54 protein-coding genes (2 of these 54 cut by a window edge) are annotated in these 56214 nt (G+C 65.9%); 30 read left to right on the top strand and 24 right to left on the bottom strand.

Annotated features, from left to right (window positions below; genetic code table 11):
• From ACUCV0_RS14850 to ACUCV0_RS14935, 18 genes are all read left to right on the top strand, one after another.
• Positions 1-255: the 3' portion of a pilus assembly protein PilM gene (locus ACUCV0_RS14850; RefSeq protein ID WP_059313506.1), read on the top strand. The gene continues 810 nt to the left of window position 1, outside the view; the window shows 255 of its 1065 coding nt (coding positions 811-1065); the start codon falls outside the window, past its left edge; it ends in the stop codon at positions 253-255.
• Positions 256-843: a PilN domain-containing protein gene (locus ACUCV0_RS14855; protein ID WP_059313507.1), complete on the top strand. Its 588-nt coding sequence runs from the start codon at positions 256-258 to the stop codon at positions 841-843.
• Positions 840-1493, top strand: a complete 654-nt coding sequence (gene pilO / locus ACUCV0_RS14860; RefSeq protein WP_271653843.1) for a type 4a pilus biogenesis protein PilO — start codon at positions 840-842, stop codon at positions 1491-1493. Before ACUCV0_RS14855 ends, pilO begins: the two co-directional genes overlap by 4 nt.
• A complete protein-coding gene (locus ACUCV0_RS14865) occupies positions 1490-2008 on the top strand; it encodes a pilus assembly protein PilP (RefSeq protein WP_059313509.1) in 519 nt (172 codons plus the stop codon). Before pilO ends, ACUCV0_RS14865 begins: the two co-directional genes overlap by 4 nt.
• Positions 2008-4257: a type IV pilus secretin PilQ gene (locus ACUCV0_RS14870; RefSeq protein WP_482213020.1), complete on the top strand. Its 2250-nt coding sequence runs from the start codon at positions 2008-2010 to the stop codon at positions 4255-4257. The genes ACUCV0_RS14865 and ACUCV0_RS14870 overlap by 1 nt, the downstream gene beginning before the upstream one ends.
• Before the next feature lie 5 nt (positions 4258-4262).
• The gene (gene aroK / locus ACUCV0_RS14875) at positions 4263-4781 is read left to right on the top strand and encodes a shikimate kinase AroK (RefSeq protein WP_059313511.1); all 519 of its coding nucleotides are present in this window, start codon (positions 4263-4265) and stop codon (positions 4779-4781) included.
• Positions 4782-4833: 52 nt separating this feature from the next.
• Positions 4834-5928, top strand: coding sequence for a 3-dehydroquinate synthase (gene aroB / locus ACUCV0_RS14880; protein WP_482213021.1), 1095 nt, complete (start codon positions 4834-4836; stop codon positions 5926-5928).
• Between the two features lie 18 nt (positions 5929-5946).
• The gene (locus ACUCV0_RS14885; RefSeq protein WP_059313513.1) at positions 5947-7539 is read left to right on the top strand and encodes an AAA family ATPase; all 1593 of its coding nucleotides are present in this window, start codon (positions 5947-5949) and stop codon (positions 7537-7539) included.
• Positions 7540-7754: 215 nt separating this feature from the next.
• Positions 7755-12203, top strand: a complete 4449-nt coding sequence (gltB, locus tag ACUCV0_RS14890; protein WP_313649788.1) for a glutamate synthase large subunit — start codon at positions 7755-7757, stop codon at positions 12201-12203.
• 90 nt (positions 12204-12293) lie between these two features.
• Positions 12294-13712 carry an FAD-dependent oxidoreductase gene (locus ACUCV0_RS14895; protein WP_482213022.1) on the top strand — a complete coding sequence of 473 codons (1419 nt, stop codon included), beginning with the start codon at positions 12294-12296 and terminating at the stop codon, positions 13710-13712.
• Between the two features lie 283 nt (positions 13713-13995).
• Positions 13996-15063: a uroporphyrinogen decarboxylase gene (hemE, locus tag ACUCV0_RS14900; RefSeq protein ID WP_313649787.1), complete on the top strand. Its 1068-nt coding sequence runs from the start codon at positions 13996-13998 to the stop codon at positions 15061-15063.
• A gap of 91 nt (positions 15064-15154) precedes the next feature.
• Entirely contained in the window at positions 15155-16168 is a 1014-nt protein-coding gene (locus ACUCV0_RS14905; RefSeq protein WP_482213023.1) for an Ldh family oxidoreductase, read from the top strand.
• Between the two features lie 114 nt (positions 16169-16282).
• Positions 16283-17806 (top strand): MFS transporter, encoded by a 1524-nt coding sequence (locus tag ACUCV0_RS14910; protein WP_482213024.1) that lies wholly within the window; start codon positions 16283-16285, stop codon positions 17804-17806.
• Positions 17807-17997: 191 nt separating this feature from the next.
• Positions 17998-18471, top strand: a complete 474-nt coding sequence (locus ACUCV0_RS14915) for an RNA pyrophosphohydrolase (RefSeq protein WP_059313519.1) — start codon at positions 17998-18000, stop codon at positions 18469-18471.
• Positions 18472-18582: 111 nt separating this feature from the next.
• Positions 18583-20862, top strand: coding sequence for a phosphoenolpyruvate--protein phosphotransferase (ptsP, locus tag ACUCV0_RS14920; RefSeq protein ID WP_059313520.1), 2280 nt, complete (start codon positions 18583-18585; stop codon positions 20860-20862).
• A 76-nt stretch (positions 20863-20938) separates the two neighbouring features.
• Positions 20939-21334, top strand: a complete 396-nt coding sequence (locus ACUCV0_RS14925; protein WP_482213025.1) for a TSUP family transporter — start codon at positions 20939-20941, stop codon at positions 21332-21334.
• Positions 21313-22125 carry a prolipoprotein diacylglyceryl transferase gene (gene lgt / locus ACUCV0_RS14930; RefSeq protein ID WP_059313521.1) on the top strand — a complete coding sequence of 271 codons (813 nt, stop codon included), beginning with the start codon at positions 21313-21315 and terminating at the stop codon, positions 22123-22125. The genes ACUCV0_RS14925 and lgt overlap by 22 nt, the downstream gene beginning before the upstream one ends.
• Before the next feature lie 85 nt (positions 22126-22210).
• A complete protein-coding gene (locus tag ACUCV0_RS14935; protein WP_017641010.1) occupies positions 22211-22567 on the top strand; it encodes a hypothetical protein in 357 nt (118 codons plus the stop codon).
• A 23-nt stretch (positions 22568-22590) separates the two neighbouring features.
• Here the strand turns inward: ACUCV0_RS14935 and ACUCV0_RS14940 are convergent, their stop codons facing one another.
• From ACUCV0_RS14940 to ACUCV0_RS14965, 6 genes are all read right to left on the bottom strand, one after another.
• A complete protein-coding gene (locus tag ACUCV0_RS14940) occupies positions 22591-22842 on the bottom strand; it encodes a YfhL family 4Fe-4S dicluster ferredoxin (RefSeq protein ID WP_007161640.1) in 252 nt (83 codons plus the stop codon).
• A gap of 99 nt (positions 22843-22941) precedes the next feature.
• Positions 22942-23427, bottom strand: a complete 486-nt coding sequence (gene coaD / locus ACUCV0_RS14945; protein ID WP_271653851.1) for a pantetheine-phosphate adenylyltransferase — start codon at positions 23425-23427, stop codon at positions 22942-22944.
• A gap of 99 nt (positions 23428-23526) precedes the next feature.
• Positions 23527-24531, bottom strand: coding sequence for a hydrolase (locus ACUCV0_RS14950; protein ID WP_482213026.1), 1005 nt, complete (start codon positions 24529-24531; stop codon positions 23527-23529).
• The gene (gene rsmD / locus ACUCV0_RS14955; RefSeq protein ID WP_482213027.1) at positions 24528-25097 is read right to left on the bottom strand and encodes a 16S rRNA (guanine(966)-N(2))-methyltransferase RsmD; all 570 of its coding nucleotides are present in this window, start codon (positions 25095-25097) and stop codon (positions 24528-24530) included. The genes ACUCV0_RS14950 and rsmD overlap by 4 nt, the downstream gene beginning before the upstream one ends.
• A 1-nt stretch (position 25098) precedes the next feature.
• A complete protein-coding gene (locus ACUCV0_RS14960; RefSeq protein WP_482213028.1) occupies positions 25099-26538 on the bottom strand; it encodes a M16 family metallopeptidase in 1440 nt (479 codons plus the stop codon).
• On the bottom strand, positions 26535-27896 hold the full coding sequence (locus tag ACUCV0_RS14965; RefSeq protein ID WP_482213029.1) for a M16 family metallopeptidase: 1362 nt from the start codon (positions 27894-27896) through the stop codon (positions 26535-26537). Before ACUCV0_RS14965 ends, ACUCV0_RS14960 begins: the two co-directional genes overlap by 4 nt.
• 202 nt (positions 27897-28098) lie before the next feature.
• On the opposite strand from ACUCV0_RS14965, the gene ftsY reads away from it, so the two are divergent.
• From ftsY to rpoH, 4 genes are all read left to right on the top strand, one after another.
• Entirely contained in the window at positions 28099-29577 is a 1479-nt protein-coding gene (gene ftsY, locus ACUCV0_RS14970) for a signal recognition particle-docking protein FtsY (protein ID WP_482213030.1), read from the top strand.
• Entirely contained in the window at positions 29574-30248 is a 675-nt protein-coding gene (gene ftsE / locus ACUCV0_RS14975) for a cell division ATP-binding protein FtsE (protein ID WP_007161647.1), read from the top strand. The genes ftsY and ftsE overlap by 4 nt, the downstream gene beginning before the upstream one ends.
• Positions 30245-31255 (top strand): permease-like cell division protein FtsX, encoded by a 1011-nt coding sequence (gene ftsX, locus ACUCV0_RS14980; protein ID WP_059313530.1) that lies wholly within the window; start codon positions 30245-30247, stop codon positions 31253-31255. Before ftsE ends, ftsX begins: the two co-directional genes overlap by 4 nt.
• Positions 31256-31416: 161 nt before the next feature.
• Positions 31417-32271 (top strand): RNA polymerase sigma factor RpoH, encoded by an 855-nt coding sequence (rpoH, locus tag ACUCV0_RS14985; protein ID WP_026083834.1) that lies wholly within the window; start codon positions 31417-31419, stop codon positions 32269-32271.
• A gap of 732 nt (positions 32272-33003) precedes the next feature.
• On the opposite strand, the gene mtgA is transcribed toward rpoH, so the two are convergent.
• Positions 33004-33705, bottom strand: coding sequence for a monofunctional biosynthetic peptidoglycan transglycosylase (gene mtgA / locus ACUCV0_RS14990; RefSeq protein WP_454252405.1), 702 nt, complete (start codon positions 33703-33705; stop codon positions 33004-33006).
• Between the two features lie 68 nt (positions 33706-33773).
• On the opposite strand from mtgA, the gene ACUCV0_RS14995 reads away from it, so the two are divergent.
• The 5 genes from ACUCV0_RS14995 (at position 33774) to ACUCV0_RS15015 (ending at position 37909) form a co-directional block, all read left to right on the top strand.
• Positions 33774-34151, top strand: coding sequence for a DUF423 domain-containing protein (locus ACUCV0_RS14995; protein WP_313648462.1), 378 nt, complete (start codon positions 33774-33776; stop codon positions 34149-34151).
• Positions 34152-34244: 93 nt separating this feature from the next.
• Positions 34245-34445 (top strand): sulfur carrier protein ThiS, encoded by a 201-nt coding sequence (gene thiS / locus ACUCV0_RS15000; protein WP_017640999.1) that lies wholly within the window; start codon positions 34245-34247, stop codon positions 34443-34445.
• A 19-nt stretch (positions 34446-34464) separates the two neighbouring features.
• Positions 34465-35247: a thiazole synthase gene (locus tag ACUCV0_RS15005; protein WP_059313533.1), complete on the top strand. Its 783-nt coding sequence runs from the start codon at positions 34465-34467 to the stop codon at positions 35245-35247.
• A 107-nt stretch (positions 35248-35354) separates the two neighbouring features.
• Positions 35355-36026 carry a tRNA (guanosine(46)-N7)-methyltransferase TrmB gene (trmB, locus tag ACUCV0_RS15010; RefSeq protein ID WP_482213128.1) on the top strand — a complete coding sequence of 224 codons (672 nt, stop codon included), beginning with the start codon at positions 35355-35357 and terminating at the stop codon, positions 36024-36026.
• A gap of 143 nt (positions 36027-36169) precedes the next feature.
• On the top strand, positions 36170-37909 hold the full coding sequence (locus ACUCV0_RS15015) for a putative bifunctional diguanylate cyclase/phosphodiesterase (protein ID WP_434775747.1): 1740 nt from the start codon (positions 36170-36172) through the stop codon (positions 37907-37909).
• Here ACUCV0_RS15015 and ACUCV0_RS15020 read toward each other — a convergent pair.
• From ACUCV0_RS15020 to ACUCV0_RS15060, 9 genes are all read right to left on the bottom strand, one after another.
• Entirely contained in the window at positions 37906-38232 is a 327-nt protein-coding gene (locus tag ACUCV0_RS15020; RefSeq protein WP_059313536.1) for a DUF3392 family protein, read from the bottom strand. The genes ACUCV0_RS15015 and ACUCV0_RS15020 overlap by 4 nt on opposite strands.
• Before the next feature lie 14 nt (positions 38233-38246).
• Positions 38247-39398, bottom strand: coding sequence for a radical SAM family heme chaperone HemW (gene hemW, locus ACUCV0_RS15025; protein WP_482213031.1), 1152 nt, complete (start codon positions 39396-39398; stop codon positions 38247-38249).
• The gene (rdgB, locus tag ACUCV0_RS15030) at positions 39395-39988 is read right to left on the bottom strand and encodes an RdgB/HAM1 family non-canonical purine NTP pyrophosphatase (RefSeq protein ID WP_482213032.1); all 594 of its coding nucleotides are present in this window, start codon (positions 39986-39988) and stop codon (positions 39395-39397) included. Before rdgB ends, hemW begins: the two co-directional genes overlap by 4 nt.
• An 82-nt stretch (positions 39989-40070) precedes the next feature.
• Positions 40071-40691, bottom strand: coding sequence for a methionine biosynthesis protein MetW (gene metW / locus ACUCV0_RS15035; protein WP_059313539.1), 621 nt, complete (start codon positions 40689-40691; stop codon positions 40071-40073).
• A gap of 5 nt (positions 40692-40696) precedes the next feature.
• Positions 40697-41836, bottom strand: coding sequence for a homoserine O-succinyltransferase MetX (gene metX / locus ACUCV0_RS15040; RefSeq protein WP_271653864.1), 1140 nt, complete (start codon positions 41834-41836; stop codon positions 40697-40699).
• Between the two features lie 108 nt (positions 41837-41944).
• On the bottom strand, positions 41945-43903 hold the full coding sequence (locus ACUCV0_RS15045) for a dynamin family protein (RefSeq protein ID WP_482213033.1): 1959 nt from the start codon (positions 43901-43903) through the stop codon (positions 41945-41947).
• Between the two features lie 118 nt (positions 43904-44021).
• On the bottom strand, positions 44022-44615 hold the full coding sequence (locus tag ACUCV0_RS15050) for a YggT family protein (RefSeq protein WP_059313542.1): 594 nt from the start codon (positions 44613-44615) through the stop codon (positions 44022-44024).
• Between the two features lie 9 nt (positions 44616-44624).
• Complete coding sequence (proC, locus tag ACUCV0_RS15055; RefSeq protein ID WP_271653867.1) at positions 44625-45443, bottom strand: pyrroline-5-carboxylate reductase; 819 nt, start codon at positions 45441-45443, stop codon at positions 44625-44627.
• Between the two features lie 9 nt (positions 45444-45452).
• Positions 45453-46151 (bottom strand): YggS family pyridoxal phosphate-dependent enzyme, encoded by a 699-nt coding sequence (locus ACUCV0_RS15060; RefSeq protein WP_313648456.1) that lies wholly within the window; start codon positions 46149-46151, stop codon positions 45453-45455.
• 126 nt (positions 46152-46277) lie between these two features.
• Here ACUCV0_RS15060 and pilT point away from each other — a divergent pair, with 126 nt between their 5' ends.
• Both pilT and ACUCV0_RS15070 read left to right on the top strand, forming a co-directional pair.
• A complete protein-coding gene (pilT, locus tag ACUCV0_RS15065) occupies positions 46278-47312 on the top strand; it encodes a type IV pilus twitching motility protein PilT (RefSeq protein ID WP_007161666.1) in 1035 nt (344 codons plus the stop codon).
• Entirely contained in the window at positions 47312-48454 is a 1143-nt protein-coding gene (locus ACUCV0_RS15070) for a PilT/PilU family type 4a pilus ATPase (protein WP_059313545.1), read from the top strand. Before pilT ends, ACUCV0_RS15070 begins: the two co-directional genes overlap by 1 nt.
• Here the strand turns inward: ACUCV0_RS15070 and ACUCV0_RS15075 are convergent.
• The 3 genes from ACUCV0_RS15075 to ACUCV0_RS15085 all read right to left on the bottom strand — a co-directional run bounded on the left by ACUCV0_RS15075 (position 48451) and on the right by ACUCV0_RS15085 (position 51792).
• Positions 48451-49893, bottom strand: coding sequence for a UdgX family uracil-DNA binding protein (locus ACUCV0_RS15075; protein ID WP_482213034.1), 1443 nt, complete (start codon positions 49891-49893; stop codon positions 48451-48453). The genes ACUCV0_RS15070 and ACUCV0_RS15075 overlap by 4 nt on opposite strands.
• Complete coding sequence (locus tag ACUCV0_RS15080; protein ID WP_017640984.1) at positions 49894-51105, bottom strand: putative DNA modification/repair radical SAM protein; 1212 nt, start codon at positions 51103-51105, stop codon at positions 49894-49896.
• Positions 51106-51237: 132 nt separating this feature from the next.
• On the bottom strand, positions 51238-51792 hold the full coding sequence (locus tag ACUCV0_RS15085; RefSeq protein ID WP_059313547.1) for a C40 family peptidase: 555 nt from the start codon (positions 51790-51792) through the stop codon (positions 51238-51240).
• Between the two features lie 434 nt (positions 51793-52226).
• Here ACUCV0_RS15085 and ACUCV0_RS15090 point away from each other — a divergent pair, with 434 nt between their 5' ends.
• Positions 52227-52631, top strand: coding sequence for an NINE protein (locus ACUCV0_RS15090; protein WP_059313548.1), 405 nt, complete (start codon positions 52227-52229; stop codon positions 52629-52631).
• A 49-nt stretch (positions 52632-52680) separates the two neighbouring features.
• Here the strand turns inward: ACUCV0_RS15090 and ACUCV0_RS15095 are convergent, their stop codons facing one another.
• The 5 genes in view from ACUCV0_RS15095 to ACUCV0_RS15115 are tightly spaced (at most 15 nt apart) and all read right to left on the bottom strand, a layout consistent with a single transcriptional unit that may run on beyond the window.
• Entirely contained in the window at positions 52681-53958 is a 1278-nt protein-coding gene (locus ACUCV0_RS15095) for a dihydroorotase (protein WP_482213035.1), read from the bottom strand.
• Complete coding sequence (locus ACUCV0_RS15100) at positions 53955-54953, bottom strand: aspartate carbamoyltransferase catalytic subunit (RefSeq protein ID WP_059313550.1); 999 nt, start codon at positions 54951-54953, stop codon at positions 53955-53957. Before ACUCV0_RS15100 ends, ACUCV0_RS15095 begins: the two co-directional genes overlap by 4 nt.
• Before the next feature lie 15 nt (positions 54954-54968).
• Positions 54969-55478, bottom strand: a complete 510-nt coding sequence (pyrR, locus tag ACUCV0_RS15105) for a bifunctional pyr operon transcriptional regulator/uracil phosphoribosyltransferase PyrR (RefSeq protein ID WP_323149083.1) — start codon at positions 55476-55478, stop codon at positions 54969-54971.
• A 2-nt stretch (positions 55479-55480) separates the two neighbouring features.
• On the bottom strand, positions 55481-55933 hold the full coding sequence (gene ruvX / locus ACUCV0_RS15110; RefSeq protein WP_482213036.1) for a Holliday junction resolvase RuvX: 453 nt from the start codon (positions 55931-55933) through the stop codon (positions 55481-55483).
• Positions 55930-56214, bottom strand: the final stretch of a protein-coding gene (locus tag ACUCV0_RS15115; RefSeq protein WP_323149085.1) for a YqgE/AlgH family protein. The gene runs 285 nt beyond the window's last position; 285 of the gene's 570 nt are visible here — the last part of the coding sequence; the start codon falls outside the window, past its right edge — the gene reads right to left on this strand; the stop codon is at positions 55930-55932. The genes ruvX and ACUCV0_RS15115 overlap by 4 nt, the downstream gene beginning before the upstream one ends.

The raw sequence follows: 56214 nt of genomic DNA on the forward strand, positions 1-56214 counted from the left end.
CAGGTGGCCCGTTCGCTGCAGTTTTTCTTCGCGGCTGGGCAATACAATGATGTGGACTACATCTTGCTTGCGGGTGGGACCGCGTCAATTTCCGGACTCGACCGCTTGATCCAGCAGAAAATCGGCACCCCCACCGTCCTGGCCAATCCCTTCGCCGACATGACCGTCAGCAACAAGGTCAATGCGGCGGCCCTGGCCGGCGATGCCCCGGCGCTGATGATCGCCTGCGGCCTGGCCATGAGGAGTTTCGACTAGATGGCCCGCATCAACCTCTTGCCCTGGCGGGAACAGCTGCGCGAAGAAAGGCGCAAGCAGTTCCTGGTGATCCTGGGCGGCATCTTCGTGCTCTCGTGCGGCGCCGTATTTCTCGGGGATCAATACCTGTCCGGCGAAATCGCCCGTCAGGAGGCCCGCAATGCCTTCATCCAGCAGAACATCGCCCAGCTCGACGTGCGCATCAAGGAAATCAGCGAACTCAAGACCCGCCGTCAGCAGCTGCTGGCGCGGATGAAGATCATCCAGGACCTGCAAGGCAATCGGCCGGTCATCGGTCATGTCTTCGACCAGCTGGTGCGGACGCTGCCGGACGGCGTGTATTTCCGCGAGCTGAAGATGCAGGGCGATACCCTGTCGATCAGTGGCGAGGCGGAATCCAACAACCGGGTCTCCAACCTGATGCGTAATCTTGACGCCTCCGACTGGTTCACGTCGCCAACGCTGATCGAGGTGAAGGCGACCACCGCCGGTGCGGTGGATCAGGCCAATACCTTCCAGCTCACCGTCAAGCAGACCCAGCCCGGTGCTCCGGCGACAGCCCCGCTCGCTAAGGGAGGCAAGCCATGAGTCTCGCCGATTCCCTGGCCAGCCTGCGCAAGGTCGACATCAACGAGCTCAGCCTGGAGAATCTCGGTTCCTGGCCCAAGCCGGTCAAGGTCATCGCCTGCCTGCTGATCGTGCTGGTGGTGCTGCTGCTTGGCTATCAGTTCCATCTCAGCGACATGCAGGCGCAGCTGGACAACCAGCGCACCCAGGAAGAAACCCTCAAGCAGCAGTACGCCAGCAAGGCCTTTCAGGCCGCCAATCTGGATGCCTACAAGCAGCAGATGGTCGAGATGGAGGAGTCCTTCGGGGCCCTGCTGCGGCAATTGCCCGGCGATACCGAGGTGCCGGCGCTGCTCGAGGACATCACCCGTACCGGTCTCGGTAGCGGCCTCGAGTTCGAGCAGATCAAGCTGCTGCCGGAAGTCACGCAGCAGTTCTATGTCGAGTTGCCGATCCAGATCACCGTGGTGGGCAACTATCATGACCTGGCGACCTTCGTCAGCAGCGTCTCCAGCCTGCCGCGCATCGTGACCCTGCACGACTTCGATCTCAAACCGGTGGATGACAAGAACGCTAACGGGGGCGGCTCGGTGTCGGGTACCGGCGGCAAGTTGCGCATGAACGTCCTGGCCAAGACCTACCGCTACAATGACAAGGGGCTCGGCAAATGAAGACGCCCCTGTTGCTCTGCCTGTTGACCAGCGTGCTGGTTGGCTGTGGTTCCAGCGATACCAGCGACCTGCAGGCGTTCATGGACGAAACCCGCGCCAAGCCGCGTGGGTCCATCGAGCCGCTGCCGCAATTTCGTGCCTACGAACCTTTCACCTATGCCGCCTCGGCGATGCGCAGCCCCTTCCAGGCACCGGTACGCATCGACCCCACGGTGCGCCAGCGCGGTACCGGCAACATCAAGCCGGACGTGAATCGGCCGAAGCAGTTTCTCGAAGGCTTCAACATCGAGACCTTCAGCATGGTGGGCATCCTGGCCAACGCCAGTGGCCGCTATGCGCTGGTCAACGGCGCCGGGGGCGTACATCGCGTCAAGGTGGGTGACTACCTGGGGCGTAATGACGGGCGCATCACCAAGATCACTGACGGTGAGATCGACGTGATCGAAATCGTCCCGGATGGCGAGGGTGGCTGGCTGGAACGGCCGCGCACCATCACCTTGAAGGAAAAGACTTAATGGGCGGGGCAAGTACAGTGAAGACGAATAGCGCAAGACGGCTGGGACTGGGATTGGCCTTGTTGCTGGGCAGCCTGGCCGGCCAGGCCCTGGCAGCCGATCTGCAGGCCTTGAACGTCGCCTCCCTGCCCGGGGATCGCATCGAGCTCAAGCTGACCTTCGATCAGCCGGTCCCGGTACCCAAGGGCTACACCATCGAGCAGCCGGCGCGGATCGCCCTGGACTTGCCGGGGGTGGCCAACAAGCTGGGCACCAAGAGCCGCGACCTGGGTAACGGCAATGCCCGTAGCGTGACGGTGGTAGAGGCGGGCAACCGGACCCGGCTGATCATCAACCTCACCAACCTGGCCAGCTACGACACCCGCGCCGATGGCCGCAACCTGTTCGTCACCATCGGTGGCACCGCCGGTCGTCAGGCAGCTACTGCCCAGGCCAACCTGACGCCGAATCTGCCGCGCGCCGCCGCTCCAGCCTCCGTGACCGCACCGGCGCCAGCGCCTCTGCCAGGCGCTGTCACCCGCACGCCGCTGCCGCCGACTCAGGCCACCTCCACCGTCGCCGCCATGACCGCGCCCCGCCCGCAGCTACGTGGCAAGGCGATCCGTCATATCGACTTCCAGCGTGGCCCCCAGGGTGAGGGCAACGTGGTCATCGACCTGAGCGAGACCGGCATCAACCCGGATATCCAGGAACAGGGCGGCAAGATCCGCCTGACCTTTGCCGGCACCCAGTTGCCGGAAGAGTTGCGGGTACGGCTGGACGTCAAGGACTTCGCCACTCCGGTGCAGTTCGTCAATGCCTCGGCCGACAGCAGTGGCGCGAGCATCGTCATCGAGCCTACCGGGACCTACGATTACCTGGCCTACCAGACCAATAACCGCCTGACCCTGAGCGTCAAGCCGCTCACCACCGAAGAGAAGGAAAAGCGCGCAGCCGATCGCTTCACCTACACCGGTGAAAAGCTGTCGCTGAATTTCCAGGACATTGATGTGCGCTCGGTGCTGCAGTTGATCGCCGACTTCACCAACCTCAACCTGGTGGCGAGCGACACCGTGCAGGGCAACATCACCCTGCGCCTGCAGAATGTGCCTTGGGATCAGGCGCTCGATCTGATTCTCAAGACCAAGGGGCTCGACAAACGCCAGATCGGCAATGTGCTGCTGGTGGCCCCGGCCGACGAGATCGCTGCCCGTGAACGCCAGGAGCTGGAGTCGCAGAAGCAGATCCAGCAGCTGGCGCCACTGCGCCGTGATCTGATCCAGGTCAACTACGCCAAGGCCGCCGATATCGCCAAGCTGTTCCAGTCGGTGACCAGTGCTGACAAGACCGCCGACGAGCGCGGCTCCATCTCGGTGGACGAGCGCACCAACAGCATCATCGCCTACCAGACCCAGAATCGCCTGGATGAACTGCGCCGTATCGTCTCGCAGCTGGATATCCCGGTGCGCCAGGTGATGATCGAGGCGCGCCTGGTGGAAGCCAACGTCGACTACAGCAAGCAGCTGGGCGTGCGCTGGGGGGGTAACTCCACGTCGGGCAACTTCGCCGTCTACGGCAAGGATGGCGCCACAACCGTCGATACCACCACGCGCCAGGCTTACCTTCCTGGGACCAGCACCATCGGTAACTTCACAGCCGCCAGCGGTGTGGCCCCGACGCCCTTCGTGGATATGGGTGTCGCCGGTAGCACCTCGGGCATCGGCATCGGCTTCATGGCCGGCGGCCATATGCTCGACCTGCAGCTGTCCGCCCTGCAGTCCAGCGGCAATGGCGAGATCATCTCCCAGCCCAAGGTGGTCACCTCGGACAAGGAGACCGCGAAGATCCTGCGCGGTACCGAGATTCCCTATCAGGAAGCCAGTTCCAGTGGCGCGACCAGCACCAGCTTCAAGCAGGCAGCCCTGTCGCTGGAGGTCACGCCGCAGATCACGCCGGACAATCGCATCATCATGGAGGTCAAGGTCAACAAGGATGCGCCTGACTACCAAAACGCCTTGAATGGTGTGCCGCCGATCAGCAAGAACGAGGTCAATGCCAAGGTGCTGGTGAGCGATGGCGAGACCATCGTGCTGGGCGGGGTGTTCTCCAATACCCAGACCAAGTCCACCACCAAGGTGCCGATGCTGGGCGATATTCCTTATGTCGGCCGGTTGTTCCGCCGGGATTCGGTCACGGACAGCAAAGTCGAGCTGCTGATCTTCCTCACGCCGCGTATCATGAACAACCAGGCGATAGCGGTTGGTCGATGACATAAGTGCGTAATCTGTTTCTCGTAGGACCGATGGGCTCGGGCAAGAGCACCATCGGTCGGCTCCTGGCGAAGGAATTGCGGCTGCCGTTCAAGGATTCCGACAAGGTAATCGAAGAGCGCACCGGTGCCGACATCCCCTGGATCTTCGATGTGGAAGGCGAGCAGGGCTTTCGCGAGCGTGAACACGCCGCGATCGCCGAGCTATGCGCGGAGAACGGTCTGGTGATGGCCACCGGGGGCGGCGCCGTGCTGCGCGAAGACAATCGCCAGGCACTCAAGCATGGCGGGCGGGTCATCTATCTGCATGCCTCCATCGAGCAGCAGATCGAGCGGACCTCGCGGGACCGCAATCGGCCGCTGCTGCAGACCGCCGATCCCGCGGCCGTATTGCGCAATCTCATGGCCATGCGCGATCCGCTGTATCGCGAGATCGCCGACATCATCATCGAGACCGACGAGCGGCCACCGCGGCTGGTGGTGTTGCAGATACTCGACCGTCTGAAAGCCCTGGCACCACATTAAAGCCGCGGGCGTTCTGCGCTATGCTAGGCGCCCTTTGAATCAAGGTGATGGCATGCGGACTCTTCACGTCGAGCTCGGTGAGCGCAGCTACCCGATCTACATCGGCCAGGGCCTTCTGGATCGACCGGAATGCTTCCTACCCCATCTCGCCGGACGCAAGGTGGCGATCGTCACCAATGACACCATCGCGCCGCTTTATCTGGAGCGCCTGCTGCGCACCCTTGGCGATCGGCAGGTCAGCGCCATCGTGCTGCCCGACGGCGAGGCGCACAAGAACTGGGAAACCCTGCAGCTGATCTTCGATGGTCTGTTGCAGGATCGCCATGACCGCAAGACCACCCTCATCGCCCTGGGCGGCGGGGTGATCGGCGACATGGGCGGCTTCGCCGCGGCCTGCTATCAGCGTGGGGTAGATTTCATCCAGGTACCCACCACGCTCCTGTCCCAGGTGGATTCCTCGGTGGGCGGCAAGACCGGCATCAACCACCCGTTGGGCAAGAACATGGTCGGCGCCTTCTATCAGCCGAAGGCGGTAATCATCGACACCGACAGCCTGGCGACCCTGCCGGCGCGCGAGCTGTCGGCTGGCCTGGCAGAGGTCATCAAGTATGGCCTGATCTGTGACGAACCCTTTCTCGGCTGGCTCGAAGAGCACGTCGAGGCGCTGCTGGCACTGGATCAGACCGCGCTCACCGAAGCCATCGAGCGCTCCTGCGCGGCCAAGGCCCAGGTGGTGGGCAGCGACGAGCGCGAGTCGGGCCTGCGGGCGATCCTCAACCTCGGCCATACCTTCGGGCATGCCATCGAGACCCACCAGGGCTATGGCGTCTGGCTGCATGGCGAGGCGGTCTCCGCCGGCATGGTGATGGCGCTGCAGATGTCGCTGCTGCTGGGCTGGTTGATTCCTGCGCAGCGTGACCGGGCGATCCGCCTGCTGGTCAAGGCCAAGCTGCCCGTGGTGCCCCCGGCCGATATGCAGCCGGCCGATTTCGAACGCCTCATGGCGGTGGACAAGAAGGTCCTGGACGGACAACTACGGCTGGTGCTGCTCAGTGATCTGGGCCAAGCCGTGGTGACCGCTGACTTCGCCCGCGACATTCTCGAGCAGACGCTGCGTACCGATTACCAAGCGCTGACCGCCCAGTAAGGAGAACAAGAGAGTCCCATGTCCAATCTGCATGCCGACGAAGCCTTTCTCGGTCACTATCAGTTCACTCACGACCCGTTCGCTGCCCGCGTTCCCGGTTTCAAATTCTTTCCGGCGCAGCGCAAGCCGGTACTTGGCCAGTTGCATCACCTGGCTCGCTACAGCCAGCTCCTGCTGGTGGTCAGTGGTCCCGAGGGCAGTGGCAAGACCTTGCTGCGCCAGGCGCTGGCGGCCAGCACCAAGAAGGAAGCCGTGCATTGCGTGGTGATTTCCGCGCAGAACGGCGGCGACGTCCGCACCGTGCTGGCCCAGGTCGCCAAGGGCGTGGGCGCTGACAGCCAGACGCCGGCGGCCATTCTCGAACAGGCTGCGGAAGTGCGCCTGGCGGGGCAGGAGGTCTACATCCTGGTGGACGATGCCGAGGCGCTGGCGACCCCCGCGCTGGAAGCCCTGCTGGAGTTGGCTGGCGGCACCGAAAAGGAGCGCCTGCACGTCTTCCTGTTTGGCGAGGCGGAAGTGGTGATGCGCCTGGAGGATATCGCTCAGGGCGAAGAGCGCTATCACGCTATCGAATTGCTGCCCTACAGCGAAAGCGAAGCCGAAGAGTATCTGGCCCAGCGCCTGGAAGGTGCCGGTCAGGGGCTGGAGATCTTCACCGACGAGCAGCTCGCGACCATTCACGAGCGCTCCGGTGGCTGGCCCGGTCGCCTTAACGAAGAGGCTCGGGATGTCCTGGTGGCGGGGATGAGCGCCCGTCGCAAGAAGGCGGCTGCGCCAGCGAAAGGATCGCGCAACCTGCTGGCAGCCCTGCCGCGCAAGCATCTGATCATCCTGGGCGTTGTGGTGGTGGCGGTAGGTGCCGCGGCCCTGTCGCTCAAGGGTGGCAAGAGCGAAGCACCGACCACCGCGAACGAGCAGAACCTGCCCCTGGGCGGCCAGAGCACGGCCGGCACCAGCCGGGATGCCCAGGGCGCGCCCATCCAGTTCGACGGTTCCTCCAAGCCGCTTCCCCTGCCGCTGGTGGGTGATTCGCAACCGGTCATTCGCGAGCCGTTGGCGGAAGCAGCGGGTGGTCGCCAGGCTGGAACCGCGGCGGGCAACGACATGGAAGCCGGCGGAGTGCCGCCTACCGTGAGCACCGAGGCCCCGCCCGTGAGCGATGAGGACGAGCTGCCCAGCCGTACCCCGGCCCGCTCCTCCGCGCCCAGCGCCCCAGCGGTGACCGCGCCGGCTCCCCGGCATACGGCGCCTGCCGCGCCGACTCCGGCACCGACCAAGCCAGCCCCGGCCGCGGCGCCTGCCCATTCGGCTGGCACGGCGGCAGGTTGGTATGGCAGCCAGTCGGGCAGCAAGTACGCTCTGCAGGTAGTGGGCACCAGTACCGAGAAGGCAGCGCAGGACTTCATCGCCCGCCAGACCGACAGTGGCAGCTTTCACTACTTCAAGAAAAGCTACCAGGGCAAGGCGCTCTATGTAGTGACCTACGGCAGCTTCGCCAACCGTGCGGCAGCCGAGGCAGCGGCCAAGCAGTTGCCGGCCAAGGTGCAGGCCAGCAAGCCCTGGCCACGGACCTTCGCCAGCATCCAGCAGGATATCGCCACCAGCCGTTGATTCTTGCCTGCCACGAAATAAAGCCCTGGCGCTATCACGAGAGTGACGCCGGGGCTTTCTATTTTGCGTCATGGAATTTTCATCAGGTGTCATCAGTGTTTGTCGAAGGCGTTTTTTTCGCTACACTGGTCAGCCTTTGACTGTCCGAAAAAAGTTCAAATAAGCGGACAGTTTTGTGATGCCTTCGCAATAACCTGATTGCCGGTGAGAGCGCTATGAAAGCAGGCCTGTTCAATCCCGATAGCTTCAAGGACAACTGCGGCTTCGGCCTGATCGCCCATATGCAGGGCGAGCCCAGCCACGACCTGCTGGAAACGGCCATCGAAGCCCTGACCTGCATGACCCACCGGGGCGGTATCAACGCGGACGGCAAGACCGGCGACGGTTGCGGTCTGCTCATGCAGAAGCCGGATGCCTTCCTGCGCGCCATCGCCCAGGAGCAGTTCGGCGTCGACTTGCCCGAGCAATATGCCGCGGGCGTGGTGTTCTTCAACCAGGACGAAGCCCGTGCCGAACAGGCTCGTGCCAACATGAACCTGGAGATCGAGGCCGCTGGCCTGACCCTGGTCGGTTGGCGCAAGGTACCCATCGATACTTCCGTGCTTGGTGAACTCGCTCTGGCGCGACTGCCGCGCATCGAGCAGGTGTTCGTCGCCGGTCCCGGTCTCGACGACCAGCAGTTCGCCGTCAAGCTGTTCTCCGCCCGCCGCCGTTCCTCGGTGCGCAATGCCGAGGACGCCGAACACTACATCTGCAGCCTGTCGTCCCGGGTCATCGTCTACAAGGGCCTGATGATGCCGGCGGACCTCGCTGCCTTCTATCCGGACCTCGGCGATCCGCGCCTGGCTACCGCCATCTGTGTATTCCACCAGCGCTTCTCCACCAACACCCTGCCGAAGTGGCCGCTGGCGCAGCCCTTCCGCTATCTCGCCCACAACGGCGAGATCAACACCATCACCGGCAACCGCAACTGGGCCCAGGCGCGGCGGACCAAGTTCGTCAACGAACTGATCCCGGATCTCGACCAGCTCGGTCCGCTGGTCAATCGCGTCGGGTCCGACTCCTCCAGCATGGACAATATGCTGGAGCTGCTGGTGACCGGCGGCATGGACCTGTTCCGCGCCGTGCGCATGATCATTCCGCCGGCCTGGCAAAACGTCGAGACCATGGACGCCGATCTGCGCGCCTTCTACGAATTCAACTCCATGCACATGGAGCCCTGGGACGGTCCGGCCGGCGTGGTGCTGACCGAAGGTCGCTATGCGGTCTGCCTGCTCGATCGCAACGGCCTGCGTCCGGCGCGCTGGGTGACCACCAAGAACGGCTACATCACCCTGGCCTCGGAAGTGGGCGTCTGGAACTATCAGCCCGACGACGTCATCGCCAAGGGCCGGGTCGGCCCGGGCCAGATACTGGCCGTGGACACCGAGACCGGTGAGGTGCTGCAGACCGACGATATCGACAATCGCCTCAAGGCGCGTCATCCCTACAAGCAGTGGCTGCGCAAGAACGCCATGCGCATCCAGGCGACCCTGGACGACAACGATCACGGTTCGGCCTTCTACGACCAGGATCAGTTGCGCCAGTACATGAAGATGTTCCAGGTCACCTTCGAGGAGCGTGACCAGGTTCTGCGCCCGCTGGGCGAGCAGGGTCAGGAAGCCGTGGGTTCCATGGGCGACGACACCCCCATGGCGGTCCTGTCGCGGCGTATCCGTTCGCCCTATGATTACTTTCGCCAGCAGTTCGCCCAGGTCACCAACCCGCCGATCGACCCGCTGCGCGAGTCCATCGTCATGTCCCTGGAGACCTGCCTGGGTGCCGAGCGCAATGTCTTCGAGGAAACCGCCGAGCACGCCGATCGCGCCATCCTGAGCAGCCCGGTGGTCTCGCCAGCCAAGTGGCGGACCATCCTCAACATGCCCAAGCCTGGCTTCGAGCATGTCAAGATCGACCTCAACTACCCCGAGTCCATGGGCCTCGAGGCGGCGCTGCGCAACATCGTCGAGCAGGCCGAGGAGGCCGTGCGTGCCGGCAAGGTGCTGCTGGTGCTAACCGACCGCCACATCGAGCCGGGCAAGCTGCCGGTGCATGCGGTGCTGGCCACCGGCGCCGTGCATCACCACCTGGTCAACCTGGGCCTGCGTACCAGCAGCAACATCCTGGTGGAGACCGCCACCGCCCGTGATCCGCACCACTTCGCCGTGCTGCTGGGCTTTGGCGCCACCGCGGTCTATCCGTTCCTGGCCTATGAGGTGCTGGGCGATCTGATCCGCACCGGCGAGGTGTTGGGCGACCTCTACGAGGTGTTCAAGTACTACCGCAAGGGCATCACCAAAGGCCTGCTCAAGGTGATCTCCAAGATGGGCATCTCCACCGTCGCCTCCTATCGCGGCGCCCAGCTGTTCGAGGCCGTGGGCCTGGCGGACGAGGTCACCGACCTCTGCTTCCCCGGTGTCACCAGCCGCATCAAGGGCGCGCGCTTCGTCGACCTGGAAGCCGAGCAGAAACTGCTGGCCGGGGAAGCCTGGAACAACCGCAAGCCGATCCAGCCGGGTGGCCTGCTCAAGTTCGTCTATGGCGGCGAGTACCACGCCTACAACCCGGATGTGGTCAACCTGCTGCAGGCCGCCGTGCAACAGGGCGACTATGCCAAGTTCCGCGAATACACCGCGCTGGTGGACCAGCGTCCGGTGGCGATGATCCGCGACCTGCTCAAGGTCAAGACCAGTGACCAGCCCCTGGCGCTGGACGAGATCGAGCCGCTGGCCAACATCTTCACCCGCTTCGATGCGGCCGGCATCTCCCTGGGCGCCCTGTCGCCAGAGGCCCACGAGGCCCTGGCCGAGGCCATGAACCGCCTGGGTGGACGCTCCAACTCCGGTGAGGGCGGCGAGGATCCGGCGCGCTACGGCACCATCAAGAGCTCCAAGATCAAGCAGGTGGCCACCGGCCGCTTCGGCGTCACTCCCGAGTACCTGGTCAATGCAGAGGTCCTGCAGATCAAGGTGGCCCAGGGCGCCAAGCCGGGCGAGGGCGGTCAGCTCCCCGGTGGCAAGGTCAACGGCCTGATCGCCAAGCTGCGCTATGCGGTACCTGGCGTGACGCTGATCTCGCCGCCGCCGCACCACGACATCTATTCCATCGAGGACCTGTCGCAGCTGATCTTCGACCTCAAGCAGGTCAACCCCAAGGCGCTGGTATCGGTCAAGCTGGTGTCCGAGCCTGGCGTAGGTACCGTGGCCGCCGGTGTGGCCAAGGCCTATGCCGACCTCATCACCATCTCCGGCTACGACGGCGGTACCGGTGCTTCGCCGGTGACCTCCATCAAGTACGCCGGCTCGCCCTGGGAATTGGGCCTGGCCGAGGCGCACCAGACCCTGCGCGGTAACGATCTGCGCGGCAAGGTACGGGTGCAGACCGACGGCGGCCTGAAGACCGGCCTGGACGTGATCAAGGCGGCCATCCTCGGCGCCGAGAGCTTTGGCTTCGGCACCGCACCGATGATCGCCCTGGGTTGCAAATACCTGCGCATCTGCCACCTGAACAACTGCGCCACTGGTGTCGCCACCCAGAACGACCGACTGCGCAAGGAGCACTTCATCGGCACGGTGGAAATGGTGATGAATTTCTTCACCTTCATCGCCGAGGAGACCCGCGAATGGCTGGCCAAGCTGGGCGTACGCAGCCTGGGCGAGCTGATCGGCCGTACCGACCTGCTGGAAATCCTGCCGGGCGAGACCGCCAAGCAACAGCACCTGGACCTCACCCCGCTGCTGGGTAGCGACCACATCCCGGCGGAGAAGCCGCAATACTGCCAGGTGGAAAAGAACCCGCCGTTCGACCAGGGTCTGCTGGCCGAGGAAATGGTGCGTCTGTCCCTGCCGGGTATCGAGCAGCTCGAAGGCGGTGAATTCAGCCTCAGCATCGGCAACTGCGACCGCTCCATCGGGGCCCGCGTCTCCGGCGAAATCGCCCGGCGCCACGGCAACCAGGGCATGGTCAAGGCACCGGTGACCTTCCGCTTCAAGGGCACCGCCGGCCAGAGCTTTGGCGTCTGGAACGCCGGTGGCCTGCATCTGTATCTGGAAGGCGACGCCAACGACTACGTGGGCAAGGGCATGACCGGCGGCAAGCTGGTCATCACCCCGCCCCAGGGCGCAGGCTTCAAGAGCCAGGAGTCGGCCATCATCGGCAACACCTGCCTCTACGGCGCCACCGGCGGCAAGCTGTTCGCCGCTGGCACCGCTGGTGAGCGCTTCGGGGTACGCAACTCCGGAGCCCACACCGTGGTGGAAGGCACCGGTGACCACTGCTGCGAATACATGACCGGTGGTTTCGTCTGCGTCCTGGGCAAGACCGGCTACAACTTCGGCTCGGGCATGACTGGCGGCTTCGCCTATGTGCTGGACCTAGACAACGGCTTCTATGACCGGGTCAACCACGAACTGGTGGAAATCCAGCGCATCAACAGCGAGGCCATGGAGGCTTATCGCAGCCATCTGGAAGGGGTACTGGCCGAATACGTGCGCGAGACCGGCAGTGCCTGGGGCAGCCATCTCCATGAGAACCTGGACGACTACCTGCGCAAGTTCTGGCTGGTGAAGCCCAAGGCCGCGAGCCTGGCTTCGCTGCTGGTCAGCACCCGCGCCCGTCCTGAATAACGACTTCGATGCCGGCTCCCTCAGGCGCCGGTTTCACCGTGATAGCTCGTGGCGCCCATCTGAAGGGGCGTCGCTTCAAGAGGTTTGGAAATGGCTGAACGTCTGAACAACGACTTCCAGTTCATCGAGGTCGGTCGCAAGGATCCGAAGAAGAAGCTGCTGCGCCAGCGCAAGAAGGAATTCGTCGAGATCCACGATCCCTTCAAGCCGCAGCAGGCCGCCGAGCAGGCGCACCGCTGCCTGGGTTGCGGCAACCCCTATTGCGAATGGAAGTGCCCAGTGCACAACTTCATTCCCAACTGGCTCAAGCTGGTGTCCGAAGGCAATATCCTGGCGGCGGCGGAGTTGGCGCACCAGACCAACACCCTGCCCGAGGTCTGTGGTCGCGTCTGCCCGCAGGATCGTCTCTGCGAGGGTGCCTGCACCCTCAACGACGGCTTTGGCGCGGTGACCATCGGCTCGGTGGAGAAGTACATCACCGACACCGCCTTCGCCATGGGCTGGCGTCCGGACATGTCCAAGGTCAAGCCTACCGGCAAGCGTGTCGCCGTGATCGGCGCCGGTCCGGCCGGGCTCGGCTGCGCCGACATCCTGGTGCGTAACGGTGTGACCCCGGTGGTGTTCGACAAGCATCCCGAGATCGGTGGCCTGCTGACCTTCGGCATCCCCGAATTCAAGCTGGAAAAGACCGTGCTCAGTCGCCGTCGCGAAGTCTTCGGCGGCATGGGCGTGGAATTCCGCCTGAACACCGAAGTGGGCAAGGACGTGCCCATGGATCAGCTGCTCGAGGAATTCGATGCGGTCTTCCTGGGCATGGGCACCTACACCTACATGAAGGGTGGCTTCCCCGGCGAAGACTTGCCTGGCGTGCACGACGCCCTGGATTTCCTGGTGGCCAACGTCAATCGCAACCTGGGCTTCGAAAAGGATGCGGCCGACTTCGTCGACATGAAGGGCAAGCGCGTGGTGGTCCTGGGGGGTGGTGACACCGCCATGGACTGCAACCGCACCTCCATCCGCCAGGGCGCCAAGAGCGTGACCTGCGCCTATCGCCGCGACGCCGCCAACATGCCCGGCTCGCGCAAGGAAGTGAAGAACGCCAAGGAAGAAGGCGTGAAGTTCCTCTTCAATCGCCAGCCCATCGCCATCATCGGCGAGGACAAGGTGGAAGGCGTCAAGGTGGTGGAGACCCGTCTGGGTGAGCCGGACGCCCGTGGCCGCCGCAGCCCCGAGCCGATCCCCGGCTCCGAGGAGATCCTGCCGGCCGATGCAGTGGTCATCGCCTTTGGTTTCCGCCCAAGTCCCGCGCCCTGGTTCGAGCAGTTCAACATCGACCTCGACAGCCAGGGCCGCGTCGTCGCGCCGGGGCTGCACGAGTTCAAGCACCAGACCAGCAACCCGAAGATCTTTGCCGGTGGCGACATGGTGCGTGGCTCCGACCTGGTGGTGACCGCCATCTTCGAAGGCCGCAACGCCGCCGAGGGCATCCTCGACTACCTGGGCGTCTGAGCCCAGTCCGCTGGACAGGAGCCGACCGGTGCAAGCCGGTCGGCTTTTTTATGCCTGAAGGATTATCGTGCCCATGGGGTGCTCCTACAGGACATCCTGATCCTATAGGAGGGGCCGCACCGCTACGTAGGGTGGAAAACCGCGCAGCGATTTCCACGCGGCTGCCATTTCGCGAAGACAACTACCACCCCATCACCCCGATAGACAAAAGGCACGCCCCCCTGCCGTGCCTTTTGCCAGCCGCTTTGCGACAATGCCGGCACTTTTGCTGCCGGATGTCGCCATGACTGCCCTGAAGAACGACCGTTTCCTGCGTGCCCTGCTCAAGCAGCCGGTGGACGTCACCCCGGTGTGGATGATGCGCCAGGCCGGGCGCTACCTGCCCGAATACCGCGCCAGCCGGGCCCGCGCCGGTGACTTCATGAGCCTGTGCAAGAACCCGCAATTCGCCTGCGAGGTGACCCTGCAGCCGCTGGAGCGCTATCCCCTGGATGCGGCCATCCTCTTCTCCGACATCCTCACCATCCCCGATGCCATGGGCCAGGGGCTCTACTTCGAGACCGGCGAGGGCCCGCGCTTTCGCAAGGTGATCGATACCCCGGCGGACATCGAAGCCTTGCCGATTCCCGATGCCGAATCCGACCTGGGCTACGTGATGGACGCCGTGCGCACCATCCGCACGGCGCTGGACGGCCGGGTACCCCTGATCGGCTTTTCCGGCAGCCCCTGGACCCTCGCCACCTACATGATCGAAGGCGGCTCCAGCAAGGATTTCCGCAAGGCCAAGGCCATGCTCTACGACACTCCCGAGGCCATGCACCTGCTGCTGGACAAGCTGGCCCAGGCGGTCACCGCCTACCTCAACGGCCAGATCCGCGCCGGTGCTCAGGCGGTGCAGATCTTCGATACCTGGGGCGGCAACCTGTCCGCCGCGGCCTACCAGGAATTTTCCCTGGCCTATATGCGCAAGATCGTGGCCGGTCTGATCCGTGAGCATGAAGGACGGCGCGTGCCGGTGATCCTCTTCACCAAGAATGGCGGTCTCTGGCTGGAAAGCCTGGCCGACAGCGGTGCCGAGGCCTTGGGCCTGGACTGGACCTGCGACATCGGCGAGGCGCGCCGTCGCGTCGGCGGCAAGGTCGCGCTGCAGGGCAACATGGACCCGAGCGTGCTCTATGCCAAGCCGGCGGCCATCCGTGCCGAGGTGGGGCGCATCCTGGAAAGCTACGGCCAGGGCAGCGGTCACGTCTTCAATTTGGGTCACGGCATCACTCCCGAGGTGGACCCGGCCCATGCCGGCGCCTTTATCGAAGCCGTGCACGAGTTGTCGGGACGCTACCACCAGGGCTGACTGTGCCGGGATCGGCGTGCCCGCTCCCAAGTCGAACGAGCGGGTAGCGGCCGGTTGCGGCATAGTCGGGGTTTCCCGATGGAGCGCCGCTATGGCCCAGATGACCCCGGAAGAGCTGCAGCAACTGGCCGAGGAGGTGCTCGCGGCCCAGGGTTTCAGTCAACCGCAGAGCGCGGCCATCGCCGCCATGATGGTGGCCGGTCAGCGCGATGACTGTGCCTCCCACGGCATCTACCGACTGCTGGGCATCGTCAAGACGCTGAAGGCCGGCAAGGTGGTGCCGGATGCCGTTCCCCGCGTCGAGGATGTGGCACCGGCCATCGTCCGGGTCGATGCCGGGGGTGGCTTCTCGCCGCTGGCCTTTCACGCCGGTCTGCCACTGCTCGATGCCAAGGCGCGCACCTGCGGCCTGGCGGCCCTGGCGATCAACAACTGCGTGCATTTCTCGGCGCTCTGGGTGGAAATGGAAGCCCTTACCGCCCGCGGCCTGGTGGCTCTGGCGTGCAATCCCACCCAGGCCTATGTCGCGCCGGCGGGTGGGCGGCGGCCGCTGTTCGGCACCAATCCCATCGCCTTCGGCTGGCCACGGCCGGAAGGGCAGCCCTTCGTCTTCGACTTCGCCACCAGTGCGGTGGCTCGCGGCGAAATCGAATTGCATCGTCGCGCCGGCCAGGCCCTGCCCGAGGGCTGGGGAGTGGATGCCGAGGGCGCCCCGAGCAACGATGCCCGCACCGTGCTGGAGGAGGGCGCCATGCTGACCTTTGGTGGCCACAAGGGCTCGGCGCTGTCGGCCATGATCGAGTTGCTCGCCGGACCGCTGATCGGCGATCTCACCAGTCCGGAGTCCTCGGCCTTCGACGCCGGAGCGGGCGGACTGCCCTATCACGGCGAGCTCATCCTGGCCTTCGATCCCCAGCGGTTTCTCGGCGCGGCGGTTGCCGACTATCAGCAGCGTGCCGAACAGCTGTTCGCCGGCATCGAGGCCCAGGGCGCCCGCTTGCCTTCGCAGCGGCGCTATGCGGCGCGCGATCTTAATACCACCCGTGGCTGGTTGGAGGTGCCGGACGAAATGCTCGCCGAGGTGCGGGCGCTGCTGCCCGGCTGATCCAGGGCGCGATTCGCATCACCTGGCGGAGACTGCGACAACGCGGTCTCTGAACCCCATGCCAGACGCAGGGTCCACGACTGGCCCCCCCCTTCGTGCCAGCCCTGGGTCTTCATGTACGCCGACGACACCGATCGCCCCCATCACCGCGGCCTGCTGCTGCTGAGCATCACCCTCATGGTGCTGGTGTACTTTCTCGACAATCTCTCCATCGCCCTGGCCAACCGCTATGTCTACGGCGGCCTGGGCATCGACCCGCGCAGCTACAGCCTGGCAACCGCCTGCTACAGTGCCGCCGTCATCGTCACCAGCGCCCCGCACCAGTGGTTCGCCCAGCGCCTGGGCTATCGCAACCTGATCTTCACCGCCGTCGGCATCCACCTGGTCGGCCAGGTGTGCTGCCTGGTCGCGAGCGATCTGCCGACCTTCATCGTCGGTCGGGTGCTGATGGGTGCCGGCGCCGCCACCTTCTTTGCCGGGGCCCGGGTACTGGTGCAGATGTATTTCTCCGGTCCCCAGTTGCCGACCGGCATTCGTGCCTTTGCCTCGGGCGTGCCCCTGGGGGGTGCGCTGGCCTCCTTTACCACCGCGGAATTGCTGGAAGGCCATCAGTGGCGCGCCATCTTCTTGGTGCCGGCGCTGGCCTGCGGGCTGGTGGCGCTAGGCGCCTGGCTGTCGCTTCCCCGGCGCTCCCATCCGCTGGAGAATTCCGGCGCCCCCTCGCTGCTGTCCATGGTGCTGCTGGCCGGTGGCAGCCTGCTGCTGACCACCACCACCCAGCGGCTGGCCTTCGACTTCTTCAGCGACGGCCTGTGGCTGGCGCTGGAGCTGCTGTTGGGAGTCGCCATCCTCGGGCTGTACGTCTATTACGAGCGAGGCCTCGCGCGGCCGACCCTGGACTTCAAGCACGCCATCACCCCCGGCTTTCTCGCCGGCATGCTGTTCATGATGCTCAACTACTTCCTGCTCGGGGCCTACAACTTCATCATCCCCCAGTACGTGGTCAACGGCCTGCAGCTGCCGGTCTATACCGCCGGTGGGGTCATGGCGCTCGGTTGGCTGTGCGGTCTGGCGCCCCTGCTGATGATCACCTCGGTGCGGCTGCGCGAGCGCTTTCCCTGGGGCGGCTTTCGCAAGTACCTGGTGGCGGGCTATCTGCTGCTGGCCGGCTACGGCTTCTGGATGGTGCGGCAGCACGCCGACGTGCCCCTCTATCAGCAACTGGTGCCGGGTCTGATGATGCATGGCACCTACCTGATCGGCACCTTCGCGGTGATCATCATGTACACCTTCATGCGCGTCGAACCGGCCTATTTCAGCCAGGCCTACCAGATCAAGAACATGACCCAGCAGTTGGTGATGCCCATGGGCATCGTCCTGTCCAACGTCTTCCTGCAATGGCGCGACGCCTTCCATGCCTCGGTGCTCAGCGCCTCGGTCAATCCTTACGCCCAGACCTACCAGGCCTATGAGGAACGCTATCGGCAGGCCACCGGTGCCGATAGCGCCCTGACGCAGATCTCCAGCCTGGTCACCCGCCAGAGCCAGGTGCTGGGCTATCTCGACTATTTCTGGCTGGTTGGCTGGATCGGTCTGGCGCTGGCGGTCTACATGGCCGTGCAGCGGCATTTTCGCTAGCGCGCGACGATTGCCTGCCTTTAAGCCGATGTTCAGCTAGCGGCCACCATAATGCGGGCTTTTGCAGGCCTCGCCGTTCCCCCGGACCCTGCGCCGGTCGGCCGCGCCCCGGTCGGTCCGGAGCTTGCATTGCTGGGCTGTCGGGCTTTGTGGAACAATGCGGGCAACGATATTTTTCAAGGGTGGCAGCCGTGATCGACGCTGATGGTTTTCGCCCCAATGTCGGCATCATTCTCGCCAACGATGCCGGCCAAGTACTGTGGGCCCGCCGGATCAACCAGGATGCCTGGCAGTTTCCCCAGGGTGGGATCGATGACCGGGAAACGCCCGAGGAGGCGCTGTACCGGGAGCTGAACGAAGAAGTGGGGCTGAGCCCCGAGGATGTCCGTATCCTGGCCTGTACCCGGGGCTGGCTGAGGTATCGACTGCCGCAGCGTATGGTGCGTACCCACAGCCGTCCGCTGTGCATCGGCCAGAAGCAGAAGTGGTTTCTGTTGCGTCTGACCGCGGAAGAGCAGCGGGTGCGGATGGATGTGACGGGCAAGCCTGAATTCGATGGCTGGCGCTGGGTAAGCTACTGGTACCCGCTGGGCCAGGTGGTGACCTTCAAGCGTGAGGTCTATCGGCGGGCGCTCAAGGAGTTGGCACCCCGCTTGCTGGCCTGATTACCGGTACGGCCGGTGCGAAAGTGGTGAGGAGAAGCTGTGGTCATGCAGGATGAACGACACGTGATGCACGCCGGCGGCTCCGCCGGGCGTCGGCTGCGGAGGCGCTAGATGCTTGCAGTTCTGCGCAAGATCGTCCAGGAGGTCAATGCCGCCAAGGATCTGGGGTCGGCACTGTCCATCATCGTGCAGCGCGTCCGCGCGGCCATGCAGTCGCAGGTCTGCTCCGTCTATCTGCTGGATCCGGATACCAATCGTTTCGTGCTGATGGCCACCGAAGGCCTGAACAAGAAATCCATCGGCCGGGTCAGCATGGCGCCCAACGAAGGCCTGGTCGGCCTGGTCGGGACGCGTGAAGAGCCGCTCAACCTCGAAGACGCCGCCAGCCACCCGCGCTTCCGCTATTTCGCTGAAACCGGTGAGGAACGTTATGCGTCCTTCCTCGGCGCACCCATCATTCACCACCGACGCGTCATGGGCGTGCTGGTGGTGCAGCAGAAGGAACGTCGTCAGTTCGACGAGGGCGAGGAAGCCTTCCTGGTCACCATGAGCGCCCAGCTGTCCGGGGTGATCGCCCATGCCGAGGCCACCGGGACCATCCGCGGTCTGGATCGGCAGGGCAAGGGTATCCAGGAAGCGCGCTTCGTCGGCATTCCCGGCTCGCCCGGGGTCGGCGTCGGCAAGGCGGTGGTGGTCCTGCCGCCAGCCGACCTGGAAGTGGTCCCCGACAAGACCGTGACCGACATCGACGCCGAGCTGCAGCTGTTCCGCACCGCGCTGGAAGGCGTACGGGCGGACATGAAGGCGCTCTCCAAGCGGCTGTCCACCCAGCTGCGCAAGGAAGAGCAGGCGCTGTTCGACGTCTACCTGATGATGCTCGACGACGCCGCCCTCGGTAACGAGGTGACCACCATCATCAAGAGTGGCCAGTGGGCCCAGGGCGCCCTGCGCCAGGTGGTGATGGAGCACGTCCAGCGCTTCGAGCTGATGGACGACGCCTATCTGCGCGAACGGGCCGCCGATGTGCGGGACCTGGGCCGCCGGCTGCTCGCCTATCTGCAACAGGCGCACCAGGCTTGCCTGATCTATCCGGAAAACACCATCCTGGTCAGCGAGGAACTCTCGCCGGCCATGCTGGGCGAGGTGCCCGAGGGGCGTCTGGTCGGCCTGATCTCGGTACTGGGTTCGGGCAACTCCCACGTGGCTATCCTGGCGCGCGCCATGGGCGTGCCCACCGTCATGGGCGCAGTGGACCTGCCGTATTCCAAGGTGGACGGCATCGACCTCATCGTCGATGGCTACCACGGCGAGATCTTCACCAACCCCTCGCCGACGCTGATCAAGCAGTATGGCGACGTAGTCGAGGAGGAGCGCCAGCTGACCCAGGGCCTCGACGCCTTGCGCAGTCTGCCCTGCGAGACCCTCGACGGCCATCGCATGCCGCTGTGGGTCAACACCGGCCTGATGGCCGACGTGGCCCGTGCCCAGCAACGCGGGGCCGAAGGAGTCGGGCTGTATCGCACCGAAGTCCCCTTCATGGTCAACGAGCGTTTTCCCAGCGAGAAAGAGCAGCTCTCGATCTACCGTGAGCAGCTGGCCGCCTTCCATCCGGCGCCGGTGACCATGCGCACCCTGGATGTCGGCGGTGACAAGGCGCTGTCCTATTTCCCGATCAAGGAAGACAACCCCTTCCTCGGCTGGCGCGGTATCCGCGTCACCCTGGATCATCCGGAAATCTTCCTGGTACAGACCCGCGCCATGCTCAAGGCCAGCGAGGGGCTGAACAACCTGCGCATCATGCTGCCGATGATCTCCGGTGTGCACGAGGTGGAGGAATCCCAGCACCTCTTGCACCGCGCCTGGTGCGAAGTACGCGACGAAGGCGTCGACATTCCCATGCCCCCCGTGGGTGTCATGGTCGAGGTGCCCTCGGCGGTCTACCAGGCCCGCGATCTGGCGCGCCAGGTGGACTTCATCTCGGTGGGCTCCAACGACCTGACCCAGTACCTGCTGGCGGTGGACCGTAACAATCCGCGGGTGGCCGATCTCTACGACTACTTCCACCCTGCGGTGCTGCAGGCGTTGCAACAGGTGGTCGATGGCGCCCATGCCGAAGGAGTGCCGGTGAGCATCTGCGGCGAAATGGCTGGCGATCCGGCGGCGGCGGTGCTGCTCATGGGCATGGGCTTCGACACCCTGTCGATGAACGCCACCAACCTGCCCAAGGTGAAATGGCTGCTGCGCCAGGTCACCCTGGAGAAGGCCCGGGAGCTGGTGCAGCAGATGCGCCAGATCGACAACCCCCAGGTCATCCACAGCGCCTTGCATCTGGCCTTGCGTAACCTCGGACTGGGCCGGGTGATCAACCCGGCGGCCAGCGTCCAGAGCTGAGCGTGCCCGGCGGGAAGGCCGCTTTCCGCCGGGCAGGCAGCGGCGTACCATGCCGCCTCCTGCGCCCGAGGTGATGATGGATCTCTTGCTCTTCCTGGTGCCTGGCGTCTGCGCCGGGTTGCTGGCCGGTCTGATCAGAGGCAATGGCGGCCTGATCATCATGCCGGTGCTGGCCTACCGTTCTACCGCCACCGCACTCGATCCGCACATCCCTGCCCACCTGGCGGTGGGGACCTCGCTGGCCACCAGCGTCTCCACTTCGCTCCCTTTCGTCTGCACCCATCATCAGCTCGGCGCCGTGTACTGGCGGCTGTTCGCTCGGATGCCCCTGGGCAGCGTCTTCGGTAGCGCCCTGGATGGGCTGAGCGCCGCGGCTGCTCAAGCGTCCATTCGCCTTGCTATCTGGCGTCGGCCTCAATTTTCTACTCTGATCCCTGTCAAGGAGGCACCATGCTGCCGTATCCGCAAATAGACCCGGTGGCCCTGTCGCTGGGGCCGCTGAAGATCCACTGGTACGGCCTCATGTACCTGGTGGGCATCGGCGGTGCCTGGTGGCTGGCCAAGCGCCGGCTCAATCGCTTCGATCCGCGCTGGACCAGCGAAACCCTGTCGGATCTGGTGTTCTGGGTGGCGCTGGGGGTCATCGCCGGGGGACGGCTCGGCTATGTGCTCTTCTACAATCTGGCGGAGTACATCGCCAATCCGACGCTGATCTTCGAGGTCTGGAAGGGCGGCATGTCCTTCCACGGCGGTCTGCTCGGGGTGATCCTGGCGGTCTGGTGGTTCGGCAAGCGCCACAACAAGGGCTTCTTCGAGCTGATGGACTTCATCGCGCCACTGGTGCCCATTGGCCTGGGTGCCGGTCGCATCGGCAATTTCATCAACGCCGAACTCTGGGGCAAGCCTACCGATGTGCCCTGGGCGATGATCTTCCCGCCCTACAGCGACCCGGCTCAGTTGCCGCGCCATCCCTCGCAGCTCTACCAGTTCGCCCTGGAAGGCGTGGCGCTGTTCGTGATCCTCTGGCTGTACTCGCGCAAGCCGCGGCCGACCATGGCCGTGTCCGGCCTGTTCGTACTCTGCTACGGCATCTTCCGCTTCATCGTCGAATTCGTGCGGGTGCCCGATGCCCAGCTCGGCTATCTGGCCTGGGGCTGGCTGACCATGGGCCAGGTGCTCTGCGTGCCCATGGTGCTGGGCGGTATCGCACTTATGGTCTACGCCTACCGCCGTGCGCCGCAGCCGGTCGTCCGCGCCGAATGACGTCTGGGGACCGCTCGCATGACAAGTGCGGGCGGCCTGTTATAGTTCAGGGACGACCATCACAACCGCGCAAGGGATCAGCCGTATGAATCCGTTCCGTAGCCTGGCTGCCGTGCTGGCGCTGGCCTTGACGATGCAGGTCCTGCCGGCGCAGGCGCAGCAGGCTCAGGGTGACGTCACCGAGTATCAGACCGCCGACCAGGCATTTGGTGAAGCCCAGGCTCCCGCCGCCTTTTCCATGATCGGTGATCTCTTGATCGCACGGCCACTGCTGATCGCCGCCACCGTGATCGGGGCGGGGGTTTTCGTGGTCAGCCTGCCATTCACCGCCGCGGGCGGTAACATCGGCAAGGCCGGCAAGGCCCTGGTGGTCGAGCCGGGCAAGGCGGCCTTCGTGCGCTGCCTCGGCTGCACCCAGAGCGGGTACGGTCGTACCGAATAGGCCCTGGTGCCAGGCCTGGCTGCTTAAGCTTGGCCGCTGATCTTCAGATACTTGTCGTGCAGCTGCTCCTTGGTCTCGACGTGGTTTTCGTCGAGAGGGATGCAGTCCACCGGGCAGACCTGCTGGCATTGGGGTTCGTCGTAGTGCCCCACGCACTCGGTGCACAGGTTCGGATCGATCACGTAGATCTCCGCGCCTTGGGAAATGGCGCCGTTCGGGCACTCGGGCTCGCACACGTCGCAGTTGATGCAATCGTCGGTAATGATGAGGGACATCGTCGGCTCCTCGCCACGCGAACGCGCAGCGATCCAAAAGTCAGGCGCGCATTTTGCCCCATCCGCGCGCCGGCTGCACCCGACAGTCCTTGGGGTTAATCAGCTTGCCGGCGCAAAACGCTCCAGCAGTGCCTGATGCACGGTGGGATGGACGAACTTGGTCACGTCGCCACCGAGGGCCGCGATCTCGCGCACCAGGGTGGAGGACAGGTAGGAATAGTGTTCCGAGGGGGTCAGGAACATGCTTTCCGCCTGGGGCGCCAGTACCCGGTTCATGTTGGCCAGCTGGAATTCGAACTCGAAGTCCGACACCGCGCGCAGGCCGCGCAGGATGATGGTCGCCTTCTGCTGTTCCACCAGATTGGCCAGCAGGCAGCTGAAGCCGATCACCTCGACATTGGGCAGGTGCGCGGTTACCGCCTTGGCCAGCGCTACCCGCCGCTCCAGCGGAAACAGGGGGTTCTTCTTGGGGCTGGCGGCTACTGCCACCACGACTTCGTCGAACAGCCGCGAGGCGCGCTCCACCAGATCGCCATGGCCCTTGGTGATGGGGTCGAAGGTGCCGGGGTATAGCACTCGGTTCATGACGCTGTCCTGGGGGCAAAGCTATTGGGGCTTGGATGGTAGCTCAGGGGCGGGGTGAGGCCAAGGCGACAGGGGGCGGGATCGCCGACCCGTGGGCGTTTATCGGCCGGATGGCGAGGTCTGCTGGCTGACCAGCCAGTCGGGAATGCGTCTTTCCAGATAGTAATCGGGGTGGCGGAAGGTGCCGCCGATGAAACCCACGTGTCCGCCATGGGGCAGGCGCTCGAACAGGGTGCCGGGCGCCAGTTCGGCGCGTGCTGGCAAGGCGTCGGTGCCGATGAAGGGGTCGTCCTCGGCCTGGATCAGCAGGGTGGGGATGCGGATACCACTCAGGTAGTAGCGGCTGGAAGCCTGGCGGTAATAGTCCTGGGCATCGCGAAAGCCGTGCAGCGGCGCGGTGTATTTGTCGTCGAAATCCCAGAAGGTCTTGAGCCCTTCGGGCGGCCCCAGGCGCGCGAGGATCTCGTGCTGCTCGGGGTGGCGCTCGTGATCGAACAGCGCCTGCTTGTCGCGCACGTAGCGCGCCAGTTCACGGATGAAGTGCCGCTGATAGATACGCGAGAAGCCGATGCCGATGCGATCGGCGCAGAGGTCCAGGCGAAAGGGCACCGAGACCGCCGCCGCGGCCCTCAGTCCGCTTTGCGCGCCGTGTTCGCCCAGGTATTTGAGTAGGACATTGCCGCCCAGGGAGAAGCCCACGGCATACAGCGGTGCGTCCGGGCGGCTGATCTGCAGGTGGCGGACCACCGCCGCCAGGTCGTCGCTGACGCCGGAGTGATAGCCGCGCGGCAGGCGGTTGGGCTCGCCGGAGCAGCCACGCCAGTTGAGGCCGACGGTGGCCCAGCCGCGGGCGGCGAGGGCGAATTGCAGCCCGAGCACATAGTGGGAGCCGGAGCTGCCGGTGAGGCCATGGGCGATCAGCACCAGCGGCGCCCGTGGGTCCTCGGCGTGGTACCAGTCCAGATCCAGGAAGTCGCCATCCTCCAGCCACAGCCGTTCGCGAGGTCGGGTGATGGGCGGCAGACGCCGCCACAACGAGCCCCAGAGGGTCTGCAGGTGTGGGCCGGGTAGCCAGCGTGCCGGCCGAAAGGGTGCGCCGCTCACGCCTGGCGGTGCCAGAGGGCGTAGTGGACGTTGCCGGTCTTCTTTTCGCGGTGCAGCTGCCAGGTCGCGGGCAGGGTCAGCCGGGAGGGCTGGGTTTCGCTCTCGGTGTAGATCCAGGCGTCCGCGGTGAGCCAGCCCTGGATTTCCAGCGCCGCGCAGGCCGGCTCCAGCAGGTCCTTGCCAAAGGGCGGGTCGAGAAACACCAGGTCGAAAGGCGTCTCCACCGGCTTGGCCAGTGCCTGGAGGGCATCGGTCTGGCGTACCTCGGCGTGCGCGCAGCCCAGGGTCTGCAGATGACCGCGCAGGGCATTGACCGCCTGGGCGTTGAGGTCGAAGGCCAGGGCCTGACCGGCGCCGCGGGAGAGGGCTTCCAGCAGCAGCGCGCCGCTGCCGGCGAAGGGGTCCAGGACTCGGGCGCCTGGCGTCACCACGGCCAGCCAGTTGAACAGGGTCTCGCGCACCCGATCCGGGGTGGGCCTCAGGCCCAGGGCATCGGGAAAGGCGAAGCGCCGGCTGCGCCAGTCGCCACCGATGATGCGCAGTTGGTTGGCGGGCTTCTGGGCCATGCTAGTGCTCCGGAACGCCGCTGGGCGGCAAGATGGGAAGGGGGCGGGGCGGCGGCAGCGGTTGCTGGGCGACCCGGGGGCCGGCGGTGACCACCACGAAGTTGGCCGGATCCAGGTGACGCTGCAGGGCGGCATGCACCTGGGCTACCGTCAGGCTGCGGACCTGCTGGAGGAAGTCGTCCAGGTAGCTGCTGGGCAAGTCATAGAAGCCGATATTGCCCAGCTGGGCGACGATGGCGCCGTTGCTGGCATTGGTCAGCGGAAAGCTGCCTTCGATCTGCCGCTTGGCGCGGTCCAGTTCGGCCTGGGTCGGACCCTGGGCCAGATAGTCGCGCAGCAGGTCGCGGACCAAGGCCAGAGCGGCATCGCCCAGTTCGGCGCGGGTCTGCAGACCAATGGTGAAGGGGCCCGGCTGGCGCATCGGTGTAAAGCCCGAGCTGACGCCATAGGTGAGGCCACGGCGTTCACGCAATTCGGTCATCAGGCGACTGCCGAAACCGCCGCCACCAAGGATCTGGTTGCCGACGAACAGGGCGGCGTAGTCGGGATCACGGCGGGTGATGCCGAGCTGGCCGAGCAGCAGACGGGTCTGCTGGGCCGGGACCTCCAGCGCCACTTGTGCCGGTACGGCGGGAACAGGCGCGGGCAGTGGCGGCAGCGCCGGGCCGCGGGGCAGGGCACGCGACAGCTGGGCGGCGATCCGTTCGGCCCGGGCGCGATCCAGATCGCCGGTGATGGCGATCACGGCATTGCCGGCGGCATAGGCCCGGCCATGGAAGGCCTGCAGGCTGGCGGCATCGAGGCATGCCAGGCTGGCTGCCGTACCGAGCGGTGAGTGGGCATAGGGGTGGCTGCCATAGAGGTGCTGCTGCAGGGCCTCGCCGGCAAGGCTCGCCGGTTCACGGCGACTGGCGGCGATCAGGGTCAGCAGCTGGTCGCGGATGCGCTGGATGGCCTCGGCAGGAAAGGTCGGGCGGCCGACCACGTCGGCGAGCAGTGCCAGGGCTGGCTCGCTGTGGGCGGGATCGGCAAGGGTGCGCAGGCCGGCCACGGCCTGGTCGCGATAGGCGCCGTTGCTGAAGTCGGCGCCCAGGCGCTCGAAGCCATCGGCGATGGCGCCGGCATCGCGTCCCGGGGTGCCTTCGTTGAGCAGGCCGTTGGTCAGCATGGCGAGGCCTGGGCTGGCGCCGTCCCGGCTGCTGCCGGCGGCAAAGATCAGGCGCACATCGAACATCGGCAATTCCGGCGCCGGCACGAACAGCACTTGGGCGCCCTCGGCGGTACGCCAGCGCTGGATATCCAGCTGGCGGCCCAGGGGCGGTGCCGCCTTGAGGGTCTTCAGGCTATCCACGGCGGGATAGGCGCGCGCCAGGTCGCCGACCGGCGAAGGGGCCTGGCAGCCCGCGAGCAGGCACAGCGAAAGGCTGAGCAGGCGTTTCATCGACGGGCCTCCGCGGCGGGTTCGGGACGCAGCTGACCCAGGGTCAGGCGCTCGCGGGTGAAGTAGGTGCGGGCCACCCGGCGGAGGTCATCGGGGGTGACCTTGCCCAGCTCATCGAGCAGCAGATCCCCCTGGCGCCAGCCGAGGCCGACGCTTTCCAGCTGGCCGATGCTGCTGGCCTGGGCGGTGATGGAGTCGCGGCCATAGACCAGCCCGGCCACCAGCAGGGCACGGACCCGTGCCACCTCCTCGGCGCTGGGTGGCTCGCGCTTGAGAGTGTCCAACTGGTCCCAGAAGGCCGCTTCCAGCTGCTCGAGGGTCTTGCCGCGCTGGGTATTGGGCATGCCGCTGAGCAGGAACAGACTGTCGCCGCGGGTGTAGGCGCCATAGGCGGCGCGCACGCTGCTGGCCACTTCCTGCCCCCGTTCGAGGCGACTGGGCAGACGTGCGCCCGAGCCGCCGCTGAGCAGGGCGGCAAGCAGTTGCAGGGCATAGGCGTCGCGCGGCTGGGTGGCGGTGGCCAGGCTGGGCACGTTGAAGCCCATCAGCAGACTGGGTACCTCGCGGGCCTGCAAGGCCAGGCGGCGCTCACCTGGCGCAGGCAGTTCCAGCGGACGCCTGGGTGCGGGCAGATCGCTGCGGGGGATGGCGCCGAACCATCGTTGCACCTCGGCGCGGATCACCGCAGGTTCGACATCGCCCACCACCACCAGGGTGGCGTTATTGGGCGCATACCAGGTGTGGTACCAGCGTCTGAGGTCGTCCACGGTCAGGCGCTGCAGGTCCTGGGGCCAGCCGATGGTGGGGTTGCGATAGCCGCTGGCAGGGTAGGCCGCCGCCTTGAAGCGCTCGAAGGACAGTGCCTCCGGGCGGTCATCGGTGCGCAGCCGGCGTTCTTCCTTGATCACTTCCAGTTCCCGGGTGACCTCGTCGGGCGCCAGGAGCAGATGAGCCATGCGATCGGCTTCCAGCTCCAGGGCGACCGGCAGGCGGTCGCGGGCAAGCAGCTGGTAGTAGACGGTGTAGTCGTCGGTGGTGAAGGCGTTTTCCTCGGCGCCCAGGTCGCGCAGCAGGTGCGAGGCCTCGCCCGCGTCCAGCTTGCGACTGCCCTTGAACATCAGGTGTTCCAGGGCATGGGAGAGCCCGGTCGCGCCGGGCGCCTCCAGGCTCGAACCCACGCGATACCAGAGCTGCACCACGGCGACCGGTGCCCGATGATCTTCGCGGACCACCAGCTTCAGGCCATTGTCGAGGGTGAACTCCTCGGTGCGCTGCTGGCTGGCAGCCGCGAGGGCGAGGGTAGGAAGCAGGCCGAGCAGGGCGACCAGGGTGGTCCGACGGGAGCGGGAGGCGGGCATTGCGAGAGCAGGCCTTGTAGCGCGGTAGGGGACGAAGCGGCTGCGTCCTGGGGACGGTCGCGCGTTTTTCGCCGACGGGGAGGTCTTCCGCCCGGCAGGCTGCTAGGATACGCATCCCTTTTCCCGACGGCCATGCCTGACGGTCGAGCGCCGCCTGGCGGAGCTCCCGCAGCCTGATCGTCCGTTCGATACAGAGCCCCGCATGTTTGGATCCGACGACAAGAAGTCTCCCCCCACGGAGAAGAAAGGCCTGTTCGGCTGGTTCCGCAAGAAGACCGCCGAACCCGTAGAAACGCCTGCCGAAGTGCCCGTAGCCACGCCGGAAGAGCGCTTGCCCGAGCCGGTGCAGCATCCGGAGCCAGTGCCCGAGCCGCCTGAGGCGATTCCCTCGATGTCACCGGTACCGGTGGCCGAAGAGGAGGCGCCGTCGCCGGTCGCCCTGACGGCGCTGGTCGAGCCCCTGGTGGCCGATCCCATCGTGCCGCCGGTCGAACTAGAGCCGTTCGTGGAGCCTGAGCCGGTCGCCGAGCCCGCCCCGGCACCAATTGCACCAATTGCACCAATTGCACCAGTTGCACCCGTCACGCCGCTGCCTCCGGTTGTTCCGGAGCCCGTCGCAGAGCCCGCATCTGCGCCAGTCGTGCCCGCTGCCCCGTTGCCCCCGGTTCCCGAACCGGTCGTGGCTTCTGAACCCGAGCCGGAGCCCGAGCCTGCTCCGCACGTGGTCGCGGCAGCCGCCGAACCGGCCAAGCTGGGTTTCTTCGCCCGCCTGCGCCAGGGCTTGTCCAAGACCAGTGCCAGCCTCGGCGAAGGCATGGCCAGCCTGTTCCTTGGCAAGAAGGCTATCGACGACGACCTGCTCGAAGAGCTGGAGACGCGTCTGCTGACCGCCGACGTCGGCGTCGAGGCCACCGGCGTCATCATGCGCAACCTGACGCAAAAGGTGGCGCGCAAGCAGCTGGCCGACAGCGAGGCGCTGTACCAGGCCCTGCAGCAGGAGCTTACCGAGATGCTGCTGCCGGTGGAGCAGCCGCTGGTGATCGATACCTCGCACAAGCCCTACGTCATCCTGGTGGTCGGCGTGAACGGCGCCGGCAAGACCACCACCATCGGCAAGCTGGCCAAGCGCCTGCAGAACGAAGGCAAGAAGGTCATGCTGGCCGCTGGCGACACCTTCCGCGCGGCCGCCGTGGAGCAGCTGCAGGTCTGGGGCGAGCGCAACCGCATCCCGGTGATCGCCCAGCACACCGGCGCCGACTCCGCCTCGGTGATCTTCGACGCCGTGCAAGCCGCCAAGGCCCGGGGCGTCGATGTGCTGATCGCCGACACCGCCGGCCGCCTGCACACCAAGGACAACCTCATGGAAGAGCTGCGCAAGGTACGCCGGGTGATCGGCAAGCTGGATGAGGCAGCGCCCCACGAGACCTTGCTGGTGCTGGATGCCGGTACCGGCCAGAACGCCCTCAACCAGGCCAAGCAGTTCCACAATGCGGTCCCCCTGACCGGTCTGGCGCTGACCAAGCTCGACGGCACCGCCAAGGGCGGGGTGATCTTCGCCCTGGCCAAGCAGAGCGCCCTGCCGATCCGCTATGTCGGCGTCGGCGAAGGCATCGACGACCTGCGGCCCTTCGAGGCGCGTCCCTTCGTCCAGGCCCTGTTCGCGGAGCGTGGCGTCTCATGATCCAGTTCGACCGCGTCTCCAAGCGCTATCCCAACGGTCACGTCGGCCTGCAGGAGCTGAGCTTCCGTGCCGAACGCGGCGAGATCCTCTTCGTCACCGGTCACTCCGGCGCCGGCAAGAGCACCCTGATGCGGCTGATCCTGGCCATGGAGCGCCCCACCGGTGGCAAGCTGACCCTGGCCGGCCAGGACATCTCGCGCATCACCAATGCGCAGATTCCCTTCCTGCGGCGGCAGATCGGCGTGGTCTTCCAGAATCACCAGCTGCTGTACGACCGCACCGTGTTCGACAACGTCGCCCTGCCGCTGCAGATCCTTGGGCTGTCCAAGCCCGAGATCGCCAAGCGTGTGGCCGCCGCCCTGGAGCGGGTCAGCCTCAAGGACAAGCTCGACGACTATCCGGCCGAGCTGTCCACCGGCCAGCAGCAACGGGTCGGCATCGCCCGTGCCGTGGTGCATCGCCCGGCCCTGCTGCTCGCCGATGAACCCACCGGCAACCTCGATCCGCGCCTGGCTTCGGAAATCATGGGTGTCTTCGAAGACATCAACAGCCTGGGCACCACGGTACTGATCGCCAGCCACGACCATGCCCTCATCGCCCGCCTGCACCATCGCATGCTGACCCTGCAGCGCGGCCGCCTGATCGGCGACGAAGAGGAGAGCCAGCCATGAGCGCCACTGAACTACCCCGTGGCCAGGAACAGGGCGGCAAGCCCCAGCGTCCGCAGCGCCAGGCCCCGAAGAAACCCAAGAGTGACTGGCGCAGCCCGCTGCACGCCTACCTCGAAGCCCACCGCACCGGCCTGAGGGACAGCCTCAGGCGCATGGTGCAGCAGCCCATAGGCACCTTTCTCACCTGCCTGGTGATGGGCATCGCCCTGGCGCTGCCCATGGGCGTGTCGCTGCTGCTGAAGAACGTCGAGCGCCTGGGTGGCTCCTGGCAGCGCGCGGCACAGATCTCGGTCTTCCTCGACCTGCGCACCGGTCAGGACCAGGCCGAGGTGCTGATGAGTCAGATCAAGGTCCTGCCCGATGTGGCCGAGGCCCGTTGGATCAGTCCGGACGATGCCTTGAAGGAATTGCAGCAGGACGCCGGCCTTGGCGAGGCGCTGCGCGAATTGCCGCAGAACCCGCTGCCTGGCGTCATCGCGGTGACGCCCAAGGAAGTCGACAAGAGCCGCCTCGACATGCTGCGCAGTCAGCTGGCCGAAATGAACGGCGTGCAGCAGGTGCAGCTGGACATGCAGTGGGTCGAGCGTCTCACCGCCATCCTCAAGCTGGGCGAGCGCTTCGTCTTCGGCCTGACCGTGGTGCTGGTGATCGCCCTGTTGTTGGTGATCGGCAATACCATCCGCCTGGCCATCGAGAATCGCCGTACCGAGATCGAGGTGGTCAAGCTGGTGGGTGGCACCGACGGCTACGTGCGCCGGCCCTTCCTCTACATGGGCGCGTTGTTCGGCCTGGGCGCCGGCATCGCCGCCTGGGCGCTGCTGGTGTTTGGCCTCAATTGGCTCAACGCCGCGGTGCTGGATCTGGCCGGCCTCTATGGCAGCGATTTCGCCTTGGGCAGCGTTGCCGTCGAAGACGGGCTACAGTTGCTGATCGGCGCCGTGCTGCTCGGCTACATAGGCGCCTGGTTGGCCGTCGCCCGCCATCTGCGCGAGCTCGCTCCACGCTGACGAACGACTGTTTCCGACATCTCCGGAAACGGTCTAAACCCCTGATGAGACAGGCCTTTCAGGGCGGTCTTCAGCTGGGGTTAAGGGAACCTCGGCTAGTCTGGCGCTGTCCAAAAAATCAGTGTTAGACTGTCCAGTGCTTAGTGAATCGGAGGATTCGCATGACCACTTCGTTGCAACCTGTTCCTACATTGGTTCCCGGCGCCAGCCTGGAAGCCTATGTGCATTCGGTGAACAGCATTCCGCTGCTCACTCCGGAGCGGGAGCGTGAACTGGCCGAGCGCCTCTTCTACAAGGAAGACGTCGAGGCCGCCCGCCAGTTGGTGCTCGCGCATCTGCGTTTCGTGGTGCATATCGCCAAGAGCTATTCTGGCTATGGGCTGGCTCAGGCCGACCTGATCCAGGAAGGCAATGTCGGCCTGATGAAGGCCGTGAAACGCTTCAATCCCGAAATGGGTGTACGCCTGGTGTCCTTTGCCGTGCATTGGATCAAGGCCGAAATCCATGAATTCATCCTGCGCAACTGGCGCATCGTCAAGGTGGCCACCACCAAGGCGCAGCGCAAGCTGTTCTTCAACCTGCGCAGCCAGAAGAAGCGGCTGGCCTGGCTGAACAACGACGAGGTCCATCGCGTGGCCGAAACCCTGGGCGTCGAACCCCGGGAAGTGCGCGAGATGGAAAGCCGCCTGACCGGTCAGGACATGGCCTTCGATCCGGCTAGCGATGCCGACGACGACGCGGCCTATCAGTCGCCGGCCCAGTATCTGGAAGACAGCCGTTACGATCCGGCCCGTCAGTTGGAGGAAGCCGACTGGACCGACAGCTCCACGGCCAATCTGCACGAGGCCCTGGAACGCCTGGACGATCGCAGCCGCGACATCCTCTACCAGCGCTGGCTGGCCGAGGAAAAGGCGACGCTGCATGAGTTGGCGGCCAAGTACAACGTTTCGGCGGAGCGTATCCGCCAGCTGGAAAAGAACGCGATGAACAAGCTCAAGGGCAACATCGCTGCCTGATCCGCGCCTTGCTCGAAGAACCGCACCTCAGGGTGCGGTTTTTTTATGTCTGAGAGAAAAGCCGTCGCGGCTATCGCGGTTCGTCGAAGCAGCCAAGTTTGCCGGCCCCACGCTGCTGTAGGAGCGGCCCATGGCCGCGATAAACCGCAGGTAGGGTGGAAAGTCGCGCAACTTTTCTTGCGCCGGTTCGAGAGGGCGCGATCGTCTAGCTCTGTTACCAGCTACATCATGATCGCGGCCATGGGCCGCTCCTGCAGGTGCTGGTGAATCCGTAGGAGCGGCCCATGGCCGCGATAAATCGCAGGTAGGGTGGAAAGTGGCGCAGCTTTTCATGTGCCGGTTCGAGAGGCGCGATTACCTAACTTCGTCACGAGCTACGCCATGATCGCGGCCATGGGCCGCTCCTACAGGTGCTGGTGAATCCGTAGGAGCGGCCCATGGCCGCAATAAATCGCAGGTAGGGTGGAAAGTCGCGCAACTTTTCTTGCGCCGGTTCGAGAGGGCGCGATCGTCTAGCTCTGTTACCAGCTACATCATGATCGCGGCCATGGGCCGCTCCTACAGGTGCTGGTGAATCCGTAGGAGCGGCCCATGGCCGCGATTAAACGCAGGTAGATGGAAAGCTGCTCAGCGTTTTCCAGGCGTGAGCGTCAGCGTTACCTAGGCAGCTCGCTGGGGCCAGGTATCCCGCTGGAAAAGGCGGCGCCGTCTTCCACCCTGCGGCGCCTGGCGCTACTGCCCGGTCATCCGCCGCAGGTAGTCGCTGCCGCCCAGCTGGCGCTCCTGCTGGCGGATCCAGGCGGCGCGTTCGGCGACGTAGGCGCTCGGACGACTCGGGCTCCATTCGCGTGGATTGGGCAGCACGGCGGCCAGCAAGCTGGCCTGGCGGTCGGACAGGTAGGGCGCGCCTATGCCGAAATGGTGGCGGGCCGCAGCCTCGGCGCCAAAGACGCCATCGTCCCATTCCACGCTGTTGAGATAGACCTCGAGGATGCGCTGCTTGGACCAGAAGGTCTCCAGCAGCACGGTGAACCAGGCTTCGAAGGCCTTGCGCAGGTAGCTGCGCCCGCTCCAGAGAAAGAGATTCTTGGCGGTCTGCTGGCTGATGGTGCTGGCGCCGCGCAGGGAGCCGCCGGCCTCGTTGTGGCTGAAGGCCTGGCGGATCGCCGCCATGTCGAACCCCCAGTGCTCGGCGAAGTGCTGGTCTTCACCCGCGATCACCGCCATCTTGAGATCGTCCGGCAGCTCCTTCCAGGGGCGCCAGTCGCGCTGCAGGTCGATGGGCTTGCCGTCGATCCAGGAGTCGACCTTGCGCTCGACCATCAGCATGCTGCCCGGTGGGGGCACCCAGCGCAGGACCAGCACCAGGGCGGTACTGAGGACGGCGAACCAGAGGGCGATACGCAGGAGACGGCGGAGGAGGGTGAGCAGCATCGGCTTGGTCTTTGGCGGTTAGCGGGCCATTATAACCAGCGCTTCTCTTCCATCGCCCGGTAAAACCCATGTTGCGTCTCTTCCTGCTGTTCGCCGCCCTGGCCGGCTTCACCGGCGTCGGGCTCGGAGCCTTCGCTGCCCACGGTCTCAAGGGGCGACTGTCCGCCGACTACCTGGCCGTGTTCCAGACCGGCGTGCTCTACCAGCTCATCCATGCCCTGGCGCTGTTCGGCGTCGCCCTGTTGTCGCTGCACTTCCAGGGCCGGCTGGTGGCCTGGGCGGGTGGCTTCTTCATCGCCGGTATCCTGCTGTTTTCCGGCAGTCTGTATCTGCTGACGCTGACCGGCGTGTCGCGGCTGGGGATCATCACCCCCTTTGGCGGGTTGTGCTTTCTCGCGGGCTGGGCCTGCCTGGCCATACTGGCCTGGCGCCTGAGCAGCCTCTAACCGAGCGCTGGCCGTCGTTCCAGGCCCGGCGCCGCTGCAATGAACGCGCGACCGGCGTAGAATGCCGGCTCACCCCGCGACGATGCCTTTGCCATGCAGATCCTGTTGAACGGCGAATCCCTTGAATTGCCGGACGGTGCCACCGTCGCCGACCTGCTCGTGCGTCTCGACTTGACCGGACGGCGGGTAGCGGTGGAGCGCAACCTCGACATCGTGCCGCGCAGCCAGCACGCCACCACCGCTCTGGTGGACGGCGACCGGCTGGAAGTGGTCCACGCCATCGGCGGCGGCTAGCCGCGAAAGAGGAATCCAGATGAAAGACACTCCCTTGACCCTGGCCGGGCGCACCTATGAGTCGCGCCTGCTGGTCGGCACCGGCAAGTACCGTGATCTCGAAGAGACCCGGCTGGCCATCGAGGCCTCCGGTGCCGAGATCGTCACCGTGGCGGTGCGCCGCACCAACATCGGCCAGAATCCCGGCGAGCCCAACCTGCTCGACGTGATCTCGCCCGAGCGCTACACCATCCTGCCCAACACCGCCGGCTGCTACGACGCGGTGGAAGCGGTGCGCACCTGCCGCCTGGCCCGAGAGCTGCTCGACGGCCACAACCTGGTCAAGCTGGAAGTCCTGGCCGACCAGAAGACCCTGTTCCCCAACGTCATCGAGACCCTCAAGGCGGCCGAGACCCTGGTGGCCGACGGCTTCGACGTCATGGTCTACACCAGCGACGACCCCATCGTCGCCCGCCAGCTGGAAGCCATCGGCTGTATCGCCGTCATGCCGCTGGCCGGTCTGATCGGCTCGGGTCTGGGCATCTGCAATCCCTACAACCTGCGCATCATCCTCGAGGAGGCCAAGGTGCCGGTGCTGGTGGATGCCGGGGTGGGTACCGCCTCCGACGCCACCATCGCCATGGAGCTGGGTTGCGAAGCCGTGCTGATGAACAGCGCCATTGCCCACGCCCGCGAGCCGGTGCTGATGGCCGAAGCCATGAAGCACGCCATCGTCGCCGGCCGCCTGGCCTATCTGGCCGGGCGCATGCCGCGCAAGCTCTATGCGACCGCGTCCTCGCCGCTGGATGGCCTGGTCAACTAAGGCCTGGAGCTATCCTCCATGCGCCCGGCCCCTGCCGGGCGTCTCTTTTTCTCACTATCGATAATGCCATGACCGATCATCAAGACGACCAGACCCCCGACCGCCCCCTGCGCACCATCAAGAGCTTCGTGATGCGCGCAGGCCGCATGACCGAAGGCCAGCAACGTGGCCTTGACCAGGGTTGGCCGCGGTTCGGTCTGGACCTGGCCGACGGCCTCCAGGATTTCGACCAGGTGTTCGGGCGTCAGGCACCGCGCACCTTCGAAATCGGCTTCGGCATGGGCCATTCCACCCTGGAAATGGCGGCCGCCGCACCTGAGCAGGATTTCATCGGCGTCGAGGTGCATCGTCCGGGCGTCGGTGCGCTGCTTAACGGGGCCATGACCCAGGGCCTGACCAATCTGCGGGTCTACAGCTGCGATGCGCTGGAAGTGCTGCGCCAGGGTGTGGCCGATGCCAGTCTGGACCGGGTGCTGCTGTTCTTTCCCGATCCCTGGCACAAGAGTCGCCATCACAAGCGTCGGATCGTCCAGCCGGCCTTCGCCGAGCTGGTGCGGCAGAAGCTCAAGATTGGCGGGGTGCTGCACATGGCCACGGATTGGCAGGCCTATGCCGAACACATGCTCGAGATCATGAACGCTGCCCCTGGTTTCCGTAACCTTGGCGACGCCTCGGGCTACGTGCCACGACCTGAGGAGAGACCCATCACCAAGTTCGAACGCCGTGGCGAACGACTGGGGCACGGTGTCTGGGATTTGAAGTTCGCACGCCTCGACTGACCGCGTGTCGCTGATGAGCAGTGGTTGAGCCGTCGACAGGCTCTTGGCATGATGGCGTTTTGCCTTGATGGGCCCAGCCTGTCGTAATGTGCATGGACAAGCGAGATGTCAGTCGATAAGCACGAGCTGCCAGGGCTTGGGCGGTGATCCGCCCGTCGGACGGCACGCTGGCCGAAATGGACGCCCTGCGCCAGCTAGAGGTCGAGCGAAGCGCCCGCCAGCGTACCGAGCGCTCGCTGAACCTGATGGCCTCGGCTTTCGCGCTGTGCCGCGATGCCATGGCCGTGCTGAGCGAAAGTGGCCAGATCATCGAGGCCAACGAGGCGCTGTGCAGACTGATGCTCAGTGCTGGCAAGAGTGTGTCCGGTCAGTACCTGTCGCATTACATCAAGCTGCCGGAGGCGGCCATCCAGGCCTTCGAGCGCCATGGCTATGCGCTGTCCGAGGCCAGTTTCCATGTCTCGGCCAAGCGTGCGACGCCGATGGAGATCAGCCTCAGTCGTTTCGCCGGCGAAGGCGGAGCCGAGGGCTATGTCATCGCTAGCCTGCGTGACATCACCGAGCGCAAGCGTGCCGAGCAGGCGCTGGAGCGTCTGGCGCTGAGCGATGGCCTGACCCAGCTGCCCAACCGTTCCGGTTTCTATCGCCGTTTCGAAGACTGCCTGCGCGGCCTGGCGCCGGACCGTAGCCTGGCCGTGCTGTTCATTGACGTGGATGGGTTTAAGGAGGTCAACGACTCCCTGGGCCACGAGACGGGTGATGAGCTACTCAAAACCCTGGGCGCCTCTTTGCAGGACAGTCTGGGGGAGGGCGAACTCCTGGCGCGTTGGGGTGGCGATGAATTCGTCGCCGCCGTCGCGGTGGACGGTCGCAGTCAGGCCCGCCAGATTGCCGAGCGTCTGTTGCAGGTGGTCGGCCGGCCGCAACGTATCACCGAGCACGATATCCGGGTATCCGCCAGCATAGGCCTGAGCTTGAGCCCCGAGGACGGGCAGAACGCCGAGACCCTGCTCAGCAATGCCGATGCCGCCATGTACGCGGCCAAGAGCGCCGGCAAGAGCCGGGCACGCTTCTACGATCCGGAATTCACCGCCGAGGCGTTGCGCAAGGTCACGCTGCTGGCCCACCTGCATGCCGCCATCGAGGCGGAAGAAATCAAGTTCGTCCTGCAACCCAAGTTCGATGCCCAGCGGCGCCTGGTCAGTGCCGAGCTGCTGGCGCGCTGGGAGTGTCCCGGCGTGGGGGTGGTGCTGCCCAGCGTCTTCGTTGCCCTGGCCGAGCAGAATGGCATGGCGTCTTCCCTGGGCCGCCTGGCGATCCGGCGTGCTGCTGCCTATGCGCGTGACTTGCAGCTGGCGGGGGTGAACATTCCGGTGGCGGTGAACATCTCCGCACGTCAGGTGGCGGATGACGAGCTGGGCCTGGTGCTGGAGCGCGCCTGCACCGAGTTTGGCGTGCGGCCGCGGGCCCTGGAGCTGGAGGTGACCGAGTCGGTGTTCCTGCAGCGCGGCACGCCGGAACGGCGCCTAGGCCGGCTGCGCGACCAGGGCTTCCGCGTGGCCATGGATGACTTCGGTACCGGTTACTCGTCGCTGAGCTATCTGCACCGGCTATCGTTCGACACCATCAAGATCGACCGTAGCTTCCTGCTGTCGGTGGATCGTGACGCGCGCTCGCGGCAATTGCTGGCCGGTATCGTCAGCCTGTGCCGGGCGCTCAACATGCAGATCGTCGCCGAGGGCGTGGAGACCCAGGCGCAGTTCGAACTGCTCAAGAGCCTGGGCGTGGATACCTTTCAGGGCTTCCTGCTCGGCCGACCACAGTCGCTGGAAAGTCTGCTGCTGCTGGCTGGCGCCACGGACTATGCGCCGGTGCTCTATTAGCCTCTGCGCTCGGCCAGCACGCCCAGCAGGCAGACGCCGATCAGCAGCACGGGGGCCAGGGCGTAGTTGTTGAACTGCGCGAGCCCCTTGACCACCCAGGGCGTCAGGAAGGTCATGGCAGCGCCATAGAGGGCCAGGCTCGCCAGGGCGAAGGCCGGGATTCGGATGGCGGTCGGCAGGCTGCCCAGGCGGGCCTGGATGAAGCCATTGACCTGGCTGCCGAACAGCACCAGCAGGGTAGCGGTGACCGCCAGGGCCACCTCGTCCAGGTGGCTGCGGCTCCAGCGGGAGAGGTCGGCGATATGGTCGAGCACGAAGTCCAAGGCAGAGCTCCTCGTCAGTCAGGTAGAAAGGATTGCAAGAGGTCGTTCAGGAACAGTTGGCCGCGGGCGGTGGGACGCAGACGTTCCGCGTCCTCCGCCAGCAGGCCGGTCCGCCGTGCCGCCGCCAGCGCGGGCGCCAGGCTGTCCAGCGACTGGCCGGTCCGTTGCGGATACCAGGCGGCGGGTACCCCGTCCACCAGGCGCAGGGCGTTCATCATGAAATCGAAGGGCAGGTCGGCCGGTTCCAGTCGCTTCGCACCGGCCTGGAAAGCCCTGGCCGGATCGAGATAGTCCCTGGGCAGACGGGTCTTCCAGGTACGCATCAGGCTGCCATCCGGCGCGCTGAGCTTGGCGTGGGCACCAGCGCCGATGCCGAGGAAGTCGCCAAAGCCCCAATAGTTGAGATTGTGCCGCGCCTGGCGCCCGGGTTGGGCATAGGCGGAGGTCTCGTACTGCTGGTAGCCGGCGGCCGCCAGGCGCGCCTGGCCGGCTTCCTGGATGTCCCAGAGGGTGTCGTCTTCGGGCAGCTCGGGCGGCTGGCTCCAGAACACCGTATTGGGCTCCATGGTCAGCTGGTACCAGGACAGGTGCGTGGGCGCCAGGGCGATGGCCTGATCGAGATCGCCGAGGGCATCGGCGACGCTCTGCTCCGGCAGGCCGTGCATGAGATCCAGGTTGAAATTGTCGAAGCCGGCGGCGCGGGCCCGGTCGGCGGCGCGGATGGCTTCGTCGCGCCCATGGATGCGCCCCAGGGCCTTGAGCTTGGCGTCCTGGAAGCTCTGGATGCCGATGGACAGCCGATTGATGCCCAGCCCGCGATAGGCGACGAACTTGGCCTGCTCGAAGGTGCCGGGATTGGCCTCCAGGGTGATCTCGATGTCCGGCGCGAAGGCCAGCCGCCGGGCCACGCCCTCCAGCAGTCGGCCCAGGGCGTCAGCGGAAAACAGACTGGGGGTGCCGCCCCCGAAGAAGATCGAGGTCAGCGGCCGGCCATGGACGTGGATCAGGTCGTTATCCAGATCCGCCAGCAGGGCGTCGACGTACTCCGCTTCCGGTAGCGTCGGGCCAGCGGCATGGGAGTTGAAGTCGCAATAGGGGCACTTGCGCACGCACCAGGGGATATGGACGTAGAGCGCCAGTGGCGGCAAGGCGAAGGTATCGGTCACAGCTGGAGCCGTTGCTTGAGCTGGGCCATGGCGCGGGCGCGATGGCTGCGCTGGTTCTTTTCCGCCGGGGCCAGTTCGGCCGCGGAGACCGTTTCGCCGTCGGGCTGGAACAGCGGATCGTAGCCGAAGCCGTGTTCGCCCTGGGCCGCGTGCAGGATACGGCCAGGCCAGAGACCTTCACAGAGGATCGGCAGCGGGTCGTCGGCGTGGCGCACCAGGGCCAGTACGCAGACGAACTGGGCGGTGCGCTCGGCGTCGGGAATGTCACGCAGGGCGTCGAGCAGCTTGGCATTGTTGGCCGCGTCGCCCTGGCCATCGGCGTAGCGCGCGGAATAGATACCGGGAGCGCCGCCGAGGGCGTCGACCGCCAGCCCCGAATCGTCGGCCAGGGCCGGCAGGCCGGACAGACGCGCTGCGTTGCGCGCCTTGAGGATGGCATTCTCGACAAAGGACAGGCCGGTTTCCTCGGGCTCCACCTGACTGAACTCACCCACCGAGCGCACCCGCACCCGGTCGCCGAGCATGGCCTGGAGTTCCTTGAGCTTGCCGGCGTTGTGGCTGGCGAGGACCAGTTCGGTAAGGTCGGACATGAGGGCACCGTGTCACGTTTGGAAGGGCGGCGTATTGTACGCGAAGCCACGCCCAGGCTGGGCGCGCCACCCATGCCTTACGTCATATGGCGACGTGATGCTCGTGCAGGCGAGGGGCGCTGACCCGGTAGATGCCGATCTCGCCGAGCAGATTGGGCCACAGCCGGCTGGCCCAGCCATGGCGATGCAGCCGGTCCACGGCGAGGCGATCCAGTACCCGGGCGCGCTGTTCGCGGCAGAGGCGCTCGAAGTCCTCGAAGGTGCAGAAGTGGATGTTCGGCGTGTTGTACCAGGTGTAGGGCAGGAAGTCCGAGACCGGCATCCGCCCCTTGCCCCCCAGGTACAGCCGGCAACGCCAGTGGCCGAAATTGGGAAAGGTGATGATGCACTGGCGCCCGACCCTGAGCATCTCCTGGAGGATGCGGTCAGGGTACTGCATGGCCTGCAGCGACTGGGTCATCACCACCACGTCGAAGCTGTCGCTGGCGAAGTTGGCCAGGCCGCCGTCGAGGTCCTGCTCGATGACGTTGACGTCCTTGAGCAGGCATTCGGCGATCTTGTCCGGGTCGATCTCCAGGCCGTAGCCGGTGACCTGCTTGTGATCACGCAGCCAGGCAAGCAACTCGCCGGTGCCGCAACCGAGGTCGAGGACCCGGCTGCCAGCGGGGATCCATTCCTGAATGATGTCCAGATCGGCGCGCACGGCAGCTATACCTCGATGCGGGTCATGTAGTGGGAGAAGGCCTGCAGATAGCGCGGGATGGGAATGAGGAAGGCGTCATGGCCCTGGGGTGCGTCGACCTCCAGGTAGCTGACGTCCTTGCGCGCGGCCATCAGGGCGTTGACGATCTCCTTGGAACGCGCCGGCGAGAAGCGCCAGTCGGTGGTGAAGGAGACGATCAGGAAGCGCGCCTGCACCCCGGCCAGGGTCTTGGCCAGGTCGCCGCCGTGGGCGTGGGCCGGATCGAAGTAGTCCAGCGCCTTGGTCATCAGCAGGTAGGTATTGGCGTCGAAGCGGCCGGAGAATTCCTCGCCCTGGTAGCGCAGGTAGCTCTCCACCTGGAATTCGACGCTGTGGAAGTCGTAGTTGAGCTGGTCGGTCTTGAGTTCGCGACCGAATTTCGCGCCCATGGCCTCGTCGGACAGGTAGGTGATGTGGCCGACCATGCGCGCCAGCATCAGGCCGCGCTTGGGGATCACGCCCTTTTCCTGGAAGTGGCCGGCATGGAAGTCCGGGTCCGAGAGGATGGCCTGGCGCGCCACCTCGTTGAAGGCGATGTTTTCTGCCGACAGCTTGGACGCCGAGGCGATGGCCAGGCAGTGGCGGATGCGCTCGGGATAGCTGATGGTCCACTGCAGCGCCTGCATGCCGCCCAGGCTACCGCCGATCACCGCTGCCCACTGCCCGATACCCAGGCGATCGGCCAGCCGCGCCTGGCTGTTGACCCAGTCCTCCACGGTGAGCACCGGGAAGTCCGCGCCATAGGCCCGACCGGTCTCGGGATTGGGGCTGCTCGGGCCGGTGGAGCCGTTGCAACCGCCCAGGTTGTTGAGGGCGACCACGAAGAACTTGCGGGTGTCGATGGGCTTGCCGGGGCCGATGCAACTGTCCCACCAGCCGGGCTTGCGGTCGTCGAGGCTGTGGTAGCCGGCCGCGTGATGGTGACCGGAGAGCGCGTGGCAGATCAGTACGGCATTGCTGCGGTTGGCGTTGAGCTCGCCATAGGTCTCGACCATCAGGTCGTAGGCCGGCAGGGTGCGGCCACAGGCCAGGGCCAGGGGCTCGCTGAAGTGCAGCAGCTCGGGGGTGACCAGGCCGACGGAATCTTCGGGAATGACGCTGGGCATTGACGGCTCGTCCGGGGCGGGGTTCGCCAGTCTAAAGAGCGTCGCCAGGAGCGGCAAGGGCAGGCACGGCGCGGCGGTCAAGGACCGCGCCATGGGTGTCCGGCAGGGCTAGCCGACCCGCGCCAGCGGCAGCGCGACCACGTTGTCGTGGCGCTGGGAGGGCGCCGGCCGGCTGATCTGCTTGAGCATGTCGCTGACCTCGCTGAGCTGGCGATGCAGAACGTCCTCGTGCACCTGCAGCCGCCGCACCTGCTCCTGGCTGTTGAGGTTCTGCTGGGTCAGCTGCTTGAGCGCCAGCATGCTGGTTTCCAGCAGCTGCTTCTGCTCGCGGGTGTGCTGGACCAGCGGGGTCAGGGCGCCGTCGTTCCAGCGCAGCACCTGGGCATGGGCGCCTTCCTGCAGCGCCTGGACCTCCTGGGCCACCGTGGCGAAGAAGCGACGGGCCAGGGCGCTCTGCTCGGTGAGCAGGGTCTTGACCTGGCGCTGCACCTCCTCGGTCTTGAGTTGCAGCTGGCGCAACTCGCGGACATAGGGGCGGATGCGCAACCGCGGCGCTTCCAGCGGATGCAGGGGGTTCTCCGCATTGTGCCGCTGGTAGACCGCGCCAAGCACCTTGTTGGCCCGGTCCGCCTCGTTGTCCAGGGCCAGCAGGTCATGCTCGACCACGCGGAAGAAGCGGGCGATGGACTGGTTGATGCCGACGGTGGTCAGGCTGCTGCGGAATTCTCGGCGGGCGGTTTCCAGATGGGCGTCCAGGCGATCGGTGGCGACCAGGTCGGTCAGCAGCTTGCGCTGGCCGGCTAGCATGTTCTGGGTGGTGCGCAGGTCCAGCAGGCGGCGGTGGTACAGGTCGTACTCCTGGCGCGTACGGGCGGTCTGCAATTCCAGTCCGGCGCCGGGCAGTTCTTCGTCGGCCAGTTGCGCATACTGCGCACGAATGGCTTCCAGCCGCTGCTCGATGAGCGTCCGGCTGGCACCCAGCAGACCACTGGCCTGCTGCACGATGCGCTGCTGCAGGAGACGCTCGCGGGCGCCGACGATGCGTTCGGCGAGCAGCTGTTCGAGGCTGTCCAGCTGGCTGCGCGCCAGCAGTTCCAGGTCGCCACGGACCTTGCCCAGCAGTGCCTGCTTGGCCGACAGCGGCAGGATGTGATCGGCCGGCAGCGCCAGTTGCCGGGCGCTGGCCTGGCGAACGTTTTCCAGGGACTGGGCGACATGGGCGACGCCGCCGAGGTCGTCCCAGAGGCTGTCGATCTTGTTCATCACCGCGAACAGGCGCTCGGGGGCATCACCCAGGGAGGGCTTGACGCACTGCTCCCAGAGCGCCAGGTCCGATGCGGTTACCCCGGTGTCGGCACCGATGAGAAAGAGCACGGCCTGGGCATGGGGCAGCAGCGACAGGGTCAGCTCGGGTTCGGCGCCCAGGGCGTTGAGGCCGGGGGTATCGAGGATGCGCAGGCCCTGGCGCAGCAAGGGATGATCGATGCTGATGAGGGCATGGCGCCAGGCCGGGACGCTGACCAGGCCGGCGTCATCGATCTGCTCCAGTTGTTCTGGATCGAAACCCAGCTGCACGGCAGTGGCGGTTTCCACCTCGCGCGTCTCGGTGACCTTGGCCAGCAGGGTGGCCATGGCGTCCGGGTGGCGGTCATCCAGGGCGAAACGCTGCCAGGCCTCGGGCGCCTGGCGCCAGGCGCCCAGGCTGCGCTCGTCCAGACGGCTGTCGATGGGCAGCAGCTGCAGATAGGGGCCGTCGGCCTGGGCGTCGAAAAAGATCTCGGTGGGGCACATGGTGGTGCGCCCGGCCTGGGACGGCAGCATGCGCTGACCGTAGTCGGCGAAGAAGAGGGCGTTGATCAGCTCGGTCTTGCCGCGGGAGAACTCACCGGCGAAGGCCAGGGTGATGCCATCGGTTTGCAGTTCGCTCTGACAGCTGGCCAGGGCGGCGTCCAGGGCAGGGGAGGCCAGACGATTACGCTGCAACCAGTCGCGGTAGCGGCCCAATTGGGTATCGAGTTCGGCTTTCCACGTGGCATAGGCATCGACGTGGCGGAACAAGCGTTCCATAGGGGACTTCCTTGACCTGAACAGCAAAGGCTGGACGGTGCCCCAGCGTCCAGCGGGACGTCAATGCCGCCTCCGCCACGACGCGGCAGGCGGTCGTGGCGGGTGCGCGAGTGGTGCGTCAGAGGAAAGGGGCGAGGATCTGCGGCATGCCGGTGGCCGCGGCCAGTTGGCCGATGACGAAGCGGTCCAGCAGGTTGATCACGATGAAGGCGAAGATCGGCGACAGATCCAACCCACCCAGGTTCGGCAGCAGGCGGCGGAAGGGCGCCAGCAGCGGCTCGCAGATCTGGTTGACCAGCTCGGCGGCGGGGTTGTGGGTCTGGGGCGCGACCCAGGAGAGGATGACGCTGACGATCAGGGCAAAGAAGAACACCTTGAGGAACAGCGACGCCACGCCCAGCAGGGCCCAGATCAGCAGGGCGGGGAACAGACCGCCGATGCTGGCGCCGAGCAGCACCACCACGACCATCATCAGCGCCAGCTGGACCAGGATCGCCAGCACCAGGGCCGCCAGATCGACGCCACCGAAGCCGGGAATGATGCGCCGCACGGGCTTGAGCAGCGGCTGGGTGGCGCGCACGGTGAATTGCGACAGCGGATTGTAGAAGTCGGCCCGGACCAGCTGCAGGATGAAGCGTAGCAGGATGATCAGCAGATAGAGGCTGCCAAGGGTCTGGATGACGTAGACGAGAGCTTGGGCGAAAGCGGACATGGATACTCCTTATCGATCCGGCAACTGGGCCAGTTCCGCAGCCCGGTCGGCCGCGGCGGTGAGGGCTTCTTCCACCAGGTCCTCGAAGGCCCCGGCTTGGAAGGTTTCGATGGCGCGTTCGGTGGTGCCCTTGGGCGACATCACCGAGCGACGCAATTGTTCGGGGCTGCGCTCGCCCTGGCAGGCCATGGCGGCGGCGCCGCGGGCGGTGTGCAGGGTCAGCTGTTCGGCCACCGCGGCCGGCAGGCCGAGCTTGGTGCCGGCCTGGGTCATGGCTTCCATCAGCAGGAAGAAATAGGCCGGACCGCTGCCGGAAACGGCGGTGACCGCGTCCAGTTGCTGTTCTTCGTCGACCCAGAGGGCCAGGCCGACCGCGGCGAGTATTTCCTGGGCACGGTCGCGTTGCTCCGGGCTGACCTGCTCATTGGCGAACAGGCCGCTGGCACCCAGGCGCAGCTGCGAGGGCACGTTGGGCATGCAGCGCACCAGCGGCCGCTCGCCCAGCCAGCGCGTCAGGCTGGCGCAGGTGATGCCGGCCGCGACCGAGACGATCAGCTGCTCCGGACGCAGGTGAGGAGCCAGTTCCTGGCAGACCTCGCCCATTACCTGGGGCTTCACGCCCAGCACCACCACGTCGGCGTTGTCGAGCACAGCGCTGTTGCTGGCCTCGACGCGGATGCCGTGGTCCCGGGCCAGCGCCTCGCGCTTGGCCGGGTTGCGATTGCTGGCGCTGAGCTGCCGGGCCGGCACGCCCTGGGCGAGCAGCCCGCCGATGATGGCACCGGCCATGTTGCCGGCACCGATGAAGGCGATGCGGGTATCGTTCATCGAGACTTCCTAGGTTGAAGAGGCGGCGGCGCCATAGTCGCGGGCGCCGAAGAGAGCGGTACCGATGCGGACCCAGGTGGCGCCCTCGGCGATGGCGGCTTCCAGATCCTGGCTCATGCCCATGGACAGGGTGTCCAGGCCCAGGTTCAGCGCCTCGCCCAGGGTGCGCAGCCGGGCGAAGGCGGCGCGCTGGCTGGCAGGGTCGTCGGTGGGTTCGGGAATGGCCATCAGGCCACGCAGACGCAGGTTGGGCAACTGGCTCACCGCGGTGGCCAACGCTGGAAGTTCGTCGGGGTGGCAGCCGGACTTGCTGGCTTCGCCGCTGACGTTGACCTGCAGGCAGATGTTCAGTGGCCCGCGCTCGGGCGGACGCTGTTCGGCCAGGCGCTGGGCGATCTTCAGGCGATCCACCGAATGCACCCAGTCGAAGTGGCTGGCGATGGCACGGGTCTTGTTGGACTGGATGGGACCGATGAAATGCCACACCAGTGGCAGGTCGGCCAGCTCCAGTTGCTTGTCCAGCGCCTCCTGCAGATAGTTCTCGCCGAAGTCGCGCAGGCCGGCGCCAGCGGCCTCCCGCAGCGCCGCGGCGGGCTTGGTCTTGCTCACCGCCAGCAGGCCGACGGTCGCGGGATCGCGGCCTGCCGTCCGGCTGGCGGCGGCGATGCGTTCGAGTACGGTTGCGCTATTCTCGGCTATCGTGGACATTCAGCCCCTGCTTGCGTCGGCGCACCCGGCAGGCCTTGGCGTACCGGATGAAGGAGTGGCGGTGACCAGGTCAGACCGCCAGTGCTGCGCGGCATTCTACCTGCTTGCTCGACATCTGGGAGTCCCATGGATATCACCGAATTGCTGGCCTTTTCCGCGCGGCAAGGCGCCTCCGACCTGCACCTGTCCGCCGGCCTGCCGCCGATGATCCGCGTCGATGGCGACGTGCGCCGCATCAATCTGCCGGCCTTCGAGCACAAGCAGGTGCACGCGCTGATCTACGACATCATGAACGACAAGCAGCGCAAGGACTTCGAGGAATTCCTGGAGACCGACTTCTCCTTCGAGGTGCCGGGCGTGGCGCGCTTCCGGGTCAACGCCTTCAATCAGAATCGTGGCGCTGGCGCGGTGTTCCGGACCATCCCTTCCAAGGTGCTGAGCATGGAAGAGCTGGGCATGGGCGAGGTGTTCAAGAAGATCACCGACGTGCCGCGCGGGCTGGTGCTGGTGACCGGACCGACCGGTTCGGGCAAGTCCACCACTCTCGCGGCCATGCTCGACTACCTCAACAACACCAAGTACCACCACATCCTCACCATCGAGGATCCCATCGAGTTCGTCCACGAGTCCAAGAAGTGCCTGGTCAACCAGCGCGAGGTGCATCGCGACACCCTGGGCTTTTCCGAAGCCCTGCGCTCGGCGCTGCGCGAGGACCCGGACATCATCCTGGTGGGCGAGCTGCGCGACCTGGAAACCATCCGCCTGGCACTGACCGCGGCCGAGACCGGGCACCTGGTGTTCGGCACCCTGCACACCACCTCGGCGGCCAAGACCATCGATCGGGTGGTGGACGTCTTTCCGGCGGAAGAGAAATCCATGGTGCGTTCCATGTTGTCCGAATCCCTACAGGCGGTGGTCTCCCAGACCCTGCTCAAGAAGGTCGGCGGCGGTCGGGTAGCCGCTCACGAGATCATGATCGGCACCCCGGCCATCCGTAACCTGATCCGCGAGGACAAGGTGGCGCAGATGTATTCCTCGATCCAGACCGGTGGCGGTCTGGGCATGCAGACCCTGGACATGTGCCTCAAGGCGCTCCTGGCCAAGGGGCTGATCAGCCGCGACGCGGCCCGCGAGAAGGCCAAGACGCCGGAGAACTTCTGATGGATTTCGACAGGTTCCTGCAGCTGATGGTGGACAAGGGGGCATCCGACCTCTTCATCACCACCGGCGTGCCCCCTTCGATGAAGATCAATGGGCGCATGACGCCGGTCACCAAGGATTCGCTGTCTCCCGAGCAGTGCCGGGCCCTGGTGCTGGGGGTGATGACCGACGAGCAGCGGCAGGAATTCCAGCAGAAGCGCGAGTGCAACTTCGCCATCAGCGCCCGGGGCATCGGTCGCTTCCGGGTCAGTGCCTTCTACCAGCGCAATCTGGTGGGCATGGTGCTGCGCCGCATCGAGGTCAACATTCCCACGGTCGAGCAGCTGCGCCTGCCGGAGATCATCAAGAAGCTGGCCATGACCAAGCGCGGCCTGGTGATCTTCGTTGGCGCCACCGGCACCGGCAAGTCCACCTCGCTGGCGGCCATGATCGGCCATCGCAACAAGAACTCGGCGGGGCACATCATCTCCATCGAGGATCCCATCGAGTACATCCACCAGCACCAGGGCTGCATCGTCACCCAGCGCGAGGTAGGGATCGACACCGAGTCCTTCGAGGTGGCGTTGAAGAACACCCTGCGCCAGGCGCCTGACGTGATCATGATCGGCGAGATCCGCAGTCGGGACACCATGGAGCATGCCCTGGCCTTCGCCGAGACCGGCCACCTGTGCCTGGCCACCCTGCACGCCAACAACGCCAACCAGGCGCTGGATCGCATCATCCACTTCTTTCCGGCCGATCGACACAGCCAGACCTGGATGGACCTGTCGCTCAACCTCAAGGGCATCGTCGCCCAGCAGTTGGTGCCGACCATCGATGGTCAGGGGCGCCGCGCGGTGATCGAGGTGCTGCTCAACACCCCGCTGGCCACCGACCTGATCCGCAAGGGCGAGGTGCACGAACTCAAGGCGCTGATGAAGAAGTCCGGCGAACTGGGCATGCAGACCTTCGACCAGTCGCTCTACAGCCTCTATCGCGACGGCGAGATCAGCTACGAAGCGGCCCTGGCCCACGCCGATTCCGCCAACGACCTGCGGCTGATGATCAAGCTGGGGTCGGAGACGGATGCCGATCACCTCAATCAGACCACCCGCAATCTCTCGGTGGACATGGGCGACGACCCACCCAGGCGCTTCCGCTAGCTCTCGCCGTCGGCTGCCAGGGTCCTGGCCTCGCGCAGGGCAGCGACCAGGGCCTTGCGTGCCTGCTCCTGCTGCCCTGCGTCCGGGGTGCGCAGGATGTAGGACGGATGGTAGGTGGCGATGATCCAGCGCTCGTCCAGCCGCAGGGGCCGACCCATGAATTGCGCCAGGCCCCGTGGCTTGCGCTTGAGCAGGGCTTCCAGGGCCGTCGAACCCAGAGCCACCACTACCGTCGGCTGGATGTCGCGCAGCTCCTGCTCCAGCCAGTAGCGGCAGGGGGCGATTTCCGGTCCTGGGGTGACGTGCTTGCGTCTCCGGCCCTGGGGAATCCACTTGAAGTGCTTGACCGCATTGGTGAGGAATACCTGGCTGCGGTCGAGACCTGCCTCGGCCAGTGCCGCCATCAGCACCTGCCCGGCCGGCCCGACGAAGGGGCGACCCGCCAGGTCTTCCTGGTCGCCGGGCTGTTCCCCCAGCAGCAGGATGCGCGCCGTGCGTGGGCCTTCGCCGGCCACCGGCTGGGTGGCCTTCTCCCAGAGTTCGCAGCGGCGGCATTCGTCGAGGGTGGTGGGCAGCGGTCGCTCCGGCTGGGCGCGTTCCGCGGCGATCAATACCTCGCGACCGCCCTGACGACCCACGGCCTCGGCCTGGGCCAGGCGCTGGGCGCCGGCTCGGGCCTCGCTAAGCAGTGCCGGGATAAGCGGCCCTTCCGGCAGATCCTTCCAGAAGCGCGCCGGCATGTTTCCCCTCAGGGTGCGCGGATTGGCCCGTGCTGGATTGAAGGTGCTGCGGTAATAGGCGCGCCAGAGTTCGTCACCAGCGTTGCGGTCATCGTCCTCCGGCGTCTGGCGGGCCAGTTGCTGCAGCTCGGCGGGGCAGGGCTCCACCAGTTGCAGCGCCTGGCCATCCCAGAGCGCGGCGGCCTCCGGGGTCGCGATCAGCCAGCTGCTATTGCCCATGCGGTCGCAGAAATGCGGCGCCGCCAGGGCCAGGACGTCGTGGGCGGGCTGATGCCAGGCCACCCAGGCCGGCGGACCGGCGCTTTCCGCACGCGGGCGGAATCTGAGGAAGGCATGCACGTGGTGGATCTCGCGGCGGATCGCCTTGACCCGACGCTGTAGTTCGCTGCCGTCTTCATCGCCGGCCAGCATGGCCGCGCGCTCGCCCTGGGCGACCCGCCAGAGCACCTGATAGAGCAGTGCCCAGCGATCGTCACTGCGAAAGCAGGCGGCGTAGGTCAGGGCCTCGGCCAGTTGCGGCGGGATGCGCACGGCGCCACTGGGTGGCGTCGCCACCGCCTCGACCGGTTCGTCGAACAGGTCGCCCAGGCCACGGCTCTCCTGCCAGCTCACCAGAGCAGGCGCGATACCGGCCTGAAGCAGCCGGCGTGCCTCCTGGCGCCAGCCGGCGAAGGTGCCGTCGAAATCGACCCTGTGCATCTAGAGCAGGGCGAGCTGGGCGGGCGGTTCGGCCAGCTGCCGACGCAGGTCGAGGGATTCGGCCAGCCGCGGTTGCGGCCGGTAGTCCTGGGTGATGATGAAGGGGCGCGCCTTCTCCACGCTGCATTTCAGGCGGATCAGATCGGCGTAGCGGATGCGCCGTTCGCGTCTGAGTTCCACCAGGCGCTTGGCCGAGAGCACACCGATACCGGGTACCCGGGCGATCAGTGCCTGGTCGGCGCGATTCAGATCCAGCGGGAAGATGGCGCGATTGTGTAGCGCCCAGGCGAGTTTGGGATCAACGTCCAGCGGTAGCTGGCCGTCTTCGGTGGGCAGCTCTTCCGCCTGGAAGCCGTAGCCGCGCATGAGGAAGTCGGCCTGGTACAGGCGGTGCTCACGCAGCAGGGGCGGCGGTTGCAGTGGCACCGTGCCCGGGCTTTCCGGAATCGGACTGAAGGCCGAGTAGTAGACGCGCTTCAAGCGATAGGCGCCATAGAGTGTCTGGGCGGTATCGAGAATGGTGCGGTCGTCGGTGGCGTCGGCGCCCACGATCATCTGGGTGCTCTGGCCAGCCGGTGCGAAGCGCGGCGCCTTGGCTTCGGCCTCGGCTTCCTCCAGGCCCAGGCGGATGTTGCCCATAGTCTTGCGGATGCTGCTGCCGTTCTTTTCCGGCGCCAGCTTGATCAGGCTGCTCTCGGTGGGCAGTTCGATGTTCACCGACAAACGATCGGCGTAGAGACCGGCCTGGGCAATGATCTCGGGATCGGCGTCGGGAATGGTCTTGAGATGGATGTAGCCGCGGAACTGGTGCTGCTCGCGCAGCAGCTGGGCCACCCGGGTCATCTGCTCCATGGTGTAGTTGGAGGAGCGGATGATGCCGGAGCTGAGGAACAGCCCGCTGATGACGTTGCGCCGATAGAAATCGAGGGTCAGCTGCACCACTTCCTCGGGCGTGAAGCGCGCCCGCGGGACGTTGCTGCTGCGGCGATTGACGCAGTACTGGCAGTCGTACTGGCAGAAGTTGGTCAGCAGCACCTTGAGCAGCGCCACGCAGCGCCCGTCGGGGGTGAAGCTGTGACAGATGCCCATGCCGTCAGTCGAGCCCAGGCCGTCCTTGCCCTTCGAGCTGCGCTTGGGCGCACCGCTGCTGGCGCAGGACACGTCGTACTTGGCGGCATCGGCGAGAATGATCAGCTTGTCGGCGAGCTCCATCGAGATCTCCTGTACTGTGATTGCATACAGTATCCAGGAAGCGGAGCGTCGTTCAATGGCTTTGCGCCGGGCGGCGCCGAGTGGAGCGACACTCCGCCGAGCGGTAGCAGCCCGGCGGAGCGAGGGGAGGGATCAGGACTTGCGGGTACGCTTGGTACGCGGCTTGTCCGCGACGGGACTGGTTTCCGCCGCCAGGGTGGGCTGCTGCAACACACGCTTGGCCGACGCGAACCTTTTGGTCCAGTAGGGCTTGCTCAGGTGATCGACCCGCACGCTTTCGCCGCTGCGCGGGGCATGGACGAAGCGATCGTTGCCCAGGTAGATGGCGACGTGGTCGATGCCGCTGCGCTGACCGGTCTTGAAGAACACCAGGTCACCAGCCTTGAGGTCGCCACGGGCGACCTTGGGCCCCTTGAGCTGGGACAGCTCACGGGAGGTACGCGGCAGCTTGACGTTGTGCACGTCACGGTAGACGTAGTTCACCAGGCCGCTGCAATCCAGGCCGTTCTGCGGATTGGTCCCGCCGTAGCGATAGGGGGTACCGACCAGGTCCATCGCACGGGTCGCAACCTGGGCGCCGACGTTGCGGGTGGCGGCCTGAGCGGTGGCCTGTTTGCGGTGCATAGCACTGGTGGCCCGGGCTGCGCGCTTGGCGCGGGCCGCGGAAGCCGCCTGGGTATGGTCCACGGCGGCAACGTGCCGAGTCGCGGCCTTGCGAGCCGGAGTGGCGGCTACATGCCGAGCGGCGGTCTTAGGAGCTGAAGCGGCGGTGACATGCCGGGCTGCGACCTTATGGACCGGAGCGGCAGTGCGCGCTGCAGAGTTCTCTTTCGCTTGTACTGCCGCGGGCAGCACAAGACAGGCGGAGAGCCATGTCAGAAGAAATAGACGCATTGTCGTAGGGGTGTCTGAAGATCGAAGCGAGGGATTCTATACCAACCCTGTGGATATTTTGTGCACCTCTCATCAAGAAATTATGTAATTTTTAGAGGAAAGTGAGGTCCCTAAAGCGCCAACCAGTGAGACTCCCTGGGCATTCATCCAGTTTTCGACATAAAGTCATGGTGAAGGTAAGGGTGTAGGTAAGGTGGGTCTTTTCCGTCAGTCGCGAGGTCGTAGACATGCAGTATCAGGACACCCATAGCAAGGTCATGGGCTATCTGCTGTGGATTTTCGGGTTTCTCGGCGCGCATCGCTTCTACTATGGCAAACCGGTCACCGGCACCCTCTGGTTCTGCACCCTGGGCCTGCTGGGCATCGGCTGGCTGATTGATCTCTTCCTGATCCCCGCCATGGATCGCGAGGCGGACCTGCGCTTCCAGTCCGGTTCGCTGAACTACAGCCTGGGCTGGATCCTGCTGACCTTCCTGGGCATCTTCGGCGTGCACCGCCTCTATATGGGCAAATGGATCACTGCCATCCTCTATTTCTTTACCGCCGGTTTCTTCCTGCTTGGCGTGCTCTACGACTTCTGGACGCTCAATTCGCAGATTTCCGAAGAGAATCGTCGACGGCTGGTGCGCTAAGACCGGCTGAGAGGCAAAGAAAAGGGGCTCCGCGGAGCCCCTTTTCTATTCAGGCGCCGCGCTGGTAGGTCGCGCGCCCCCCTACCAGGGTGCGTTCGATGCGGCCGGGCAGGGTGAGGCCCTGGAAGGGGCAATTGCGGCCACGGGAGAGCCAGGGCGTAGCGGCCTGGGCGGTCGGCTGCTGGGCGAACAGCACCAGGTCCGCCGGCAGCCCCTTGGCCAGACGACCCGCCTCGAGGCGCAGGGCCTGGGCCGGGCCGCTGGTCAGGCGTGCCAGGAGGGTCGGCAGATCCAGCAGGCCGTCCGCCACCAGGGTCAGGGCCAATGGCAGGAGCAATTCGACGCTGCTGATGCCTGGTTCGGTGGCGGCGAAGGGCGCCAGCTTGGCGTCCGCCTCATGTGGCTGATGATGGCTGGAAATGGCGCCGATCACGCCGTCACGCACCCCGGCACGCAAGGCGTCGCGGTCACGGGCGGTCCGCAGCGGCGGTTTGACGTGATAGAGGCTGGAAAAGCCCTGCAGGGCTTCATCGGTGAGCAGCAGCTGGTAGAGCGCCACGTCGGCGGTCACCGGCAGGCCACGTGCCTGGGCTGCGGCGATCATCTCCACCGCGCGCGCGCTGGTCAGCTGGCCGAAGTGGGCGCGCACGCCGCTCTGCTCCACCAGCAGCAGGTCGCGGGACAGGGCGATGGTTTCCGCCGTCTCCGGAATTCCGGTGAGACCCAGGAAGCTGGCGGTGGGGCCTTCGTGGGCCAGGCCGCCCTCGGCCAGATCGGCGTCCAGGGCAGTAAAGACCACGGTGAGATCGAAGGTGGCGGCGTATTCCAGGGCCCGCCGCTGTACCCGCAGGTTTTCGAAGCGCTGCAGGCCGTTGGTGAAGGCGACGCAGCCGGCATCGCGCAGCGCCATCAGTTCGGAGAGCTGCTCGCCACCCAGGCCCTTGGTCAGGGCACCGATGGGGTGAACCCGGGCATGATCGGCGGTACGCGCTCGGTCGAGGATGAGTTCGGCCACCGCAGTGGTGTCCAGCACCGGGCGGGTGGTCGGCGGACAGCACAGGCTGGTGACGCCACCGGCCGCGGCGGCGCGGGTCTCGCTGTCGACGTTGCCCTTGCGGGTCAGGCCCGGCTCGCACAGGGCGACGTCCAGGTCGACCAGGCCGGGTGCCAGGATGAGGTCGCTGGCGTCCAGCTGCTCGGCGGCCTGGAAGCCCTGGGGCGCCTCGCCGATGGCCAGGATGCGGCCCTCGTCGACATGGACGTCGCTGATCTGGTCGAGGCCAGAGGCCGGGTCGATCACCCGGGCGTTGCGGATGCTCAGGCTCACTGCGCATTCTCCTGTAGCTGACGCTGGGCCGTCTGCCCGCTCATGGTCATCGACAGCACCGCCATGCGGACCGCGATGCCGTAGGTGACCTGATTCAGGATGACCGACTGCTCGCCATCGGCGACCGCCGATTCGATCTCCACGCCGCGATTGATCGGCCCCGGGTGCATGACGATGGCGTCGGGTTTGGCACGGGCCAGGCGCTGGCGGGTCAGGCCGAACAGCCGGTAGTACTCGCCCTCGCTGGGCAAGAGGCCGCCCTGCATGCGTTCGCGCTGCAGACGCAGCATGATCACCACGTCTACCCCTTCCAGGCCCTCGGCCAGATCGGTGCAGGTGCGCACGCCATAGAGGTCTTCCAGGCCGACCGGCAGCAGGGTGCGCGGCGCGACCACGCGGATGTCGCGGCAGCCCAGGGTACGCAGCGCCAGCATGTCGGAGCGGGCCACCCGCGAGTGCAGGATGTCGCCGACGATGGCTACCGACAGGTTGGCGAAGTCGCCCTTGTGCCGGCGGATGGTCAGCATGTCGAGCATGCCCTGGGTGGGGTGGGCATGGCGGCCGTCGCCGCCGTTGATGATGGCGACATCGGGGCAGACGTGTTCGGCGATGAAGTGGGCCGCGCCGGAATCGGCATGGCGCACCACGAACATGTCGGCGGCCATGGCCTCCAGGTTGCGCAGGGTGTCGAACAGCGTCTCACCCTTGCTGGTTGAGGAGGTGGAGACATTGAGGGTGATGACGTCCGCCGACAGCCGCTTGGCCGCCAGCTCGAAGGTGGTACGGGTGCGGGTCGAGTTCTCGAAGAAGACGTTGCACACCGTCTTGCCGCGCAGCAGCGGCACCTTCTTCACCGCCCGGGCGCCGACTTCCAGAAAGGAGTCGGCGGTATCGAGCAATTCGGTGAGGAGTTCGGCGGGCAGGTCATCGAGCGAAAGGAAATGGCGCAATTGGCCCTGGGCGTTGAGTTGCAGCGAACGCGTAGCGTCGGTCATGGCAGCGAATCCAGGTCAGGCGGCGGGGACGTCGCGGTATTCGAGGGCGAGCGGCGTGGGGCCGGTCAGCTTGACGCGCTGGGTGGCGGCGAGCGTCAGGGTGGCGCCCACCACGTCGGGCTGGATCGGCAATTCGCGGGCATTGACGTCCAGCAGGCAGACCAGGGTCACACTGGCCGGGCGGCCATAGTCGAAGAGTTCGTTGAGCGCCGCGCGCACGGTGCGACCGCTCATCAGGACATCGTCCACCAGCACCAGGTGCCGACCGTCGACCTCGAAGGGCAGGGCCGAAGGGCGCACCTGGGGATGCAGGCCCTTCTGGGTGAAGTCGTCCCGGTAGAAGGACACGTCCAGGCTGCCCAGCGGGGTGTCCAGGCCGAGTTCGGCCAGCAGAGCCTCGGCGACCCATAGGCCGCCGGTGTGGATGCCGACGAAGCCGGGATCGGTGATGCCACGACGATCCAGCGACAGGCGCAGGTCGGCGGCCAGCCGTGGCAGAAGCTCGGCGGGAGAGGGCAGGTGCATGGCTACTCCGATTGCGGGCGCGCGGCCCGTTCCAGTTGTTGGGTCAGCCAGCCTTCCAGGAAGAGGGCGGCGGCAAGGGCGTCCACCGGGCGTTCGCGATAGCCGTCGCGCTGACCGCCCTGCAGGCGCTCGCCCTTGGCGGCGTAGGTGGTGAGGCGTTCGTCATGGGTATGCACGGGCAATCCGTAGCGACCCTGCAGGCGGCGGGCGAAACGTTCGGCGCGCTCGCTCATCTCGCTGGGCGTGCCGTCCATGTTCAGCGGCAGGCCGACCACCAGCGCAGTGGGGCGCCATTCGTCCAGCAGGCGCTGGATCTGCTGCCAGTCGGGCACGCCGTTCTGTGCCTTCAGGGTGAGCAGTTCGCGGGCCTGGCCGGTGACGGCCTGGCCGACGGCGACGCCGATCTGCCGGGTGCCGTAGTCGAAGCCCAGATAGAGACCGCTGGGCGCGCTCATGCATGACCCGCCTGGCGAGAGAGCAGGCGCAGGTCGACGCCCAGCAGGGCGGCCGCTGCGCCCAGACGCTGGTCGCTGGGCGTCTCGAACAGCAGGGCGCTGGTGGCCGGGGTGGTGAGCCAGAGATTGGCCGCCAGCTCTTCTTCGAGCTGGCCGGGACCCCAGCCGCTGTAGCCCAGGGTGATCAGGTGGCGCGCCGGGCCGGTGCCGTCGGAAATGGCGAACAGCACGTCTGGCGACGTGGTCAGGCTCAGTTCCTCGAGCTCCAGGGTGTTCTGGAA

Source organism: Pseudomonas sp. VMV1 (genome assembly GCF_056790235.1).

Excerpts from the sequence above, each read along its gene's own strand:
- ACUCV0_RS14855 (WP_059313507.1), top strand. The coding sequence starts at position 256 with ATGGCCCGCATCAACCTCTTGCCCTGGCGGGAACAGCTGCGCGAAGAA.
- pilO (WP_271653843.1), top strand. The coding sequence starts at position 840 with ATGAGTCTCGCCGATTCCCTGGCCAGCCTGCGCAAGGTCGACATCAAC.
- ACUCV0_RS14865 (WP_059313509.1), top strand. The coding sequence starts at position 1,490 with ATGAAGACGCCCCTGTTGCTCTGCCTGTTGACCAGCGTGCTGGTTGGC.
- ACUCV0_RS14870 (WP_482213020.1), top strand. The coding sequence starts at position 2,008 with ATGGGCGGGGCAAGTACAGTGAAGACGAATAGCGCAAGACGGCTGGGA.
- aroB (WP_482213021.1), top strand. The coding sequence starts at position 4,834 with ATGCGGACTCTTCACGTCGAGCTCGGTGAGCGCAGCTACCCGATCTAC.
- ACUCV0_RS14885 (WP_059313513.1), top strand. The coding sequence starts at position 5,947 with ATGTCCAATCTGCATGCCGACGAAGCCTTTCTCGGTCACTATCAGTTC.
- gltB (WP_313649788.1), top strand. The coding sequence starts at position 7,755 with ATGAAAGCAGGCCTGTTCAATCCCGATAGCTTCAAGGACAACTGCGGC.
- ACUCV0_RS14895 (WP_482213022.1), top strand. The coding sequence starts at position 12,294 with ATGGCTGAACGTCTGAACAACGACTTCCAGTTCATCGAGGTCGGTCGC.
- hemE (WP_313649787.1), top strand. The coding sequence starts at position 13,996 with ATGACTGCCCTGAAGAACGACCGTTTCCTGCGTGCCCTGCTCAAGCAG.
- ACUCV0_RS14905 (WP_482213023.1), top strand. The coding sequence starts at position 15,155 with ATGGCCCAGATGACCCCGGAAGAGCTGCAGCAACTGGCCGAGGAGGTG.
- ACUCV0_RS14910 (WP_482213024.1), top strand. The coding sequence starts at position 16,283 with ATGTACGCCGACGACACCGATCGCCCCCATCACCGCGGCCTGCTGCTG.
- ptsP (WP_059313520.1), top strand. The coding sequence starts at position 18,583 with ATGCTTGCAGTTCTGCGCAAGATCGTCCAGGAGGTCAATGCCGCCAAG.
- ACUCV0_RS14925 (WP_482213025.1), top strand. The coding sequence starts at position 20,939 with ATGGATCTCTTGCTCTTCCTGGTGCCTGGCGTCTGCGCCGGGTTGCTG.
- lgt (WP_059313521.1), top strand. The coding sequence starts at position 21,313 with ATGCTGCCGTATCCGCAAATAGACCCGGTGGCCCTGTCGCTGGGGCCG.
- ACUCV0_RS14935 (WP_017641010.1), top strand. The coding sequence starts at position 22,211 with ATGAATCCGTTCCGTAGCCTGGCTGCCGTGCTGGCGCTGGCCTTGACG.
- ACUCV0_RS14940 (WP_007161640.1), bottom strand. The coding sequence starts at position 22,842 with ATGTCCCTCATCATTACCGACGATTGCATCAACTGCGACGTGTGCGAG.
- coaD (WP_271653851.1), bottom strand. The coding sequence starts at position 23,427 with ATGAACCGAGTGCTATACCCCGGCACCTTCGACCCCATCACCAAGGGC.
- rsmD (WP_482213027.1), bottom strand. The coding sequence starts at position 25,097 with ATGGCCCAGAAGCCCGCCAACCAACTGCGCATCATCGGTGGCGACTGG.
- ACUCV0_RS14960 (WP_482213028.1), bottom strand. The coding sequence starts at position 26,538 with ATGAAACGCCTGCTCAGCCTTTCGCTGTGCCTGCTCGCGGGCTGCCAG.
- ACUCV0_RS14965 (WP_482213029.1), bottom strand. The coding sequence starts at position 27,896 with ATGCCCGCCTCCCGCTCCCGTCGGACCACCCTGGTCGCCCTGCTCGGC.
- ftsY (WP_482213030.1), top strand. The coding sequence starts at position 28,099 with ATGTTTGGATCCGACGACAAGAAGTCTCCCCCCACGGAGAAGAAAGGC.
- ftsE (WP_007161647.1), top strand. The coding sequence starts at position 29,574 with ATGATCCAGTTCGACCGCGTCTCCAAGCGCTATCCCAACGGTCACGTC.
- ftsX (WP_059313530.1), top strand. The coding sequence starts at position 30,245 with ATGAGCGCCACTGAACTACCCCGTGGCCAGGAACAGGGCGGCAAGCCC.
- rpoH (WP_026083834.1), top strand. The coding sequence starts at position 31,417 with ATGACCACTTCGTTGCAACCTGTTCCTACATTGGTTCCCGGCGCCAGC.
- mtgA (WP_454252405.1), bottom strand. The coding sequence starts at position 33,705 with ATGCTGCTCACCCTCCTCCGCCGTCTCCTGCGTATCGCCCTCTGGTTC.
- ACUCV0_RS14995 (WP_313648462.1), top strand. The coding sequence starts at position 33,774 with ATGTTGCGTCTCTTCCTGCTGTTCGCCGCCCTGGCCGGCTTCACCGGC.
- thiS (WP_017640999.1), top strand. The coding sequence starts at position 34,245 with ATGCAGATCCTGTTGAACGGCGAATCCCTTGAATTGCCGGACGGTGCC.
- ACUCV0_RS15005 (WP_059313533.1), top strand. The coding sequence starts at position 34,465 with ATGAAAGACACTCCCTTGACCCTGGCCGGGCGCACCTATGAGTCGCGC.
- rdgB (WP_482213032.1), bottom strand. The coding sequence starts at position 39,988 with ATGTCCGACCTTACCGAACTGGTCCTCGCCAGCCACAACGCCGGCAAG.
- metX (WP_271653864.1), bottom strand. The coding sequence starts at position 41,836 with ATGCCCAGCGTCATTCCCGAAGATTCCGTCGGCCTGGTCACCCCCGAG.
- ACUCV0_RS15045 (WP_482213033.1), bottom strand. The coding sequence starts at position 43,903 with ATGGAACGCTTGTTCCGCCACGTCGATGCCTATGCCACGTGGAAAGCC.
- ACUCV0_RS15050 (WP_059313542.1), bottom strand. The coding sequence starts at position 44,615 with ATGTCCGCTTTCGCCCAAGCTCTCGTCTACGTCATCCAGACCCTTGGC.
- proC (WP_271653867.1), bottom strand. The coding sequence starts at position 45,443 with ATGAACGATACCCGCATCGCCTTCATCGGTGCCGGCAACATGGCCGGT.
- ACUCV0_RS15060 (WP_313648456.1), bottom strand. The coding sequence starts at position 46,151 with ATGTCCACGATAGCCGAGAATAGCGCAACCGTACTCGAACGCATCGCC.
- pilT (WP_007161666.1), top strand. The coding sequence starts at position 46,278 with ATGGATATCACCGAATTGCTGGCCTTTTCCGCGCGGCAAGGCGCCTCC.
- ACUCV0_RS15070 (WP_059313545.1), top strand. The coding sequence starts at position 47,312 with ATGGATTTCGACAGGTTCCTGCAGCTGATGGTGGACAAGGGGGCATCC.
- ACUCV0_RS15075 (WP_482213034.1), bottom strand. The coding sequence starts at position 49,893 with ATGCACAGGGTCGATTTCGACGGCACCTTCGCCGGCTGGCGCCAGGAG.
- ACUCV0_RS15080 (WP_017640984.1), bottom strand. The coding sequence starts at position 51,105 with ATGGAGCTCGCCGACAAGCTGATCATTCTCGCCGATGCCGCCAAGTAC.
- ACUCV0_RS15090 (WP_059313548.1), top strand. The coding sequence starts at position 52,227 with ATGCAGTATCAGGACACCCATAGCAAGGTCATGGGCTATCTGCTGTGG.
- ACUCV0_RS15100 (WP_059313550.1), bottom strand. The coding sequence starts at position 54,953 with ATGACCGACGCTACGCGTTCGCTGCAACTCAACGCCCAGGGCCAATTG.
- pyrR (WP_323149083.1), bottom strand. The coding sequence starts at position 55,478 with ATGCACCTGCCCTCTCCCGCCGAGCTTCTGCCACGGCTGGCCGCCGAC.
- ruvX (WP_482213036.1), bottom strand. The coding sequence starts at position 55,933 with ATGAGCGCGCCCAGCGGTCTCTATCTGGGCTTCGACTACGGCACCCGG.